The sequence below is a fragment of the uncultured Pigmentiphaga sp. genome (assembly GCF_937950555.1).
Lineage (GTDB): Bacteria > Pseudomonadota > Gammaproteobacteria > Burkholderiales > Burkholderiaceae_B > Pigmentiphaga.
Window position 1 is genome coordinate 1 of record NZ_CALFCW010000068.1, and the last position, 57,671, is coordinate 57,671.

At 63.5% G+C, this 57,671-nt stretch carries 45 protein-coding genes (1 of these 45 running past the window's edge); 25 read left to right on the forward strand and 20 right to left on the reverse strand.

The window, feature by feature from the left end:
• The 12 genes from Q0319_RS15870 to rpmH form a co-directional block, all read right to left on the reverse strand.
• On the reverse strand, nucleotides 1-2,413 hold a 2,413-nt coding region (locus Q0319_RS15870; protein WP_299454262.1), incomplete at its 3' end, for a DEAD/DEAH box helicase.
• 40 nt (nucleotides 2,414-2,453) lie between these two features.
• Complete coding sequence (locus tag Q0319_RS15875) at nucleotides 2,454-4,337, reverse strand: ATP-binding protein (protein WP_299454265.1); 1,884 nt, start codon at nucleotides 4,335-4,337, stop codon at nucleotides 2,454-2,456.
• A gap of 23 nt (nucleotides 4,338-4,360) precedes the next feature.
• A complete protein-coding gene (locus Q0319_RS15880; protein ID WP_299454268.1) occupies nucleotides 4,361-6,631 on the reverse strand; it encodes a KAP family NTPase in 2,271 nt (756 codons plus the stop codon).
• Nucleotides 6,628-11,538, reverse strand: a complete 4,911-nt coding sequence (locus Q0319_RS15885) for a class I SAM-dependent DNA methyltransferase (RefSeq protein WP_299454271.1) — start codon at nucleotides 11,536-11,538, stop codon at nucleotides 6,628-6,630. The genes Q0319_RS15880 and Q0319_RS15885 overlap by 4 nt, the downstream gene beginning before the upstream one ends.
• Entirely contained in the window at nucleotides 11,535-14,453 is a 2,919-nt protein-coding gene (locus Q0319_RS15890) for a DEAD/DEAH box helicase (RefSeq protein ID WP_299454274.1), read from the reverse strand. Before Q0319_RS15890 ends, Q0319_RS15885 begins: the two co-directional genes overlap by 4 nt.
• Nucleotides 14,454-14,518: 65 nt before the next feature.
• Nucleotides 14,519-14,707 carry a DUF1778 domain-containing protein gene (locus tag Q0319_RS15895; RefSeq protein ID WP_299454276.1) on the reverse strand — a complete coding sequence of 63 codons (189 nt, stop codon included), beginning with the start codon at nucleotides 14,705-14,707 and terminating at the stop codon, nucleotides 14,519-14,521.
• 205 nt (nucleotides 14,708-14,912) lie between these two features.
• A complete protein-coding gene (locus Q0319_RS15900; RefSeq protein WP_299454279.1) occupies nucleotides 14,913-16,103 on the reverse strand; it encodes an integrase arm-type DNA-binding domain-containing protein in 1,191 nt (396 codons plus the stop codon).
• Between the two features lie 182 nt (nucleotides 16,104-16,285).
• Entirely contained in the window at nucleotides 16,286-17,662 is a 1,377-nt protein-coding gene (mnmE, locus tag Q0319_RS15905; RefSeq protein WP_296469396.1) for a tRNA uridine-5-carboxymethylaminomethyl(34) synthesis GTPase MnmE, read from the reverse strand.
• A 187-nt stretch (nucleotides 17,663-17,849) separates the two neighbouring features.
• The gene (yidC, locus tag Q0319_RS15910; protein ID WP_296469386.1) at nucleotides 17,850-19,514 is read right to left on the reverse strand and encodes a membrane protein insertase YidC; all 1,665 of its coding nucleotides are present in this window, start codon (nucleotides 19,512-19,514) and stop codon (nucleotides 17,850-17,852) included.
• Between the two features lie 146 nt (nucleotides 19,515-19,660).
• Entirely contained in the window at nucleotides 19,661-19,933 is a 273-nt protein-coding gene (gene yidD / locus Q0319_RS15915) for a membrane protein insertion efficiency factor YidD (protein WP_296469394.1), read from the reverse strand.
• Nucleotides 19,934-20,021: 88 nt separating this feature from the next.
• Nucleotides 20,022-20,420: a ribonuclease P protein component gene (locus Q0319_RS15920; protein ID WP_296469393.1), complete on the reverse strand. Its 399-nt coding sequence runs from the start codon at nucleotides 20,418-20,420 to the stop codon at nucleotides 20,022-20,024.
• A 73-nt stretch (nucleotides 20,421-20,493) separates the two neighbouring features.
• Nucleotides 20,494-20,628, reverse strand: coding sequence for a 50S ribosomal protein L34 (rpmH, locus tag Q0319_RS15925; protein WP_008650850.1), 135 nt, complete (start codon nucleotides 20,626-20,628; stop codon nucleotides 20,494-20,496).
• A 389-nt stretch (nucleotides 20,629-21,017) separates the two neighbouring features.
• On the opposite strand from rpmH, the gene dnaA reads away from it, so the two are divergent.
• The 5 genes from dnaA to Q0319_RS15950 all read left to right on the forward strand — a co-directional run bounded on the left by dnaA (nucleotide 21,018) and on the right by Q0319_RS15950 (nucleotide 27,954).
• Nucleotides 21,018-22,511: a chromosomal replication initiator protein DnaA gene (dnaA, locus tag Q0319_RS15930; RefSeq protein WP_299454292.1), complete on the forward strand. Its 1,494-nt coding sequence runs from the start codon at nucleotides 21,018-21,020 to the stop codon at nucleotides 22,509-22,511.
• 239 nt (nucleotides 22,512-22,750) lie between these two features.
• Complete coding sequence (gene dnaN, locus Q0319_RS15935; RefSeq protein ID WP_296469786.1) at nucleotides 22,751-23,857, forward strand: DNA polymerase III subunit beta; 1,107 nt, start codon at nucleotides 22,751-22,753, stop codon at nucleotides 23,855-23,857.
• 252 nt (nucleotides 23,858-24,109) lie between these two features.
• Nucleotides 24,110-26,617, forward strand: coding sequence for a DNA topoisomerase (ATP-hydrolyzing) subunit B (gyrB, locus tag Q0319_RS15940; protein ID WP_299454295.1), 2,508 nt, complete (start codon nucleotides 24,110-24,112; stop codon nucleotides 26,615-26,617).
• A 256-nt stretch (nucleotides 26,618-26,873) separates the two neighbouring features.
• Nucleotides 26,874-27,155, forward strand: a complete 282-nt coding sequence (locus Q0319_RS15945; protein ID WP_299454298.1) for a hypothetical protein — start codon at nucleotides 26,874-26,876, stop codon at nucleotides 27,153-27,155.
• Nucleotides 27,156-27,210: 55 nt separating this feature from the next.
• The gene (locus Q0319_RS15950) at nucleotides 27,211-27,954 is read left to right on the forward strand and encodes an ABC transporter substrate-binding protein (RefSeq protein WP_296467448.1); all 744 of its coding nucleotides are present in this window, start codon (nucleotides 27,211-27,213) and stop codon (nucleotides 27,952-27,954) included.
• 10 nt (nucleotides 27,955-27,964) lie between these two features.
• On the opposite strand, the gene Q0319_RS15955 is transcribed toward Q0319_RS15950, so the two are convergent.
• Nucleotides 27,965-29,182 carry an NADP-dependent isocitrate dehydrogenase gene (locus tag Q0319_RS15955; RefSeq protein ID WP_299454302.1) on the reverse strand — a complete coding sequence of 406 codons (1,218 nt, stop codon included), beginning with the start codon at nucleotides 29,180-29,182 and terminating at the stop codon, nucleotides 27,965-27,967.
• A gap of 51 nt (nucleotides 29,183-29,233) precedes the next feature.
• Complete coding sequence (locus Q0319_RS15960) at nucleotides 29,234-30,028, reverse strand: class II aldolase/adducin family protein (protein ID WP_296467442.1); 795 nt, start codon at nucleotides 30,026-30,028, stop codon at nucleotides 29,234-29,236.
• A 150-nt stretch (nucleotides 30,029-30,178) separates the two neighbouring features.
• On the opposite strand from Q0319_RS15960, the gene gcvA reads away from it, so the two are divergent.
• The 5 genes from gcvA (at nucleotide 30,179) to Q0319_RS15985 (ending at nucleotide 36,072) form a co-directional block, all read left to right on the forward strand.
• Complete coding sequence (gcvA, locus tag Q0319_RS15965) at nucleotides 30,179-31,093, forward strand: transcriptional regulator GcvA (protein WP_296467438.1); 915 nt, start codon at nucleotides 30,179-30,181, stop codon at nucleotides 31,091-31,093.
• Nucleotides 31,094-31,188: 95 nt separating this feature from the next.
• A complete protein-coding gene (locus Q0319_RS15970) occupies nucleotides 31,189-32,211 on the forward strand; it encodes a tripartite tricarboxylate transporter substrate binding protein (protein ID WP_299454307.1) in 1,023 nt (340 codons plus the stop codon).
• Nucleotides 32,212-32,361: 150 nt separating this feature from the next.
• The gene (locus Q0319_RS15975; RefSeq protein WP_299454310.1) at nucleotides 32,362-32,823 is read left to right on the forward strand and encodes a (2Fe-2S)-binding protein; all 462 of its coding nucleotides are present in this window, start codon (nucleotides 32,362-32,364) and stop codon (nucleotides 32,821-32,823) included.
• A gap of 12 nt (nucleotides 32,824-32,835) precedes the next feature.
• A complete protein-coding gene (locus tag Q0319_RS15980; protein ID WP_296467430.1) occupies nucleotides 32,836-33,834 on the forward strand; it encodes a xanthine dehydrogenase family protein subunit M in 999 nt (332 codons plus the stop codon).
• A gap of 6 nt (nucleotides 33,835-33,840) precedes the next feature.
• Nucleotides 33,841-36,072, forward strand: coding sequence for a xanthine dehydrogenase family protein molybdopterin-binding subunit (locus tag Q0319_RS15985; RefSeq protein WP_296467427.1), 2,232 nt, complete (start codon nucleotides 33,841-33,843; stop codon nucleotides 36,070-36,072).
• Here the strand turns inward: Q0319_RS15985 and Q0319_RS15990 are convergent.
• A complete protein-coding gene (locus tag Q0319_RS15990; RefSeq protein WP_299454315.1) occupies nucleotides 36,055-37,035 on the reverse strand; it encodes a LysR family transcriptional regulator in 981 nt (326 codons plus the stop codon). The two genes, Q0319_RS15985 and Q0319_RS15990, sit on opposite strands and share 18 nt — an antisense overlap.
• Nucleotides 37,036-37,147: 112 nt before the next feature.
• On the opposite strand from Q0319_RS15990, the gene Q0319_RS15995 reads away from it, so the two are divergent.
• The 4 genes from Q0319_RS15995 to Q0319_RS16010 all read left to right on the forward strand — a co-directional run bounded on the left by Q0319_RS15995 (nucleotide 37,148) and on the right by Q0319_RS16010 (nucleotide 41,072).
• Complete coding sequence (locus Q0319_RS15995; RefSeq protein WP_299454318.1) at nucleotides 37,148-38,491, forward strand: Rieske 2Fe-2S domain-containing protein; 1,344 nt, start codon at nucleotides 37,148-37,150, stop codon at nucleotides 38,489-38,491.
• Nucleotides 38,491-38,988, forward strand: coding sequence for an aromatic-ring-hydroxylating dioxygenase subunit beta (locus Q0319_RS16000; protein ID WP_299454321.1), 498 nt, complete (start codon nucleotides 38,491-38,493; stop codon nucleotides 38,986-38,988). Before Q0319_RS15995 ends, Q0319_RS16000 begins: the two co-directional genes overlap by 1 nt.
• 10 nt (nucleotides 38,989-38,998) lie before the next feature.
• On the forward strand, nucleotides 38,999-39,997 hold the full coding sequence (locus tag Q0319_RS16005; protein ID WP_299454324.1) for a 2Fe-2S iron-sulfur cluster binding domain-containing protein: 999 nt from the start codon (nucleotides 38,999-39,001) through the stop codon (nucleotides 39,995-39,997).
• Between the two features lie 79 nt (nucleotides 39,998-40,076).
• On the forward strand, nucleotides 40,077-41,072 hold the full coding sequence (locus Q0319_RS16010) for a tripartite tricarboxylate transporter substrate binding protein (protein WP_299454327.1): 996 nt from the start codon (nucleotides 40,077-40,079) through the stop codon (nucleotides 41,070-41,072).
• Here the strand turns inward: Q0319_RS16010 and Q0319_RS16015 are convergent.
• The 4 genes from Q0319_RS16015 to Q0319_RS16030 all read right to left on the reverse strand — a co-directional run bounded on the left by Q0319_RS16015 (nucleotide 41,069) and on the right by Q0319_RS16030 (nucleotide 45,152).
• Nucleotides 41,069-41,848, reverse strand: a complete 780-nt coding sequence (locus Q0319_RS16015; RefSeq protein ID WP_299454330.1) for a class I SAM-dependent methyltransferase — start codon at nucleotides 41,846-41,848, stop codon at nucleotides 41,069-41,071. The two genes, Q0319_RS16010 and Q0319_RS16015, sit on opposite strands and share 4 nt — an antisense overlap.
• A 122-nt stretch (nucleotides 41,849-41,970) precedes the next feature.
• The gene (locus Q0319_RS16020; protein WP_299454333.1) at nucleotides 41,971-43,563 is read right to left on the reverse strand and encodes a class I adenylate-forming enzyme family protein; all 1,593 of its coding nucleotides are present in this window, start codon (nucleotides 43,561-43,563) and stop codon (nucleotides 41,971-41,973) included.
• Nucleotides 43,560-44,183 (reverse strand): 2-hydroxychromene-2-carboxylate isomerase, encoded by a 624-nt coding sequence (locus Q0319_RS16025; RefSeq protein WP_296467421.1) that lies wholly within the window; start codon nucleotides 44,181-44,183, stop codon nucleotides 43,560-43,562. The genes Q0319_RS16020 and Q0319_RS16025 overlap by 4 nt, the downstream gene beginning before the upstream one ends.
• Before the next feature lie 3 nt (nucleotides 44,184-44,186).
• The gene (locus tag Q0319_RS16030) at nucleotides 44,187-45,152 is read right to left on the reverse strand and encodes a tripartite tricarboxylate transporter substrate binding protein (RefSeq protein ID WP_296467418.1); all 966 of its coding nucleotides are present in this window, start codon (nucleotides 45,150-45,152) and stop codon (nucleotides 44,187-44,189) included.
• A 505-nt stretch (nucleotides 45,153-45,657) separates the two neighbouring features.
• Here Q0319_RS16030 and Q0319_RS16035 point away from each other — a divergent pair.
• The 6 genes from Q0319_RS16035 to Q0319_RS16060 all read left to right on the forward strand — a co-directional run bounded on the left by Q0319_RS16035 (nucleotide 45,658) and on the right by Q0319_RS16060 (nucleotide 52,050).
• A complete protein-coding gene (locus tag Q0319_RS16035) occupies nucleotides 45,658-46,596 on the forward strand; it encodes a tripartite tricarboxylate transporter substrate binding protein (RefSeq protein ID WP_299454338.1) in 939 nt (312 codons plus the stop codon).
• An 18-nt stretch (nucleotides 46,597-46,614) separates the two neighbouring features.
• On the forward strand, nucleotides 46,615-47,508 hold the full coding sequence (locus tag Q0319_RS16040) for a xanthine dehydrogenase family protein subunit M (RefSeq protein WP_299454341.1): 894 nt from the start codon (nucleotides 46,615-46,617) through the stop codon (nucleotides 47,506-47,508).
• Complete coding sequence (locus tag Q0319_RS16045) at nucleotides 47,505-47,978, forward strand: (2Fe-2S)-binding protein (RefSeq protein WP_299454344.1); 474 nt, start codon at nucleotides 47,505-47,507, stop codon at nucleotides 47,976-47,978. The genes Q0319_RS16040 and Q0319_RS16045 overlap by 4 nt, the downstream gene beginning before the upstream one ends.
• Nucleotides 47,975-50,338: a xanthine dehydrogenase family protein molybdopterin-binding subunit gene (locus Q0319_RS16050; protein ID WP_299454347.1), complete on the forward strand. Its 2,364-nt coding sequence runs from the start codon at nucleotides 47,975-47,977 to the stop codon at nucleotides 50,336-50,338. The genes Q0319_RS16045 and Q0319_RS16050 overlap by 4 nt, the downstream gene beginning before the upstream one ends.
• 12 nt (nucleotides 50,339-50,350) lie before the next feature.
• The gene (locus tag Q0319_RS16055) at nucleotides 50,351-51,352 is read left to right on the forward strand and encodes an amidohydrolase family protein (protein WP_299454349.1); all 1,002 of its coding nucleotides are present in this window, start codon (nucleotides 50,351-50,353) and stop codon (nucleotides 51,350-51,352) included.
• Between the two features lie 77 nt (nucleotides 51,353-51,429).
• A complete protein-coding gene (locus Q0319_RS16060; protein ID WP_299454352.1) occupies nucleotides 51,430-52,050 on the forward strand; it encodes a carbon monoxide dehydrogenase subunit G in 621 nt (206 codons plus the stop codon).
• A 12-nt stretch (nucleotides 52,051-52,062) separates the two neighbouring features.
• Here Q0319_RS16060 and Q0319_RS16065 read toward each other — a convergent pair whose 3' ends face one another.
• Entirely contained in the window at nucleotides 52,063-52,941 is an 879-nt protein-coding gene (locus tag Q0319_RS16065; protein ID WP_299454355.1) for an IclR family transcriptional regulator, read from the reverse strand.
• A gap of 221 nt (nucleotides 52,942-53,162) precedes the next feature.
• On the opposite strand from Q0319_RS16065, the gene Q0319_RS16070 reads away from it, so the two are divergent.
• The 5 genes in view from Q0319_RS16070 to Q0319_RS16090 are tightly spaced (at most 58 nt apart) and all read left to right on the forward strand, a layout consistent with a single transcriptional unit that may run on beyond the window.
• Nucleotides 53,163-53,969 (forward strand): SDR family NAD(P)-dependent oxidoreductase, encoded by an 807-nt coding sequence (locus Q0319_RS16070; protein ID WP_299454358.1) that lies wholly within the window; start codon nucleotides 53,163-53,165, stop codon nucleotides 53,967-53,969.
• A 58-nt stretch (nucleotides 53,970-54,027) separates the two neighbouring features.
• On the forward strand, nucleotides 54,028-54,888 hold the full coding sequence (locus Q0319_RS16075; RefSeq protein ID WP_299454361.1) for an alpha/beta hydrolase: 861 nt from the start codon (nucleotides 54,028-54,030) through the stop codon (nucleotides 54,886-54,888).
• A gap of 2 nt (nucleotides 54,889-54,890) precedes the next feature.
• Nucleotides 54,891-55,670, forward strand: a complete 780-nt coding sequence (locus tag Q0319_RS16080; RefSeq protein ID WP_299454364.1) for an enoyl-CoA hydratase-related protein — start codon at nucleotides 54,891-54,893, stop codon at nucleotides 55,668-55,670.
• A gap of 4 nt (nucleotides 55,671-55,674) precedes the next feature.
• On the forward strand, nucleotides 55,675-57,180 hold the full coding sequence (locus Q0319_RS16085) for an AMP-binding protein (protein ID WP_299454367.1): 1,506 nt from the start codon (nucleotides 55,675-55,677) through the stop codon (nucleotides 57,178-57,180).
• On the forward strand, nucleotides 57,180-57,671 hold the beginning of the coding sequence (locus tag Q0319_RS16090; protein ID WP_299454370.1) for an amidase. The gene runs 744 nt beyond the window's last position; only the first 492 of its 1,236 coding nucleotides appear in the window; it begins with the start codon at nucleotides 57,180-57,182; its stop codon lies beyond the right edge, outside the window. Before Q0319_RS16085 ends, Q0319_RS16090 begins: the two co-directional genes overlap by 1 nt.

Below are 57,671 nucleotides of genomic sequence, written 5' to 3' on the forward strand. Positions count from 1 at the left end.
GCTGCAGGGATTGCACGGTGCCTCGCAGGAATACCGCCAGAGCATCCGCTGGCACGTCAGACAGCGGCTCCAGCGTGGCCTGCAGGCGTGGCAGCATCCACTGCACGGCCGATGTCAGTGCCTGCGGTGGCGGTTCCACGCTGGCGGTCCCGGTCACGGTCAGGCTGCGGCCGATATGGGCGTCCTGGCCGAACTCGGCATTCAGCACCCACGGCAGGATGCGACGCAAATCCTGCGGTAACTCGCTATTGGTTGGCAGCGAACCTTCGCTCATCAGCGTTTCAAAATCCCGCAGCCAATGCAGTTGCGGCGGCAGGAAGTTGGCCAGGTAATGGCCCTGCCCCATTGCTGGCAGCCAGTGGTCCTCGAAGGCTTGCGGCAGTTGCGCCAGCGTCAGCGGTTCCCCGGCCTGCTGCGCTGCGGCAATGACCTGGGCCACCGCCGGGCGCAAGTTCAGGCGCCAGGTCCGGGCCGCCAGGAACCCCGCACGGTGCGCCGCGTCCTGCACCGAATCGGAAAACGCGATCAGCTTCTTGTCCGGGTTGAAACGTGAACCGAACAGTTGCGCCAGCATCACCGCCGCCAGGCTGGCCGCCTGCGAACCGACGATGGACAGCGTCTTGTGCCCGCCGCAGTACGGGCAGTCATGATGGGAACGGGTATAGCGGGCGCCGTTGCGCGTGCCTTCGCGCAGGTTGGCGGTCACATCGACATCCACCAGCGCGACCGGGTCTTCAGCGCAGTCGCAGTGCGTCTGCCCCACCGCATGCAGCGTACCGCAGCGCGGGCAGACCTTCTTGTGCTCGAATAGCTTCGGGTCTGCGCTTTCGCCATGGGGGAACAGAAAGCGGGTGCTGACATCCTCGGCGAAGAAGGCGCTGTAGAACTGCTGGATGTCCTGGTTGAATTGATTCGGGCTGGTCCTGGGCAAGGTGGTGCCCCAGCCGGTGGCGTGGCAGTCTCGGCAGTGGATCACCGGCAACCAGACCTGTGTCTGCTCGGCCTTGCCCAGATCGTCGTGATGGGTCAGTCGAGGCGGGTTGCCCAACGAAGCCACCATGCGGCGCAACTCGCGTAGCCAAAGCTCCACCTTGACTTGCAGGAAGAAGGTCACGTCCTGTTCGCCGCGCACCGCGTCGAGCGACACGCCACGAGGCTGGCGCGCATGCGCCACCAGCGCCAGCAGGCTGCCCAGCCACAGCAGTGGATAGCGCGCGTCGGCATGGGGTGGCAGGCGGCGCGCCAGTACCGCCAGCAGATCGTCCAGCGCCACGGCGCGTGGCCCTAGGCGCTCCATATCGCGCAACAGGTTCTGGAAGGCGAAGTGGCTTTTCAGCATCCCGCCCAAGCGACAGCGCCAGCCCGCATCGTTCACTTGCTCGGCGCTGCATGAGGTGCCGAACCACAGTGGCACCTGGGCCGCCAGCCAGGACGGCAAGTCGTCATGGCCTGCCGGATCCAACACCGACGCGGCGTCCGGCGGCGGAGACTGGGTGAACTCCACCACGGCATCCGCCAGATAGTCCGCCACCGGCTCGCGGTCTTCGGCGATCACGGCTTGGTCATCCAGCGTCTCGCCGAAGATCTGGCCGGCAAACGCCAGCAAATCCTGTTCGCCATCGCTGCCCAGCGTGGCCGAGGTGCCCACGCACACCAGTTGCCCCGGCGGCGTCTCCAGTCGGCCCTTGAGGCGGCGAATCAGGCAGGCCAGATCCGTACCCTGGGCACCGTCGAAGGTGTGCAACTCATCGACCACCAGATAGCGCAGCGTATCCGGTTGCTGCCGCGCCCACAGTGGCGCATCGGCGGCACGGATCAGCAGGAAATCCAGCATCTTGTAGTTGGTCAGCAGGATATCCGGCGGGTTTTCGCGCAGCGCGTTGCGGTCGGTGATGATCGAGAAGCCGCCATCGGCCAGTTGCTGCACGCGGGAGGATTCCTCGGCCGGGGCCTCGCCCACGTACAGGCCTGCGCGGATACCGGCCAGTGCGGGTGTGCGCAGGATCTCCTTGGCCAGGCGGCTGGCCTGATCCGAGGCCAGCGCGTTCATCGGGTACAGGATGATGGCCTTGATGCCCGACCGGCCCAGTTCCCGTTGTTCGCGGCAATGCTCCAGGATCGGATAGAGGAAGCACTCGGTCTTGCCCGAGCCGGTGCCGGTGGCCACCAGGGTCGATCGAGCCTGCTCTCCGGTCAGGCGTGCGAACGCCCGGCCCTGGTGGGCATGGGGGATGAAGCCCGGCGGCAGCCAGCCGAACGCGGGCAGGCCCCTATCGACCTGCTTACGGAATGGCAGCGGCAGGGTCAGGTACGGCCCCTTGAACACCCGTTCGCGGTCGGCCAGGAAGCGCTGGATCAGGCCATCAAAGCCCGGCGTGGCGGCCGGGAAGGCCGCGCGCAGAAAGTCGGCCACTCCTTGGGTGATTTGCTGGGAAACGATTAGGGGTTGCATATCAAAGATCCCCCGCTTTGGGCGTCACATAAGCCTGATGCGGGTGTTGGGCGCTTTCCGGGTAACGGAAACGCCGCTCGCCGTCGCGCACCATCGGAATCAGATGTTTGTTACGCAAATATTGCCGACTCTTGCCCAGAAAGGTTGCAAGCTGATCCACCGTCAGCGGCTTCCACTCGCACAGGCGGCAAATAGCGTCGCGCAGGGCGGCCTCCGTTGTACGTCCTTTCAGGGTTGCAAGAAAGGTTGCAAGCTCAGGCGGCAAGGTTGCAAGCTCAAGGTTGCAAGCTTCGTCGGTTTGGGTGGCATGCTCGGCTGAGCGGCTGTGCAGGGTGTCGGCGTGGGGCGGAACATCCAGCGGCAGTTCAGCCTGGTCGGGAGGGACGCTTGCCTGGCGCTCGGAAGCCGCCAGGGTGTAGTAGGTTCGGCTGCCCGCTCCCTGCTTCTCCAACAGTCCCCGGTCGCGCAGCCGGCGCAGGACCAAGCTGGCCGCCAGCGTATCCAGTCCGCAAAAATCCCGGCAGGCCGTGTTGTCCACCGCGCCTGTGGCGCGAACGTAGATCAACACCTTGGCTTCGTCGGCGCTGACTGCCGGGCCGGCGAAACCGCGCAGCCAGGCATGGTCGTCCTCGGTCAGCAGGTTGTGCAGGAACAGGGTGAGCCGGAACTCGTTGGCCTGCCGGTCGGAGTGAAATTCCGGCAAGGGCAAGCCCGCCTCGGCGGCCAGGCGGCGCATGGCGCGGATGCCGGTGCCCTTGGCTTCGGCCAGGTGCAGGTCGTGCAGCACGGCGGCAATGGCCGGGTTGCGCAGGCGCGAGCCCGGCGTACCCAACTGCGCGGGTTCCTTGAGCGAATAGCCGACGTTGCGGATTTCGATGCGGTTGCTGTAGCGGATGATCTGGGTCGGGCTGTGCACGGTGTAGCTGCGGTGCATGGCGGCATTGGCCAGCGCCTCGCGGATCACCTTGCGCGGCAGGATCGGCTCCTGCACGCTGTGTAATTGCCCTTCGGGCAGACGAAAGCCCTTGGGCAGCTCGTCGATGATGCTGGCCTCGGCCTGTGGCAGCGCCAGCAGCAGCGGCTTGCGGATGTCGATGGACTGGAAGCGGTTTTCAGGGTCTTCCACCCACTCGTTTCCCGGCACGCGGATGTAGTCGATGCGCACCATGGGCAACAATCGGCGCAGCGCCAAGGGTTTGCCGAACAGCACGATGCCGGCAAGCGTCGGCTGCAATCGACCGTCCACGCGGCGCAACGCGCCCAAGGCTTCGAGCAGATCCTCGTCGCCGTAATCCAGCACCTCAGCCTGGGGGTTGATGCGGGCACGTTCGCGCCGATAGGCGGCTACGGCTGCCGAGTCGAAGTCGTCCAACCGGGCATCGGGCAGGATGCTGGAATCCGGCCCGTGCAGCGGCTGGCTTTCACCGCGCAGCACCCACAGGTCTTCATCCACGCAATGCTGGTCGCTGGAACCGATGCGGCGGTAGGCCCCGCGCGGCAAACCGGTAGCCTTGAGATAGACCGGCTTCTGCGTGACATCGGCCTCGGGCACGTACACCACCAGCACCGTCTTGCCGTCCACGGTCTCGGTCTGCATCTCCGGCCGCAAGGCGACATTGAGCATGGACGCGCACTGGCTGGCCAGGTCGCGCTGCACCTTGTCAGGGTCGGGCAGGCCGGCGGCACGGTACACCGTATCGCCCTTGTCGTTGACGAACCAGTCCGCACCCAGCAGCAGATAGCCGCCCTCCAGCCCAGGCTCATTGGCGAAGGCGATGACCGTCTGCATCACGGACTTGCCCAGTTCGCTGGCACGCTTGGCCTCGATGCGGGTGGACTCATCGACCGAGTTGAGTTCCTCGAAGAGGCTGGCGGCGCTACGCATGCTTCTTTTTTCTCGCATAGGTATTACTCATCATCGCCAGCGCGAAGCGCCGCCAACAGATCCTTGGCTGAATCCGCGACTCGCCGGTCTGCCACATCCACCAGGGATTCCAAGCGGGCCTTTACCTGCTCGACATCCATGAACCTGGAAAGGGAAGATATCTTCAGGGGATACGAAACAACGCCATTCGTCGCTTGCCAGCTACGCATGCCCTGCAAAAGATTCAGGAACCCTGAATCACCCTCACATATCTCTTCAACCTTCTTCTTTATTTCATCAATGGAATCTGGCGAATACTGTTTCCACGAATAAAGAACGTGCGCCACTTTCGGCAGGTGCGGAAGATCTTTGGCAGCCAGCTCCCGGTAACGCTGCAATAGCTGTTGCGCCACGACATCAAGCTCATCACGGGAAAACGTCCGTTCGTTCTCTGGCTTGGCTTCACTGCCATAGATCCCGTGGCCAAATATCTCGCTACGGAAAAGTCCCGTCAGCCATCCGATGGCACGCCCGTCTCCGAAGAGTTGCCTCAGTAGGGCGTTGCGATCACTTTCAGACAGGCTCTCCCTCAACTTGCCCCACAAGCCTTCGAATACCTTGTCCGCATCTCGCCATATCCAGTATTCGCCCCAGTCTCCCCTGCCTGTTCTGAGAGCGGCAACGTCCATGCCCTCGGCAAGAGACGCCAAGATTCCCGGTATCGCCTCATCTGGAACATCGTTGATGGCATCGCCCTCCAAGCGATCCAGCAACGCTTGAACAGATGATTTCCCCTGGGGATTCAATGACGCAGCAAGTTCTGAGAACTGACGGACAGCAACTTCCGGGCAATCGCGGGCATTTTCGATGAATGCAGCGTATTCGCGGTCATGGATCGCACCTTGCGGTGCCGTCAGGGAAAAGTAGTAGCGGAAATGCTGAGGACTACCCAGCCGTTTTCCTCGTATCTGCGCACTCACGTCCTCGTGGCCATACAGGCTCAACATCATCTTGATGTTCTGCTGGTCAGCCTGCTGCTCGAAGTCGAATTCGATCCCGGGCAACTCCGCCAGGGCCAGCATTCTCGATTCACGGTTCGAGTCAATGCCAGGCAGGCCATCAAGGATCGAATTAAGCTGTTGAAGCTCGGCCTTCTTTCCTTCATCGCTGATTCTTGCTCCTGCATGTTTCGCGGCAAAGCCGATCAGGTATCCCTCGACCCATTCGTAGAGTCTTTCGGATTGCAGGCGGATCAGTTGCAGCCACACCATGTCTGGAACGTCGATGTTCTCCAGTACAGGCGTGGCATGGAAGCGCAATGCATTGACTGCCCTGACGACATGTCGTGGTGTCAGCAATGCCCGCCCCCCTTCGGTATCGATGACGTAAGCGAGCCGCTCCATCAAGGCCCGTGAATGCGTTCCGTCCCCTTCCAGCAAATCCGGATACAACAGTTGCAGGTCATGGCGGAACATGCGGCGCAGATCGAACGCTTCCGGGCGTGGCACCGAAAAGCTCACCTGGACGATCTTCTCAAGGAATTCTTCGCCCTTCTCGATATGCAAAGCCGTCGACAGGTTCTTGGCGATGATGTCCCGGGAGTAGCACAGCACGTAAATGACGCTCGGGAAGTCCACGACCGCTCGCACCAAGCGAAGGACTTCCACCACTTCATTCGGTTCCAGGCGGTCAAGATCGTCGATGAAGACCACGATCTTTCGCTCCAGCTTGCGAAGCTCTGTCTGTATCTGCGCCTTTTCCTTTTCGAGCGAGCTGTTGCCAAGCCACTCCTCGGCCATGCGCTTTCCCGCCTCCATGGCTACTCCTGCACCTGCCAGCCCAAACAGTTCGGCCAGTTTTCCGGCCTGCACCAGACGGGAAGAGAACCGGGTGAAGAGTCCTTTGAGCTTTCTTTTGCGAAGCGCTTGTGCAGAGTAACGGCTAGGCCAGATATGAGCACAAAGCTTTCTCCATCCACGAACCTGCACGTCCCTGGCATCGATGCGAAGCGCGGCCTTTGTAATCTCCGTGAAAAGCTCCTTGAGCAAGCCTTCGCGTGAGCTGATCAGCCAGGGAAGGAAGCGGACAATTTCCGGCGCACGCCCTGGTTTACGCAGCGCATCCGATACCAGGTTGATGAAGCTCGACTTGCCGGAACCCCACTCTCCCTCGATCCCAATCACGAAGCCGTCAGGCGACGCCATCTTGCGAATCGCTTCGGCGACATGACCGGCCGCCGGTCCAAAACCCAATCGATCTTCAGATGGCGCTTCGATGGGACGGTCACCGTGGAAGGATTGCTCGGCCGCTGTCATGGCGCCCTCCCACCTTCAAAGTGCATCCACGCCACGCGGTAATCCGCCTCTCGATCCGCCAGGGTGAACGGCGCGGTGTAGCGGATGATGCGGTCAATGGGGCCGCCGGGTTGGGTGGTGTCGGTGATGGGGCGTTCGATCACCGTGCCGTCGGGGACCTGGGGGTGCAGGGTGCCGTCGGGCATGCGCTTGGGCTGGAGGTCTTCCCAGCCGAGGCGGCGCGGCAGGCCGACGCCGACCAGGCCCTTGCTGGCGGTGAAGACGATACGGCCGTTGGCATCAAACCAGGTGTCGCGCTCGTACTGGCGCATGACGGGGAACTGCACGCGGTAGATGGTCAGCAGTTCGTCCAGCGTCAGGCCCAGGGCCTGGGCGGCGAGGACATCGATTTCCACCAAGGCCTGGCGGCGGGCGTAGTCGCTGCGCAGGGCGTTGTGGCGTTGCCAGTCGGGGGTGAGATTGGCGAAGAAGTCCTGCGGCAGGCGTGGATCGGCGCTGGCCCAACGATCGTGCCGGAATTCGGGCTGCCAGCAGGTTTGCCAGAGGTCGGCGTAGTGGGTGGTGAGGCAGTTGAGGGCAAGGGACCTTATTACCATTTGCGTGCTGTTTGCTGTCAACATTGGCAATTGCTGCGCGAGATCCCAGCGGAAATCACCTTTCCCCGTCGTTTTTATAAAGAAATCATACGGAATGGAGGCAAGTGCTGCTGCTGACAACGCCGCATTGCCACCTTGATCACGGGATACAAGAGAAAACGCAAGATTGATATGTGCCGTACCCTTTGGAATCAGGCATGGAATAAGGGTTCTTTCACCTGACTGGCTCAACATCCTGCGAGTAACAGTACGGTAATACGCCGTCACCGGCTTCGCCTCGCTTTCCCCTTCCTCCACCCAACTGACGCGCGGCACGCGGCGGGCGTATTCGTCGGGGCTGCACGCGGGGCGGTAGTTGCTGCGTGGCAGGTAGTCGTCGGGCAGGGTTTCGAGGTCGAGGGTGTCGTAATGACCCTTTTCGGTGCAGATGGCACGCGGAGTTTTGCTGAGCGGATTGCCGACGTAGAAGTGGGGGCCGGAGAGCACGAATTCTTCGGGGCGGTTGACGAAGCCGGTTTCGCGGCGGATGGTGCCGTCCGTCTGCGCGCCGGTTTCGTGCCACATTTCCAGCGTGAAGTAATCGTCCTTCAGATCGCCCAGACGGCGCGGGACGCGGGCGAATTTTTCCAGCACCGAAACCAGCTCTCGACTGTGCACGGCGGGCAGGCGCGCCTGCAAGGGCGGCGTGCCGGGGGCGTCGTAGAGTTTGGCAAAGGTGGCGAGTACGCCTTCATTCACTTCCACCGCGCGATTGCGGTGTCCGCTGAAGTCCCATCCCCCTCCATCGTGTTTGATGCCGGGTGTCGGCCCGGCGCCGCTATGCTCCAGGCTGGCCTTGATGGTCGACGGGTGAAACAGATTCGCCATCGTCCGGAACCGTGGCGTTGCCTGCTTCGGCCCGTAGATATTGATGCTGTATTTCACACGATGGCCAATCTCGAACAGCATCAACTGGTTCTGGAACTGGAAGTGGCTGCGCAACCGCGCATACATCGCCGCGCGTAACTCCCCGCCCTTCGGATCGTCATACGGCCCTTCCGGGTGCAGCAGCGCCTGCACGCCACTGCCCACGCGCCACACCAGCGGTAGGAAGCATTTGTACAGATTGCTCTGCTGCCCCTTGAGCAACGGATAGTTCTGCACCGCGTTGAGAAATTCGCCCATGCCCTCGGTGGCCACGCATTCGGCCAGGTAGTCGGCGCGGGCCTGGGGCAGGGCGGCGAACACGGCTTCACGCTGGTCGGCAGTCTGCTTGGCACTGAGCTTGCGGATGGCAAAGCGTGGGTCGAAGTCCGACAGCAGGCTTTGCTCGTTCCATTCCACCTTGATCCACGGCGGGTTGCCCAACACGACGTCGAAGCCGCCACGCGCCTTGAAGATGTCGGCGAATTCCAGCTCCCAGTGCAGGAAGCGTTGCCGTGCGGCCACCTGCCGGGCCACTTTCAGTTGCGGCAGGGTGGCGACCAGCGCCTCGATGTCCACATGGCCGTAGCGGTCGCGCTCGGGGCTGAAGTCCAGCGTGGACTGGGGCACGGTTTCCGGGAACAGGTCGCTGCCGCCCGCACTGGCAGCCAGGCTGGCATTGCCCAGCAACACGGTTTCCAGCACGAACCACCATTCCTCGCGGGTCGGCAGGTCGTCCGCCTTGTCCAGCGGCCAGAACCAGAGGGCGCACCAGAAATCCATGACCAGTTTCAGGCGGCGGTAGGGGCTGGCGTTTTTTTGCGCCTCGCTGAGCATTTCGCGCTGGAAGGTGGCGTCCTTCTGCGCGGTGGTGGTGGGCGCACGGTTGGCGTCGGTGCTGGGCCAGACGTGCAGCTCGTCGCTGGTGGCGCGGCGCACGCGGGCCAGTTCCTGGGCGTGCTGCTGCCACAGGGCTTCGGCGGCCTGGGCGATGGCTTGCACGCGGGTGATTTCGTCGCGTTCCAGCGGTGCGGTGAAGGCCTTGCGCCATTGCTTGAAGCGTTCGAAGGCAGCGGGCTCCAGGGCCTTGACCACCCTGTCGGTGACAGCGCCCATGCCATCGGCGGGCAGCAGGAAGTGGAAGATATCGGTGGCGGCAGGTGTTTCCGAAAGCGCGAGGGCACGCGGCACGGCGCAGCGCCAGTCGCGCTCGGGCATGTCCTTCTCGCCCCGGCCGGGCGACAGTTGCGCAGTGCTGAAGACATCGCGCCGCGCGCCAACCAGGGAATTGCCGGCCACCAGTTGCATGCCGAACCAGGGCACGTGGCCACCCTTGAAGATGGCGTTGAGCCAGAGCGAAACTTCGGCCAGTTCCACCGCCACGGGGTTGAGATCGACGCCAAACACGTTGGTATCGGCGATATACATCTTCACGCGCTGTTTTTCCGCCGCGTAGTCATCGTGCGGGATGCTCCGGCCCAGTTCCTTCTGCTTGGCCTGCAAGTAGGCTTCGGCCAACTGGCTGACGGCTTCGTTCAGGAAGGCCGCGCTGCCCATGGCGGGCTCGCAGACGGTCAGGCGCAGGATGTCGTCGGCGGATTTGCCGGGCAGGATTTCGCGCAGGGCGTGCTCCACCAGGCAGCGGGTGAGGATTTCCGGGGTGTAGTAGCTGGCGGACTTTTCGCGCTCGCGCCCAGCCAGCCGGTAGATGAAGCTGCCTTTCTTGTGCAGGCGCGGCTCGCCGCCGAACAGGCGTTCAGCGTCGCTGTACTGGCCGATGGCGCTGGCTGGCACGAAATAGGCGGCTTCCAGCGGGTCGAGTTCGGCATCCTTGCGCTTTTCGCGGGCGCTGGCGGGCGGGGTGTCGTCGTCCTCCGTGGCGTCGCTGTCATCGGGGAGCCCGCCTTCGTCATCTTCGGTGCGGCTAGCCTTTTGGGCCTTGGGGTCGCGGCGCACTTCATACAGGTCTTCTTCGGCGAAGAAGCCTCGGAAGGAGAGCAGCGCCTCGTACACGGCACCCAACTGGTTGATGCCAAGTGTGGCGTAGCTGATGCGGCCACGGCGGCTGTTTTTGGACGAACCGTTGCCGCTGCTGCCACGCGACAGGGACATCAGCTCGATGACGCGTTGCAGGACGTGGTTGCGCAGCTTGACGCTGTTCAGCAGCCGGGTGCGTTCCGGGTCGAACAGGTGGCCTTGCAGCGGGGCGATGGTGAAGCCACTGCCTTGCGCGATGTCACCCGGTGCCGGCTCAACGCCGGGGCCCAGTTCCTGCTGTCGGCTGCCCGCATCGCGGCGCGGGAAGCCCTGCCAGATCAGACTGAACAGTTGTTGCAGGCTGTCGTGGAAGTAGTAACCGTTGCGGGCTTCGTCGGTGGTGAGCGGGGTCTGTTCCAGTTCGCGCAGGTGTTCGACGCTGTAGCCCTTCAGATAGGCTTCGGCCTGGATCGGGGCGTAGCCCAGTTCAGGCCGGGCCTCGATGTAGAACAGGAACAGCAGCCGGTACATGTAGCGCAGGCTTTCGCGGCCGAGCTGGTCGGCCAGGTCGGTGTCGGTACGCTCAAAGAGCTTTTCCTTGCTGACTTCGCGCTTGTAGCGGATGGCCTCGTTGGCGATCCGTTCTATGCACTCGCGCAGGGCGTACTTGAGGTCGGTGGAGACCTCGAAGGCGTGCTTGTGGGAGCTGTCATCCAGGCTGTCGAGCAGGGCCGCGCCGCCTTCGGCGGGCAGCACGGATTGCTTGCCCAGTAGCGCCGCGAAGGCGCGCAGGCTGTGTTCGTCGCGCGGGCCGAACAGTTCCGGCAGATCGAAGCGCAGCAGGGCCTTGCGGCCCCATTTGCTGCGTTCGATCAGCAGCCATTGTTCGTGGTGAACCAGTAGCACCCAGCGGGGCGGGGTGTCGTCGGCGAACAGGCGGCGGGAAAGGGTTTCCTCCCAGTCCGCGTGGTGACGGCCGGCTTTGGCGCCGTTGCCGTCACGCGGGGGCAGTTGCAGCGGCGCGGTGTCTTCGTCGCCCGGCAGGGCCAGCGCGGCGGCGATGGCCAGCAACGGGTGGCCCTTGCCGTCGCGGTACAGGGCCAGCAAGGGCAATTCGCCTTCGCGGCCGGCGTCGGCCAGGGCCAGGGTGTGCGGCTGCAATGCGTAGCCGAGCGCGGCCAGCAGCGGCTGGGCCAGTTCGTGCAGCAGGCGCGCGCGCGCCTCGGGGCGTTTTTCACCCAGGAAGCGCTCGCGGTCGCGGAAATAGCCGTTGGCACCGCTGGCGCTGCGCAGGCGGGCAACGGGGCTGCCCGCGCCCTGTTCCTTCCACTGCTCGAACAGCGGCTTGAGATCCTTGACCAGGATGTCGTCCAGGTAGTGCTGGCTGTAGAACTCGTTGGCGTTGATGAGGCCGTTGATGGTGAAGCTCATTGGGCCGCTCCTTGCGCCATGTCCTGTGGTGCTGCGTCCTGTTGGGAAACCAGGGCGGCAACCACGGTGAACTGGGCGCGGTCGTCCAGTTGCAGCGTGTCGCGCACCCATTGCTGGTATTGGCCGAACAGGTCGGCGGTGGCGCTTTCGCGCTGCTGGCGCTGGGCGGCGCGGACCTGTTCGATGCCGCCCTGCGCCAGTTCCAGTTCCATCTGCGCGAGGTGCTTGTCGCGCAGGGTGGCCAGCTTGGTCAGTTCCTGGTCCAGGCGCTGGCGGCAGTCGGCATCGAATGCCTGCTTGATGGGGCGCAGGTAGGCTTCGGCGGCGCGGATGACGGCAGGCAGGGCTTGCTGCCAGAGGCGGCTGTCGGGGGCATGGCCATCGTTGGCCGGGGCCGGGTTCTGGCCGCCATCCAGCCCGGTTCGGTGCAGGGTATCGGGCAGGCTCAGCACGGTCTGCACCTGGCCCCGCGCATCGAGCTGCACGCCCAGCCATTCGGCCAGCATGGCCTGGCCGCGCCGGTTGGGCACCTGGGCCAGCACGAGGATGATGGCTTCACCCGCGTGCAGACCTTGCGGTACGCGCAGCAGCGGGGCGCGCTGACGGCCGAAGGCCGCCATCAGCTTGTAGTCCAGCCATTGGGCGATGGGGTGCAGCGGCCAAAGATAGTGCAGTTGTGGCCAGTCGCTGCCGTCGCGGGACTGGGCGATGGCGGCCTCGACCGTGCGCTTGTCGGCGCAGAGGGCGAACGTATTGTCGGTGGGCCACATTTCCGGGGCGAGGTCGCGCTCCAGAATCTGCGCCAGGTCGCGCCCCGGCTGGAAGCTGAGGGTACGGGTGGCGTCGTCGGCCTGTACGGCGGGTTGCTGCTCGGGCTGGTGCTGCCGCAGCCAGCGCAGGCCGTCGCGGGCGTAGTGGTAGTGACCGGCGAACAGGCTGGGCAACGTAGCGGTAGGGGATGGCGTGGTGGAAGGCACCGGGTTGCCCACCGGTGGCGTCACGCTGTTGGCGGCGTCGCCCCAGAGCAGTTCGAAGGGATCGACGTCGCCGCCTGCCAGTTGCCGGGCGAACGCTTCGGCGGTGGTGTTGTCTTCGATGGCCTTGGCCACTTCCAAAGTTTCGGCGTCTTCGTCGTACAGGCCCATGAAGGCAGAGGGGTCGCCAATGTTCTTCGCGGCCTGTTCGTCCTTTTCGATCAGGATTTCCAGGTAGCGCAGGTCGCCACGGACACGCTCGTTATGCGGCTGGGTGTAGAGGTAGCCGATCTTGGGCGCTTGCGTCTGGCCATAGCGGTCCACACGGCCGTTGCGCTGCTGGAACACCATCAGCGACCAGGGGATGTCGAAGTGGATCAGCCGGTGCGACTGGTAGTGCAGGTTCAGGCCTTCGGAGGCCACGTCGGAGGCGATGAGCAGGCGCAGCGGCGAATGGCCGCGGCCGAAATCCTCGACCGTCTGCTGGATGTCCTGATCGGGCAACTGGCCGTGCAGGATGGCGACGGCGTCCGCCTTCAGGCCCAGCGCGGCCGGCAGGTGTTGTTGCAGGAATTTCAGGGTTTCGATGCGCTCGGTGAAGAGCACCAGGCGGTCATCGGCGGCACGGCCGTCCCAGCGCCAGTGCGGGTCGTCCTTGAGCTGGGCGATGAGATATTGCAGCTTGCTGAACTGTGCAGGCTCGATCTGTTGCACGAGGGCTTGCAGGTCGCGCAGCGAAGCCAGGTCGGGATGCGTTGCATCGCGGGCCTCCAGGCGACGGATGCGCTCTTTAAGCGTTTGCAGGCAGGCGGCGGGCGAGGAGAACAGGGCTTTTTCCAGCACGGTGCGGAACAGCATGGCGCCGTCGCGCGCGCCGCCGCCATCGCTGGCGAGCTCGAGTTCGGCCAGGGCATCGAAGGCGAGGTTCTCGGCGGCGCTGGCCTGGGCGGCCAGCCTGAAGACCCGGCGCTCGGGGAAATCCTGCTTCATCTGTTCGCGCACGTCGCTCTTGAAGCGGCGGATGAACAGGTGCTCCACGTCGCTGCGGCTGTAGTCGGCCCCAGGCGGCAGCACAGTGGGGTCGAGCATGCGCACCAGGCTGGCGAAGCTTTCCTTCTTGCCGTTGTGCGGCGTGGCGGTGAGCAGGATGAGCGCGTCGGAGCGTTGGGCCAAAAGTTCGGCCAGACGGTTGCTCTGGGTGCGATTGCCCTTGTAGGAGACGTTGTGGGCCTCGTCGATGATGATGAGATCCCACCACGCGCTTTCCAGGTAGTGGCGGTATTCGCTGTCGCGCTTGAGCGTATCGACCGAGATGATGGTGCGGTCGTAGTAGCTGAAAGGGTTGTGGTTGGCTGGTATCTGGCGGCGGATGCGCTGGATGCCCGCCGAATCCAGGCGCGTCAGGGCGATGGTGAAGCGGTTCCAGAACTCCTGCTGGAACTGGCGCATCATGCTTTTGGTGGTCACCACGAGGATGCGCCGGGCACGGCCGCGGCGGATCAGCTCGGCGGTGAGGATGCCGGCTTCCAGCGTCTTGCCCAGGCCGACGGTATCGGCGATGAGCAGGCGCGGGCGAAGCTGCTGCAAAACCCGGTGGGCGGGGTCGAGCTGGAAGGGCAAGGTGTCCATCACGGCCTGCTGTCCCAGCACCAGCGCATCGCCCTGCACGGCGGACTGGCGCAGGCGGGCTTCGATCGCCAGCCGTGCGGCCATGAAGCCGGGAGAGTCGTCAAACACCAGTTCGGTCTGTGCCGGGTCGATCAGGGTGACGTCATCGAGCGCCGTCAGGAACAGGGCGTGGCGATTGCGCACGGTTTCCGACACACCGATGCAGGACAGTTGCCAGCCGCCCTGGGCACATTGATCGGCATGCTGGACGAGCCATTCTTCGTCGCGGATCAGGGCGCGGGAACCGGGGGCGGGAGGCTGGGAAAGGGGCATGAAATTTCTACGCTACGCTCGGGTGAATGGACGGGACACAGGGAAGCAAGTCAACGAACACCCCATCACGCTGACGATTCCGGCCGTCCATGCTGCGCAGGTACCTGCAACCCGTGCTTGCGGGCATATTCGATCACCAGCACCTCCACCATCGAGGCCACGGAGCGGTGTTCACGTTCCGCTGCGGCCCGCAACAGTTGCTTGATGTTTGGCGACGTTCGAATGGAGAGTGTTTCAACCTTCAAGCGCGTCATTGCAAGGCCTTTGGACAAGTCATATTTACTTGCAAATGTACTGCGCTTTGCACGGCACGAAAAGCACATGTATTAAACGCATGTGGATCGACGGTTTGACAACTTCTGTTACGAAAAGGCAAGGGCAATAAGCCGAAGGGGAATGGCGCCAAGGGTCAACGGCCCTATCCAGAAAAGGAAAAGGTTGCCTCGGCCCCGGACGGACTCACACCACCAAATTGGCCGACGGCGCCAGCCTGTCGATGTAGTCCGACCACGCCTGCAACATCTCCCGCCGCTGTTTGGCGTACTCGGCGCGGTTGTAGGCACCGCGCACGCCGCCGATGGTGTGGTTCAGCGCCTTTTCCACCACGTCCGAAGGCCAGCCCTGTTCGTGCAGCAATGTCGATGCCGTGCGCCGCAGGTCATGGATGGTGAAGGCGGGGATCTCCTGCCCCTGCAAAGACACCTTCAACGCCTGGTTCAGCGCATTGTTGGCGAAGGGCTTGGCCAGGGTGCCACGCCCCGGCAGCACCCAGACGCTGCTGCTGGCGAGCGGCTTGAGTTCCTCGAACAGCGTCTGCGCCTGCGTGGACAGGTAGACGATGTGCGGCTTGCCGGTCTTGGAGTTCTCGACCGGGATGTGCCATTCGCCTTCGTCCAGATGCACGTCCTTCCACTGCGCCAGCATCAGCTCGGACTTGCGCACCAGGGTAATCAGGATCAACTGGAAGGCGATCTTGAACTGGCGGCGGATGTTGGAGGTCTGCATGGCGCGCAGGAACTGCCGGATCTCGTCCGGTGTCAGCGCCCGGTCGCGGGCGGCGGCGCGGTAGACGTGGCGCATCGGCAAGGCCATGACCGGGTTGGCCTGGATCAGGCCGCAGGTCAGCGCGTAGTCGAACATGCGCTTGAGCAGGCCGCGCACCTGGCCCGCGGCGGCGTCGAAGCCTTGTTCCTTCTTGCGCCAGATGACGCTGCGCACGTCCTCGGCGGTAATGTCCCGGACCGGCTTGCTGCCGATGTGAGGCAGGATGTCCTTTTCCAGGTAGCGGCGAGGCATGGTCACGTCCTTGCGGTCGCGCGACTGGATGTCCTTGAAGAAGCGTTCGGCGAAGTCGGCCACCGTGGCGTCTTCTGCGCCGGCCATCTTGGCCTGCTGCTTCTTCTTTGCAGGCGATTCGCCCATCGCTACTTGCTGGGCCGCCTCATCCCGTTTCAGGCGAGCGTTCTTCAGCGTTAGCGCAGGGTACTTGCCCAGCGTCAGCTTCTCGTACTTGCCGTTCAGCCGGTAGCGGTAACGCCAGACGACGCCCCCGGTTGGGAAGACTTCCACATACAGCCCGCGGTCGTCGGTGACCGTATAGGTTTTGTCCCTGGGCTTGAGTGCCTTGAGCGCGGTGTCGGTCAGTGCCATCTCATCCTCCTATGTCCAAGCAGGGGGATGAGAGACAAAAACCCAGCCACTTGGAACCAAACTTGGACATAAAAGCGATTGCTTCGACTGTATCACCGAATCACTCAGAAGACAAAAATCCCTTTATTTATGCGGCCTACAGCCGCATCAGCAGACTTCAGTGGACGTCCATGGACCCCACCTCACTTCCCGATGCAGAACCGCGAGAAAATCACCCCGAGCAGGTCATCGCTGCTGAATTGGCCGGTGATTGACATGAGTGATTCGTGCGCCAATCGCAGCTCTTCCGCGAACAAGTCCAGGACGCGGTCGCTTTGCGCAGCGTGTTCGGCTGCGAGCTCGAGGTGGTTCGCCGTCGCCAGCAGCGCCTGGATGTGCCGCTCGCGCGCAAGATATGGGGATTCGGCCGAGGGGTTCCAGCCGGCGATGGCGAGCAGTTCGTGCTTGAGCGCGTCCAGGCCCTTGCCGGTCTTGGCAGACAGGTAGAGGCGCTTCGCTCCCTTGGCATGCGGCTGGTCGGCAGGGGCGCGGCCCTCTTCGATGAGATCCATCTTGTTGATGACTTCAAGCACCGGCGTGCGCGGCGGCAGCTTGGCGGTAATGGCCGCATCGAGTTCCGGGCTCGGGCGCGTCGCGTCGATCAAGTGCACGATCACGTCGGCCTTGGCGATTTCGTCCCACGTCCGTTCGATGCCGATGCGCTCCACCGTGTCTTCGGTCTCGCGCAAGCCTGCGGTGTCGACGATGTGCAGGGGAACGCCATCGATGTCGATTTGCTGCACCACCTTGTCCCGCGTGGTGCCTGCGATGGGGGTGACGATCGCGGCCTCGAAGCCCGCCAGCGCGTTAAGCAGGCTGGACTTGCCGACGTTGGGCTGGCCGGCGAGCACTACGTGCAGCCCTTCGCGCAGAATGGCGCCCTGCCGCGCGTGAGAGAGCAGCCGGGCAAGGTCAGCCTGGATCGAGGCCAGGGTTTCGCGCGCCTGGTACTTTTCCAGGAATTCGATCTCTTCTTCAGGGAAGTCCAGCGTCGCTTCGACCAGCATGCGCAGGTGCACGATGCGGTCGGCCAGCCCGTTGACTTCGGAGGAAAACGCTCCCGTCATCGAGGCGGCCGCGCTGCGGGCCGCGGCCTCGGAAGAGGCGTCGATCAGGTCGGCCACCGCTTCGGCCTGGGCCAGGTCCATCCGGTCGTTCAAGAAGGCCCGTTTGGTGAACTCGCCCGGTTCGGCCAGCCGCATTCCCATTTCGGCGCCCGCCTGCAAGCAGCGGGCGAGCAGCCGGCGCAGCACGACCGGTCCGCCGTGCCCCTGCAGCTCAAGCACATGTTCGCCGGTGTAGGAGTGCGGAGCGGGGAAGGACAGCGCGATGCCTTTGTCAATGATGCTGCCGTCCGTGTCGAGGAATGGCAGGTAATGCGCATGGCGCGGCACGAGCGTGCGGCCGAGCACGGCCTGCATGAGCGCATCCAGCGGCACCGGTGCAGAAACGCGGACGACGCCGATGCCGCCGCGTCCGGCGGCCGTGGCGATGGCGGCGATGGGGTCCTGGTCGGAAATCATGGGGCGAATCGGAAAAAGCGCGGATGGGCGGCGTCTCACCGCACTGTAAAGCAAAAGGCCGTTCCGGTATTCCGAAACGGCCTCGAAACCGGCCCCCGCACGATGATCGATCGTTTCCCAAGGGCCGGGTCCAGCGGACGGCCGGAGCCAGGTCCGCGGGCGCCGGGACGTCAACGCGCCGGGCTCATTGGCTCGCTTGCCGGGTAATGACCCATTGCTGCGCGATCGACAAGATGTTGTTCACCACCCAGTACAGCACCAAGCCTGCGGGGAAGAAGAACATCATTCCGCCGAACACCAGGGGCATGATCATCATGACCTTGGCCTGGACCGGATCCGGCGGGGTCGGGTTGAGCTTCATCTGCAGGAACATGGTGGCCATCATCAGCGCCGGCAGGATGAACCACGGATCGGGCGAAGCCAAGTCCTGCACCCACAGGATCCACGGCGCGTTGCGCATTTCGACGCTGGCGAGCAGCACCCAGTACAGCGCGATGAACACGGGCACCTGCACGAGCATGGGCAGGCAGCCGCCGAGCGGATTGATTTTCTCGGAGCGGTACAGCTCCATCATCGCCATGTTGAGCTTCTGGCGATCGTCGCCGTACTTCTCTTTCAGCGCCTGCATGCGCGGGGCAACCTTCTTCATCCGCGCCATCGACCGGTAACCCGCGGCCGAAAGCGGGAAGAACACGAGCTTGATGAGGACGGTGAGCGCAACGATGGTCCAGCCCCAGTTGCCGAGCAGCTTATGCAGCCAGGTCATCAGCAGGAAGAGCGGCTTGGCGATGATGGTCAGCCAGCCGTAGTCGACCACCAGGTCCAGCCCTTCGGCCACGGCGGCCATGGCATCCTGGTCCTGCGGGCCGATCCACAGCTTGGCGTCCACCGTGCTGCCGGTTCCGGGCGAGAGGGTCCCGACCGGCTCGATGGCGCGCACGGCGTACAGGTTTGCCCCTACCTTGGACATGTCGTAGGTGCGCGCGACGCCCTGCGGCGGAACCCAGGCTACCGCGAAATAGTGCTGGATCATGCCGAGCCAGCCGTCGTTGGCCGACTTGACGTACGAAGCCTTGCCCTTTTCGATGTCGGAGAAGTTCACCTTCTCGAATTTGCCCTCGGACGTATAGATGGCTGGGCCCGTGAAGGTGCTGTAGAAACTGCTTTCGCCGGGGGGCTTGTTGCCGTCCCGGGTCAATTGGAAATAGAGCGAAGGCGAAACCGGGTCCGCGCTGACGTTTTCCAAGGTGTGGCGCACGTCGATGGCGTACTGCCCCTTGTGCAGGGTGAAGGTCTTGATGACCTTGACGCCCGCGCTTTCCGCTTCGAACGAAATTTCCAGCTTGTCGCCATTCAGCTCGCGCGCCGGCGTGGTGACGCGAAACGGCGTGCGATGGGTGGGATAGGAGGCGCCGGCCGGGGCGCCGACGACGCCGGTCTGGGCCAGGTAGACCCGTTGCGCGGAGTCGTCGAGCAAGACGATCGGACGCCCCTCGTCGTCATTGTCGGCGTGCTTGAGCAGTTCGGCCTTGACGATCTGGGCGCCCAGGGTGTCGAAGGTCAGGCGCAGCACGTCGGTCGTGACCACCACCTTTTCCGCAGCCGCCGCTTGTTGGGCCTGCGGAGCGCCGCCGGGCACCGTCTCGGCATTGGCGGCCGACGCGCCTGCCGGCGCCGGGGTGGGCACGCCCGCCTGGTCGGGTGCGTTCTGCGGGTCTTGCGTCGACGCCGCCGTGGTCGGCGCCGAGCCGAACATGGAGGGGTGACCGTTGTACTTTTGCCAGCTATCCCACAAGAAAAGCAGGGATAGCGAGAAGATCATCCAGAGGATGGTGCGTTGCATGTCCATGGACGGATAGTTCCAGTCGTCGCGGCAAAGTCCGCTAGTGTAGCCGAGGCTGCCTTGCGCGCGTTTTGCGGGGAGCGATTCGCGCCGGTTCGGGGAGCCGGGCCGGCCGCGTTCCGGAGGGGGCCTGCGGCCGGGCGAAGGGAAGATTACAGGTCATGATCGAGCTCTCCCGGCGCAGGTGGGTGGGCTCGGCCGCGCTGCCGGACTGACGGCACCGGGTCGAGGCCGCCCTGGGCATACGGATGGCAACGGCAGATGCGGCGCAAGCCGAGGTAGGTTCCGTAGACGGGGCCGTGGCGATCGATCGCTTCCATGGTGTAGGCCGAGCAAGTCGGCGTAAAGCGGCAGGACTGCCCCACCCAGGGACTCAGGAAAAACCGATAGAAACGGATGGGCCAAATCAGCAGCCGGCGCGGCAGGGTCGAGCCGACAGGCGGTGGATTGCCAGGGTTTTCCGTCACGATGGGCCTCTATGCGGGAATTCGTCCCGCCTGCGACCGCCCCGCCCTACGGCGAACCGGCTGACTTGCCGTGCGCGGGGGCGGGAGGAGAACCGTAAGTCTTGATCGCGCGGGCCAGGTGGCCGTCGATCTCTTGTCGGGCCTGGCGCTTGAGCGTCGTCAGCGAGCATTGCGGAATGCGGGCATGCAACCTCAAGACATAGTCGCCGGGCGGCAGTTCCGCACGCCGCAGCCGGAAAGCCTCGCGCGCCACGCGCTTTAGCGCGGCCCGGCTGACCGACAGCGGCGCGAAGCGTTTGCCGATGACCAGTCCCAGCCTGGGCTGGCTCGAAGGCGCCACGCTCAAAACAAAAAGCGCCCCTTTCGCAAGGCGGCGCCCTTTCAGCGCAGGGGCAAATTCGGCCGGACTGCGCAACCGCGCGGTGCCGGGAAACGACGCGCGCAGCTTCAACGGTATAACGCTACGTTGCCGGCTGTCCGCCGGCGCAACCAGCCGGCAACGACGGCCGGCGCGGCCGTCAGATGGCCAGGCGCTTGCGGCCCTTGGCGCGGCGGGCGTTGATGACGGCGCGGCCGCCACGGGTCTTCATGCGCACGCGAAAGCCGTGGGTGCGCTTGCGGCGGGTGACGGAAGGTTGATAGGTACGTTTCATGACGATTCCTGCTGAGTTCCGGTATGGGTGTGAAAGCCGCCCCGGAATCTTGCGCAATCCCGGCCTGCCCGAAAGCCCGGCGCAGCCGGCACCCGTCCTTCAAGAAAGGACTGCACGCGCATGCCAGGCATGTATCAGAGCGGAAAGACTGCCAACCCAGGGTCTTGAATCAGTCCGAATTTCATCCCGAAATTCGGAAAGCCCTCCATACTGGCAAATAAATTCAATATTGTCAATCAGTTAGCGCTGCCGCGGCGGAGGCGGAGCGGGTGGGCCTGTGGATAACTCGCCTTCGGAGGAGTAGAATGACAGGTTTCGGGGCCGTCCTATAGAACCACCTCCGCATCCCCTGTCCTGTGTGGATGCACCGGTCCTTTGTAGCGAGATTCATGGAAGATTTTTGGCAAAACTGCGCCCGGACGCTGGAGCAGGAACTCACTCCTCAGCAATACAGCGCCTGGATACGCCCCCTTGTACCGCTTGCCTTCGACGAAGCCGAGTCGGTGCTTCGGGTTGCGGCGCCCAATCGCTTCAAGCTGGACTGGGTGCGTAGCAATTTTTCCGGTCGGATCGAATCTCTCGCGGCGCAGTGGTTCCAACGTCCGGTGCAGGTCAAGTTCGAACTAGACTCCTCGCGCATGGCGATGCCGCTGCGCGCGCCCTCTTCTCCGGCAGCCGGCCCCAACGGAGGCAACGGGAACGGCACCCGTTCGCCTGGGCAGATCCCGCCCGGATTCCCCGGCAACCCCGTCGCAACGGTCCAGTCGGCCGCTGCGCGCGCCGCGCAGCGGGCCGCCGATGCGCCGCGCCCGGTGCCGCGCGTGACCAAGCCGGACACGACCGAGGCGACGAGCATCTATGAGCGATCCCGGCTCAACGCCGAGCTCACGTTCGACAATTTCGTCACCGGCAAGGCCAACCAGCTCGCCCGGGCGGCTGCCCTGCAGGTGGCCGAGAACCCCGGCACCTCCTACAACCCGTTGTTCCTATATGGCGGCGTGGGCTTGGGCAAGACCCACCTGATCCACGCCATCGGGAATTCCATGGTGGCGGAGAACGCCGGTGCCCGCGTGCGCTACATCCACGCGGAGCAATTCGTCTCGGACGTCGTCAAGTCCTACCAGCGCAAGGCCTTCGACGACTTCAAGCGTTACTACCACTCGCTCGATCTGCTGTTGATCGATGACATCCAATTCTTTTCCGGCAAGAACCGGACGCAGGAAGAGTTCTTCTACGCTTTCGAGGCACTGGTGGCGCTGCGCAAGCAGATCATCATCACCAGCGATACCTATCCGAAGGAGCTCTCCGGCATCGACGACCGGCTCATCTCCCGCTTCGACTCAGGCCTGACCTGCGCCATCGAGCCGCCCGAGCTGGAGATGCGGGTCGCGATTCTTCTGAAGAAGGCGGAAACGGAAGGCGTTCACCTGCCCGAGGAAGTGGCCTTCTTCATTGCCAAGCACCTGCGCAGCAACGTGCGCGAACTCGAAGGGGCGCTGCGCAAGGTTTTGGCCTATGCCAAGTTCCACGGCAAGCCCATTACCGTGGAGGTATGCAAGGACGCGCTTAAGGATCTGCTTTCGGTATCCAACGGCCAGATCACGGTGGAGAACATCCAGAAGACGGTCGCCGATTTCTACAAGATCAAAGTCGCCGACATGTATTCGAAGCGCCGGCCGGCCAACATCGCGCTGCCGAGGCAGATCGCCATGTACTTGGCCAAGGAGCTGACCCAGAAGAGCCTGCCGGAGATCGGGGAGCTCTTCGGCGGGCGGGATCACACCACGGTGCTGCACGCGGTGCGCAAGATCGCGGAATCACGTACCAAGCAGGCTGAGTTGAACCATGCACTGCATGTACTCGAACAAACTTTGAAGGGATAAACGACGACGATTCTCAGCCGGGACCTCTGTGCATGGGTGTGTGGATAAGCCCTGGGGCATTTCTGGACAACTTGGCCGCGCTTTTTTCGAACGAAAGTTGTTCAGGCTTATGCGATATGCTCCAGCGGTCTATCCCCACCCGGAAAAGCTGGACAAGTTCTTGATTTACAATGTTTTTTTGAAGGATTTCCAGTTGTACACAGGGTCCTATCAACTACCAACCCAAAGAAGGATTGGATATGCAATTGGTCAAAGCCTCACGCGACGCGTTGCTTAAGCCGCTCGCCACCGTTTCAGGCATCGTGGAGCGGCGGCACACCTTGCCTATCCTGGCCAACATCCTGTTGCGCAAGGAAGGCAGTCGCGTGTCGTTCGTGTCTACGGACATCGAGGTTCAGATCACCACCCATGCCGACTTCGGCGTGGGTGATGCGTCTGAATCCACTACGGTGGCAGCTCGCAAACTGCTCGACATCTTGCGCGCCCTTCCCGAAACGGGTGATGTAGCCCTGTCGTTGGCCAACAAGAAGCTGTCGGTCCAGTCCGGCAAGAGCCGGTTCGCGCTGCAGACCCTGGCGGCCGAAGAGTTTCCGACCGTGGCGCAGCCCGCGTCGTGGAATGCTTCGCTCACGATGGCGCAGAAGTCGTTCCGCCATCTGCTGAACATGGTGCACTTCGCGATGGCCCAGCAAGACATCCGCTACTACCTGAACGGAATGCTGCTCGTGCTGGACGGCAATAACGTGCGCTGCGTGGCCACGGACGGGCACCGGCTGGCCTATTGCGCCATCACGATCGATGGCAACGCTCCCAAGCAGGAAGTCATCGTTCCGCGCAAGACCGTGCTGGAGCTGCTTCGCCTGCTGGAGGACAGCGACGATCCCATCGAGATCTCCGTCGCGGCCAATCAGATCAAATTCGTATTCGGCGACGTGGAGTTGATCTCCAAGTTGGTCGAAGGCAAGTTCCCCGACTACCAGCGGGTCATTCCGCAGGGCTACAGCAAGCAGTTCCCGATAGCCCGCGAAGCGCTCCAGCGCAGCCTGCAACGTGCCGCCATCCTGACTACCGACAAGTTCAAGGGCGTCCGGATGCAGATGGCCGACCACGTGCTCAAGATATCTGCCAGCAACGCGGAACAGGAAGAAGCCCAGGAAGAACTCGAGATCGACTACGGTTTCGAACCGCTGGACATCGGGTTCAACGTCAGCTACCTGCTCGACGTGCTGGGCAACCTGAAGGCGGAAACCGTGCAGTGGAGCGTCGGCGACGCCAACTCATCGGCGTTGATCACCCTGCCAGACAACGCAGATTTCAAATACGTCGTGATGCCGATGCGGATTTAAGCCTCCACATGGGCCATGCCATGCTGGCAACGATGGGTCGCCGAGGCGGCTCATCGTGGGATTGCCGGCGTGGGCCATTGGCGGTGGCGGTTCGTTCTTTGATTAATCTTCCCTTGCCGGGTCGAGGTGCTGATTCGGGAAGGGCCTTGGTTTGTTTTATGACCTCGGATGACGCAGCGCGGTCGTACGCGCCTGCCAGCTGTCCTTCCCTTCGGGAAGGGCGCCGCAATCCATCCGGGGGTGGGCTTTCCTATGACCGAACAGAACACCGCGCCTGATACGGGCGAGATCGATACTAGCCTTGCCAACAATACGCTGGTCGATGCCTCCCGCTCCGAGGATTCGTACGGCGCCGACTCCATCAAGATGCTGAAGGGGCTCGAGGCCGTGCGCAAGCGGCCTGGGATGTACATCGGGGACACCTCCGATGGCACGGGGTTGCACCACATGGTGTTCGAAGTGGTCGACAACGCCATCGACGAGGCGCTGGCGGGCTATTGCGACGAGATCGTCGTCACGATACATACCGACAACTCGATCTCGGTCTCGGACAACGGCCGAGGCATTCCCACCGACATCCACAAAGACGACGAATTCCAGCGCAGCGCGGCGGAAATCGTCATGACCGAGCTGCACGCCGGCGGCAAGTTCGACCAGAACTCGTACAAGGTCTCGGGCGGACTGCACGGGGTGGGCGTGTCTTGCGTGAACGCGTTGTCGGAGTGGCTCAAGCTCAGCATCCGCCGCAACGGCCATCTCTACCAGATGGAATTCCGCCGCGGCCAGCGCGTCGAGCCTTTGAAGATCGTCGGCAAGACCGACAAGCGCGGTACCCGCGTGCAGTTCCTCGCCGATGCGGAAATCTTCTCCAACATCGAGTATCACTACGAGGTGTTGTCCAAGCGGCTGCGCGAGCTTTCGTTCCTGAACAATGGCGTGCGCATCAAGCTGGTGGACGAGCGCCAAGGCAAGGAAGAGGACTTCGCCTTCAGCGGCGGCGTCAAAGGCTTCGTCGAATACATCAACCGCTCCAAGACGGTACTGCATCCCAACGTGTTCGCCGTCTCTACCGAGTCTTCCGCCGGCGGCGTGCCCGTGGGCGTCGAAGTGGCAATGCAATGGAACGACAGCTACACCGAGAGCGTGCTGTGCTTCACCAACAACATCCCGCAGCGTGACGGCGGCACGCACCTGACCGGCCTGCGCGCGGCGATGACACGGGTGATCAACAAGTACATCGACGAGAACGAGCTGGCCAAGAAGGCCAAGGTGGAAACCACCGGCGACGACATGCGCGAAGGCCTGACCTGCGTGCTGTCGGTCAAGGTGCCCGAACCCAAGTTCAGCAGCCAGACCAAAGACAAGCTCGTCTCCAGCGAAGTGCGGCCCGCGGTGGAAGATGCCGTGGCGCGCAGCCTGGAAACCTGGCTGCTCGAGAACCCCGCGGATGCCAAGGCCTTGTGTGGCAAGATCGTGGAAGCCGCCCGCGCCCGCGAAGCGGCGCGCAAGGCCCGCGAGATGACTCGTCGCAAAGGCGTGTTGGAAGGCGCCGGCCTGCCCGGCAAGCTTGCCGACTGCCAGGAAAAGGATCCATCCAAGTCCGAGCTCTACATCGTGGAGGGGGATTCCGCCGGCGGATCGGCCAAGCAAGGCCGCGACCGCAAGTTCCAGGCCATCCTGCCGCTGCGCGGCAAGGTGCTGAACGTCGAGAAGGCCCGCTTCGACAAGCTCATCAGCAGCGAACAGATCACCACGCTGATCACAGCGCTGGGAACCAGCATCGGCCCCGACTTCAACATCGACAAGCTGCGCTATCACCGCATCATCATCATGACCGATGCAGACGTGGACGGCGCGCATATCCGCACGCTGCTGCTGACGCTGTTCTATCGCCAGATGCCGCAGCTCATCGAACGCGGCTACATCTATATCGCCCAGCCGCCCCTGTTCAAGGTCAAGGTGGGACGCGAAGAGCGCTACCTGAAGGACGAAGCCGAAGAAGCCGCGTTCATGCTGGACCTCGCGCTCAAGGACGCGAAGCTCTACCCGACGGCCGATGCCGAACCCATCACCGGGGAAGCACTCAAGGAGCTTGCCCGCCAGTACAACCTGGTCGACGCCGTCATCGATCGGCTCTCGCGCATCATGGACGTGGCGACGTTGTCGGCCATCGTGCAGGGCGTGGAAATCGATCTTTCCAGCGTGGACGCGGCCGAGCTGTCGCGCCAGCGCCTGCAGGCGGAATTGGAAGACCCGGCCATGCCGGGCGTCGTCCACACCAAAGTCGTGGTGGACGAGGAAACGCAGCAGCCCAAGCTGGAAATCCACCGCAACCACCACGGCAACATTCGCGTCACCGTCATCGACCAAGCCTTCCTCAACGGCCCGGATTACCGCGTGCTGCACAACGGCGCCAAGACCTTCCAAGGCCTGATCGGCAGCGGTGGGAAGGTCGAGCGTGGCGAAGGCGACAAGCTCAAGGAGCTGGCCGTCACGAATTTCCGCGAAGCGATCCAGTGGCTGCGTTCGGAGGCGGAGCGCTCGATTTCCAAGCAGCGCTACAAGGGCCTGGGCGAAATGAATCCCAGCCAGTTGTGGGAAACGACGATGGACCCCTCCGTGCGTCGCCTGCTGCGCGTCCAGATCGAAGACGCCATCTCGGCGGACGAAATCTTCACCACCCTCATGGGCGACCACGTCGAACCGCGGCGCGCTTTCATCGAAACGCATGCGTTGATGGCGGGGAATATCGACGTGTGAGATGTGCAGGGCGGGACTAGTTCATCGGGTACCCATTGGCTTTGGAAAAGGCTGCTTTACGAGCAGCCTTTTTCCTAGGAAAAATCTGAGCGTTAAGCGGTAGGCTCTCCTATCGACGAGCGTACCGAGAAGAGACGAACGTATTCGTATTACTCACTCATACAGCCTACGTTTGGATGGCGACAGTGAAACCCGGCTGAGAAGTACGCCAGCCAGGACGTAAGGCTACCGCTTCACTTCATGGCAGGAGTTGGCGATGCGAACCCTCATTCTTACGGCCGTCGGATTCGTGTTGGCGTGGGCGGCATTGCGCGCTGCTCCGGTTTCGTTCCGAACGGTAGTCGCTGTGCTGTTCACCTTGGCCTGGCTGGGTTTTTCCGCCTGGAATTTGAATACCGGCCTTTCCCACGGCTACACCCTTGCCGAAGAACTGCCCATCCACCTAGTCTTGTTCGGGGTCCCCGTCGCCGCCGCTTGGGTAATATGGTGGCACAGCCGCCGCGTCGCACCGGGGCCTTCTTCGCCCGATACCCAGTAGGTCATCGCGCGGGCTTCCCGCTTTCACTGTCGCTTCCCTTTTTACGGAAACCGTCATGCAACCAGCTACCGAAGTCGTTCGCTCCGCTTTTACGCCCAAGCAGGTCTTGCGCGCTTCCATCAACGTGGGCAATCCGATTCTTGCCAGTCGCGACGACCAGCGCGGTGCGCGCGGGGTGTCGGTGGACCTGGCGGGGGAGCTGGCCAGGCGGCTGGGCGTGGAGCTGGAGTTGGTGATCTTTCCCTCGGCCGGCGAGTCGGTCGAGGCCGTTGCCGCGGAAAAGGCAGACATCGGGTTTTTCGCCATCGACCCCAAGCGCGGTGAGCACATTGCGTTTACCGAACCCTATGTGGTGATCGAAGGCGCCTATCTCGTACGTGACGGTTCCCCCGTCGTCGAGCAGTCCGAGGTGGACCGGCCCGGTGTTCGCGTCACCGTGGGCAAAGGTAGCGCCTACGATCTATATCTGACGCGCAGCCTGCAACATGCGACCATCGAGCGGGCGCCGACTTCCCCCGCGGTGGTGGACGTGTTCTTGGAAAGCGGTGCGGACGTGGCTGCGGGCGTGCGCCAGCAGCTTGAGGCCGACGCGGCGCGGCATGGGGGGCTGCGCCTGCTGCCGGGCCATTTCATGCTGATCCGGCAGGCCATGGGGCTGCCGAAGTCTCGGGGGGAAGCGGCGCATGCTTATCTGGCCGCTTTCGTCGAAGAGATGAAGGCTTCGGGCTTCGTCGAGGAAGCGCTCGCGCGTCATGCCGTCACCGGCGTGACCGTTCCCAAGGCCGGCGCAGCGGGCTGAGTCGCGTCGCTCAGGCGCCGAGTTCGCGTCGCAACGTCGCTGCGACGCGTTCAAGAAAGGCCCGGGTGCTCACCCAGGGGTGGTCCGGGCTTACCAGGGTAGCCAGGTCGCGCGTCATGCATCCCGCTTCCACGGTGGCGATGCATGCACGTTCCAGCGCCGATGCAAAGGCGGCCAGGTCGGGCGTTTCATCGAGTTCGGCACGGCGCCGCAGCCCTCTCGTCCAAGCGAAGATCGAGGCGATCGGGTTGGTGGATGTTTCTCGCCCTGCCTGGTGTTCGCGATAGTGTCGCGTGACCGTGCCATGCGCCGCCTCGGCTTCGAAGGCGCCGCCGTCGGGCGTGACCAGCACCGAGGTCATGAGGCCGAGCGACCCGAAGCCTTGGGCGACGGTGTCGGATTGCACGTCGCCGTCGTAGTTCTTGCAAGCCCAGATGTATCCTCCTCGCCACTTGAGCGCGCTGGCCACCATGTCGTCGATCAGGCGGTGTTCGTAGGTGAGGCCGGCCTCGCGGTAGGCCTGGGCGAATTCGCGCTCGAACACGTCCTGGAAGATGGCGGAAAAGCGCCCATCGTAGGTCTTGATGATGGTGTGCTTCGTCGAGAGGTAAACCGGATACTGCCGCAGCAGTCCATAACGAAACACTGCCCTGGCGAACCCCGTAATGGAGGCGTCAAGGTTGTACATGGCCATGGCGATGCCCGAGCCGTCGACGCGGCACACTTCTCGTTCGATCGCCGCAGCGTCGCCGTCGGGGGCAAAGCGCAGCGTGAGCGTTCCGGGGCCGGGCAGTTCGATCTGCGTCGCATTGGAGTGGTCGCCGAACGCATGGCGGGCGATGACGATGGGCTGGTCCCAATGGGGGACGAGGCGGGGAATGTTGCGGCAACAAATGGGCTCGCGGAAAACCGTGCCGTTCAGGACGTTGCGGAACGTGGCATTCGGGCTGGGCAGCATGGCGGGCGAGCCGAATTCGTGCATCCGTGCCAGGTCGTGCGTGATGGTGGCGCACTTGACGGCCACGCCATGGCGCAACGTGGCGCGCGCGGCCTCCAGTGTCACTTGGTCGCCCGTTGCGTCCCGGTTCCGTATTCCCAGATCGAAGTACAGCAGCTCGCCTTCGACGTAAGGCAGGATCAGCGATTCCTTGATCCAGGCCCACATGACGCGGGCCATTTCGTCGCCGTCGATCTCGACGAGGGGCCGTTGAAGGGGGATCTTGCGCATGGGGGCGTGGTAAGCGATGGAAGAATGGGCGGTTGGCGGCGCGGTTGAACGTCAGCTGTCATAGCGCGGGAATCCACCCGGCTCGGCATCCAGCCAGCGCAATAGCGCATGCCATTCGAGCTCCCCGTATGGTCTGCGCGTGCCGGGTTGGTACAAATGGGCGGCGCGGGCGAGGACTTCGTCCGAGGGGATCTTGACGTGTTCGAGTCCGCCGCTCATGGCATCGACTTGGGCGCGGCAGGAGAGCTCGAGGTGGTACATGAGGTTGAAGGCCTGGGGGATGGACGGCGCGCATACCAATAGGCCGTGGTTGCGCAGGATCATGGCGTTGTGCGGGCCGAGATCCGCGACCAGGCGCGCTTGTTCGTCCAGATCGATCGCCGGGCCCTCGAACTCGTGGTAGGCGATGTGGCCGTAGAAGCGCGATGCCGTCTGGGTGATGGGAAGTAGCCCGCAATCCATGGCGGAAACCGCCATGCCGGCGCGCGTATGCGTGTGGATGATGCAATGCACGTCGGGGCGCGCGCGGTGGATGCATCCGTGGATGACATAGCCCGAACGGTTGATGCCGTAGGCCGTCTCGGGGCTGCGGTGGACGTTGCCGTCGTAATCGATTTCGACCAGGCTGGACGCCGTGATTTCCTTATACAGCAGGCCGTACAGGTTGATCAGCAGGCGCTCCTTCTTGCCGGGAATTTGCGCGGTGATGTGGTTGTATATCATGTCCGTCATGCCATACCGGTCCATCAGCCGGTAGCATGCGGCAAGGTCGACGCGCGTGCGCCATTCCGCTGCGTCAACCTGGTCTTTGAGAGACGGGAAATCGGTGGAGTAGTTCAGGCTCATGCAAGGGCTCCTACACCCGCCCGGTCGGCGAATGATGTTGTCTCGTGGCGCCTTCAAGGCGACTGGCGCGGCCATCTTAAGGCAGTACCATCTCGCATCGCCATCCAAAATACTTCATTCAGTTTTTAGAAAAATTCATGCTGAGACGCCATGAATCCTCAACTCCCGCCATTGAATCCGCTGCGCGTCTTTGAAAGCGCGGCGCGGCACTTGAGCTTCACGGAAGCGGCTGCGGAGCTGCACATCACGCCCGGCGCGGTCAGCCATCAGATCAAGGCTCTCGAAAGCTGGCTGGGATTCGCCTTGTTCGATCGAAGCGAGCGCCCGCCCAAGCTGACACGCGGCGGAGAAATGTATGCCAAAGGCCTGAGCGTCGCTTTCGAGCAAATCGTGCGCGCGACGCAGGAGCTGGTTTCGTCGGGGTCGGCGCAGGTCTTGACCGTGCGGGGCCACACCACTTTTTTCGTGCGCTGGCTGATTCCCTTGCTGCCTGCCTTCCAGCACGCCCATCCGAATATCAAGATTCGCCTTGCGTCGAGCGTGGACGCGGTGGACTTCCGCCGCGACACGGTAGACGTCGGCATTCTTTATGGCGACGGGCCGTGGGAGGGTTTGCGCAGCGATCTCTTGTTCAGCGACGAGCTGACCCCTGTGATGGCGCCGCAGCTGGCGGCGAGGCTGCCTTCCGGGCCGAGCACCGAGGCATTGTTGAAGCTCCCGCTGTTGCACTCGAACCGCCGTCCCCAACATTGGCCGGACTGGATCGCCGCGGTGGGGGCGGTTCGCAAGAACGCCAAGAACGATTTGTACTATGAGGATCTCAGCGTCATTTACCAGTGCGCCATCCAGGGGTTGGGCGTTGCCCTCGGGCAGCGCCGCTACGTCGCCAAGGATCTCGAACAGGGGATACTGGTGGCGCCTCATCCTTTCGTGTTGCGTCGTTCCCGCGGCTATCACCTGGTGTGTCCGCAGTCCCGCGCCGACGACCCCAAAATCAGCGCTTTCAGGGAGTGGCTGCTCAAATACGGCGTGGATAGTTCATTAGAAAATTTCAAGGTCGGGTGAAAAATACTGGTTTGTGCGGGCGGCGCGACCGACTCTAGGATTAGCGGCAAATCGCGGTCTCCCAAGCAGGGGCCGCCCGTATTCAAGGAGACACCATGCCGTATTCCACCCAGCCTCGCCGTGCCGGCCGGTTTTCGCCTTCCCGCTCGCGCAAAGGCGTCCAGCGTCTTCTGGTCGGTGCATTCTTCGCCTGTACGGCTTCTTTGGCGATCGCTTCCACGTACCCGGAACGTCCCATCCGGATGATGATCCCCTTCCCGCCGGGTGGCCCCAATGACGTGCTCGGCCGGCTGCTTGCCACCGAAATGGGCAACGATCTCGGCAAACCGGTGGTCATCGAGAACAAAGGCGGGGCCGGAGGCACCATAGGTGCGGACATGGTGGCCAAGTCTGCGCCGGATGGATACACCCTGATACTGGGCGGGACGGCATCGTTCGGGATCGCCCCCAGTCTCTATTCCAAGCTTCCCTATGATGCCGAGAAAGACTTCGATGCGGTTGGCATGGTCGGCACTTCTCCCTCTCTCCTGGTGGTCGGCGCCCGCCAGCCGTACCGCAGCGTGCAAGAACTGATCGCCCATGCCAAGGCTTCGCCGGGCAAGGTCAATTTCGCTTCGGCAGGCGTGGGTACGCCTACCCACCTCGCTGCGGAATTGTTCAAGAGCATGGCGGGGGTCGACATCGTGCACGTGCCCTACCGCGGCGGTGGCCCCGCCCTGAATGACCTGCTGGCTGGCCAGGTCGAGATGTACTTCTCCGGCATCGTGGCTGCCGTGCCGCTGGTCAAGCAGGGCGCCTTGCGTGCCCTGGCCATCACCAGTGAAACGCGAAGCGAGCAAATGCCCGACGTGCCCACCATGGCGGAGTCCGGCCTGCCTGGGTATGCCATTGAAAACTGGTTTGCGATATTTGCACCGGCGGGAACGCCCAAAGACGTGATCGACCGCTTGAATAAGAGCTTGACCAAGGTCGTGCAAATGCCGGCGGTCAAGCGCAAGATGCTGGAGCTCAACGTCGACCCGCGCACTTCTACGCCGGAAGAGCTGGCGACTTATCGCGCCAAGGAAATCAAGAAATGGGCCGCCCTGGTGAAGCAGGCGGGCATCACGCCGGAATAACCCGCACATGTGTCGCCCGCAGGTAAGCGCTTCCGGCGGGCGATCACCCCCTTCCCCAAGGTGGAGGTCCTGCGCAGCATCCGCCGCAGGCCAGCGGGCACGGCGCTTGCGAGAGCGAGGCTTTATTGCGGTTCACGGGGAACCCGCACCATGAAGCTTACTCTGCATGTGAATGGTCGCCCGCACGAACTCGACCTCGATGCGCGCACGACCTTGCTCGACTGCCTGCGCGAGACGCTGGGGCTGGCCGGCGCCAAGAAGGGCTGCGATCACGGCCAGTGCGGGGCCTGTACGGTTCACCTCGATGGCAGGCGCGTCAACGCCTGCCTCATCCTCGCGGCAACGCTGGACGGACGCCAAGTAACCACGGTCGAGGGCCTGGCCGAAAGCGGCACGTTGCACGCCGTGCAGGCGGCATTCCTGGAGCATGACGCCTATCAATGCGGCTATTGCACGCCGGGCCAGGTCATGTCGGCGGTCGCGTTGCTGAATGAGCCTTGCGGCACGTCCGACGCCGAGGTGAAAGAATGCATGAGTGGTAATCTCTGCCGTTGCGGCGCTTACCAGAACATCCTGGCGGCGGTACAGCAGGTCCGCCGCGCAGCATCCTGAAGGCGGCCGTCCATGGAAATGTTCCAATTGTGGCGGGCGGACGACGTCGCGGAGGCCGTGACATCCGCCGCGTACGGCGACAGGCAATTAGGTGCGCAGGTACGGTTCCTGGCAGGCGGCACGACGCTGGTGGATCTGATGAAGCTGGGCGTCGAACGCCCGGGCGTGGTGGTGGACATCGGCCATCTCCGGCTCGATAAGATCGAACCTACGCCGGCGGGCGGGGTGCGCATCGGCGCCATGGTGCGCAATGCCGACCTGGCGCAGCACGAAGTCATCCGCGAGCACTATTCGGTCTTATCCCAAGCCCTGCTTTCCGGCGCGTCACCGCAATTGAGGAACATGGCGACCACCGGCGGCAATCTGCTGCAGCGGACGCGCTGTGTGTACTTTCGCGATGCGGCCATGCCGTGCAACAAGCGGGCGCCCGGCTCTGGTTGCCCCGCCATGGGCGGCTACCACCGGAACTTGGCGGTGCTCGGCACGAGCGAGGCGTGCATCGCGAGCAATCCCTCTGATATGAACGTGGCGTTGATGGCGCTGGGCGCAACCATTGAAATCCAGGGAGTCGATGGCAGGCGCTCGGTGGATATCGACGACTTCTTTCTCCTGCCTGGCGATGCGCCCGAGCGCGAAACCGTATTGCGACCGGGCGAGCTCATTACCCATGTGACGCTGCCGCCCTGGCCGCCCGGAACCCGATCGCTGTATCTCAAGCTGCGGGACCGGGCGTCCTATGAGTTCGCGTTGGCGTCGGCCGCTGTGGTGGTCACGCTGGCGCAGGGCAGCATACAGAAGGCCCGCGTGGCTTTGGGTGGCGTCGGGACGCGACCATGGCGCACGAGTGCGGCCGACATGATGCTGACCGGCGCGCCGTCCGCGAAGGTATTCGAAGCCGCGGCTGCCGAATTGCTGCGCGACGCGCGGCCCCAGCGTGACAACGCCTTCAAGATCGAGTTGGCGCGCCGGAGCCTGGTGCATGCCTTGAAAACCGTTACGACAGGGGACTGATGCGTCATGTCGACGACACCTTCCCATACTCTTTCCCCGATCGGCGCCGGTTGGACACGCGTGGAGGGGCCCCTCAAGGTGGCAGGCCGTGCACGCTATGCCGCAGACCATCACTTCCCTGCGATGCTGTATGCCGTGCCCGTATGCGCGACGGTGGCCCGAGGCCGGATACGGCGCATCGAGACCCGCGTTGCGCAGGACATGCCCGGCGTCAGAAAGGTTTTTACGCGCGAGAACATCGGGCGTTTTTCCCGGATCGAGGAAAAAACGGCCAAGCTTGACGAGTACCGGCCGCCGCTCGACGACGACGTGATCCGCTATTACGGGCAATACGTCGCGCTGGTCGTCGCCGGGACGCTCGAGCAGGCTTGCGCCGCCGCGGCTGCCATCACGGTGGAGTATGAAGAAGAACCGCCCGACGTTTCCATGGAGCTTGCTCCCGAGGAAGCGCCGCAGGTGGAGTCCGAACGGGGTGACGCCCCCAGTGCCTTCGAGCGTGGCGAGGTGTGCATCGATCGCGTCTACACCACGCCGCCGGAAACGAACAATCCCCTGGAAATGCATGCCACGGTGGCCATGTACGACGAGGGCCAAGGCTTTACCTTGTACGAGAGCTCGCAGGCAGTGGTGAATCACCGTGTCGCCTTGGCTGCGATGCTAGGGGAGCCTCCCCACCGGGTGCGCGTCATCACCGAGCATGTCGGATCGGGTTTCGGCAGCAAGCTTTGGCCGTGGGGGCATTCGGCGCTTGCCGCCGCAGCGGCCCGAGACGTGCGGCAGCCGGTGAAGCTGGTGCTGAGCCGGCGCATGATGTTCCACAACGTCGGCCACCGCTCCAATACCCGGCAGCGGGTCCGGCTCTCGGCAACGGCCGACGGCAAGCTGACTTCGCTGCAGCACGACTATCTCTTCCATGTTGCGCGGGAGGAATACCACAAGGAAAATTGCGGCGAGGCATCCGCGTTTCTCTACAGTACCCCCAACCTGCGAGTGACCTACGGTTCGGCGAGGCGCGACATCGCCCCGACGACTTCCATGCGCGGACCGGGCGCCGTGCCGGGCCTGTACGCGATCGAATCCGCGATGGACGAACTCGCCGTCGCGCTTGGCATCGATCCCGTGGCGCTGCGGCTGCGCAACGAGCCGTCGCGCGACGAGGCCAGTAACCTGCCTTTTTCCTCCCGCCATCTCCGGGAATGCCTCGTGCAAGGTGCCGAGCGTTTTGGGTGGCCGCGGCGGGACCCCCGCATCGGCGCCATGCGGCGCGACGGCCTCGTGCTGGGCTGGGGCATGGCTTCCTGCTCCTGGATGGCGACGCGGTTGAAAGCCGAAGCGCAGGTGGACCTGCGGGCCGATGGGACGGTGCGCGTAGCCAGCGCCACGCAGGACATCGGCACCGGAACCTATACCGTCATGGCGCAAATGACGGCCCACGTACTCGGCGTGCCGGCCGGATGCATCGAGGTGCAATTGGGCGATACGACACTGCCGGCCGGGCCGACCTCGGGTGGCTCCATGGCCACGGGATCTCTTGTGCCCGCCGTCCTCGCCGCGGCGCGCGACGCGCTTGCGCGGCTCGCGCATTGTGCCGAGCGGCTCGGGTGGGTCGAGCCGGCGGAGGACGTCGATGCATGGTGCATGAGCGACGGCCGGCTGCACCGGGTAGGAGAACCACCGGCGGCAGGCGTGGCATTCGAACGGATTCTGCAGGCGGCCAAGCTGAACGTCCTCTCCGGACGGGGTAGCGCGAAGGCCAGTAGCAAGGACCCGGCGTACCAACGCCATTCGAATCATTCTTTCGGCGCCCATTTCGTGGAAGTGACATGGGAGCCGGCCATTGCCCGCCTGCGCGTGTCGCGGGTCGTGACCGCGATCGACGCCGGCCGCATCATCAATCCGCGTACAGGCCGCAACCAGGTAGAGGGTGCCATCGTGATGGGCGTAGGCATGGCGTTGCTGGAGGAGACTATCTATGACGAGCGCAGCGGCGCACCCATCAACAACAATCTTGCCGACTACATGGTCGCCACCCACGCAGATGCGCCCGAGATCGATGTGTGCTTCATCGAGCACCCCGATGTGGTGCTCAATGAACTCGGCGCCCGCGGCATAGGCGAGATTGGCCTGGCCGGAATCGCGGCGGCCATCGCTTCGGCCGTCTACCACGCCACCGGAGTGCGCGTGCGGGACCTGCCGGTGAAGATAGAAGACTTGCTGGGGTCAGGCTCGGCGCCGTGATCGGACCCGGCTCGGGGCGCACGGCTTGGACTTGGACTGCGGATACGGCCCGCCTTGGAAGAGCTCGATGATCGCGGTGCGCAGCCAAGTATTGCCAGGCTCTTGGTCGTGCCGTTTATGCCAATAGACCATGATGTCGTAGCCCGGCATGGGGACCGGCGGCGTGAAATGGCAGAGGCCCCAGCGCTGCGCTACCGAGAGAGCGAGGTTGCGCGGCATGATGGCGATGACGTCGGTGTTGGCGACCAGCTCTGCGATCGCGAGGAAGTGCGTGACGCGGGCCACTACTTGCTTGCTCATGCCGTTCGCGACCAGCATGCGCTCGATGAGGATGGAATGGTTGGTGCCCGCGACGTTGGGAACGACGTGGCGGGCCTGCTTGAATTCCGCCAGGCTGAGCGTACCGTTGGGGACCACTGACGGCCGCGCGACGCAGGCGTAGACGTCCGAGAACAAGACGCGGCTTCGCACACCGCCGATGTCCGGATTGATTGCCCCGAGGGCGAGGTCGATGCTCCCTGTTGAAAGCGCTTGGGCCAGCTCTTCCGGACTCGCGCTCGTGGCCACGGTCTCCACGCATAGATGCGGTGCATGGTGCTGCAAGTGGCGGATGAGCCGCGGCAGGAACGTGTGTTCCCCGATGTCGGTCATTGCCAGGCGGAATGTGCGCTGCGCCGTCTCGGGGACGAACGAACCCTTCTCTAGCGTTTGGGCGAGGATCTGTAGCGCTTGCGAGATCGGCCCCACCAGCTCATCCGCAAATGGCGTGGGCTCCACGCCCTTGGCGAGCCGGACGAAGAGGGGATCGCCGTACATGTCGCGCAGGCGGGCCAATGCGTGGCTCATGGCGGGTTGGCTCAAACCCAGCGCTTTTCCCGCTGCCGTGAGATTGCGCGTGCGATAGATCGCATCGAATAGGTCCAGCAGGTTGAGATCCAGCTTGCGCGAAAGCGGCTTGTCCATGGTCCAAATCATTCATTTCAAGAATGAATGAGATCAAATCATTTCATTTTACATATATCTAGCCCCCGCCTAAGATCGCTCCGCATGAGCGAACTGTGTGTGGAGCGAGACGATGACAGAGCCGACGAGTGCCGGCGGGGCCGGGTTCTCCGGCTACGTGCTGGACGACGCAAAGAATGGCCGTTTCCTCGTCGATCGCGGGATATACCGGGATCCGGCGTTGTTCGAAGCGGAAATGGAACGGATTTTCGAGAATGGCTGGGTCTACCTATGCCATGAAAGCGAGCTCGCCCGTCCCGGCGACTACGTGACCCGCCATATGGGGCGCCAGCCCGTCGTGGTCAATCGCCGCAAGGACGGGAGCATCGGCGCCTTCGCCAACGCCTGCGCCCACCGCGGGACAGTCGTGGCCCCGCTGCGCAAAGGTTCGGCCAAAAGCTTCACCTGTCGTTTTCACGGCTGGACCTACAACGAAACCGGGCGCTGCATCAAGATCAAGAACCAGGAGACCGGCGCCTATGCCAACAACGAGAACTTGCGCGACGCCTTCGGCCTGAAAGCGGTGCCCCGCGTAGAAAGTTACCGGGGCTTCGTATTCGGTAGCCTGCGCGGGGACGTGACGAGCCTGGACGAGCATCTCGGGCCAGCCAAGGTCTGGATTGACTTGATGGCGGATCAATCTCCCGAGGGCTTGGAAGTCCTCGAAGGCGACTCGACCTACATCATTCGTGGCAATTGGAAGATGGGCGGCGAGAACGGCGTCGACGGCTATCACGTCAGCACGGTCCACCGCGTTTTCGCCGCGACGATGGCGATGCGCGAGGAGGCGCTCGGCGGTACTGGCACCCAAAAGACTGAGGCCGGCCGTATCGTGGGCAGGGTCGAGTCTGGCACCGTGGATTTCGGCAACGGACACATTGGCATCTGGGCCAGGCGCGCTTCGCCGGAAGCCGCGCCCCTTTACGAAGCGCGCGAGCGCCTGCTGAGGGAGTTCGACGAACGCAAGGTCGATTGGATGATCGGGATGGGGCGCAACCTTTACCTCTTCCCCAACATGTTGCTGTTCGACCAGCCCTCCACCCAAATTCGCATCTTGCGGCCGCTCTCCCCTGACCGTACCGAGGTGCGCATCCAGTGCATCGCGCCGCGCGGAGAAAGCGCCCAAGCGCGCGCTGCGCGATTGCGCAAGTTCGTGGACTTCTACCTGCCGACCGGCATGGCGACCTCGGACGACATCGCCGCATTGGAGGATACGGCCATCGGTGGCGAAGCGAGGATCAGCCGCTGGAATGACTACGGCCGGGGCGAAATGGCGACGGTTCCGGGCAAGCAATGCAAGTCGCTGCTGGACATCGGCTGCGAGGCTGTTGCGGCGTCGGACAACTGGGACCACGAAGTGTTCTATCAGGGCTATTACCGGCATTGGTTGCGGATGATGAACGGGGAGCGGCGCTAATGGCTGTGGATACCGAGCTGTACATGCAGGTGAGCGCCCTGCTGGCCAAAGAAGCGCTCTATCTGGACGAGAAAAATTGGGACGCCTGGCTGGAGCTGTTCACGCCAGACGCGGAGTATTTCGTTCCCGCGTGGCTGTCCGAGGACGAGGTGACGACCGATCCGCGCACCCAATTGAGCCTGATGTACATGGAATCGCGCCTCGGGCTGGAGGAACGCGTTTTCCGCATCCGCAGCCGCGACTCGTTCGCCTCGCTGCCGTTGGACAGGACATCGCACCATACGAGCAATATCGTCGTCACGGGCAAGACGGACGGCGAGGTGCAGGTGAGCGCATCGTGGCTGGTGCATTGCGTTGGCCCGCGTGGCGACGCCACGAGGGCTGGCCGCTACTACTACACGTTGCGCAATGTAGCCGGGGAACTGAAGATCGCCCGCAAGCGGGTCGTGATGATCGACGAGAAAATCGAAGGCACCGTCGACGTCTATCACATATAGGTGACCTCCCATGCATTCCATTACGGCGATCTTCGAGGACGGACGGGCAGTCCGTTTCTCGGCCCGGCCCGGGGAGGTGGTATATCAATCGGCGTACCGTGCCTCCCTTCAGCTCGCCCATGATTGCCTCGAGGGCGCGTGCGGCGAGTGCAAGGCTTGGTGCACGGAAGGCGAGTTCGACCTGGACGATTACAGCGACGAGGCCTTGTCGGATGAGGAGCGCCGGCAGGGGCAGACGCTATTGTGCAAAATGGTACCCCGTTCGTCCTGCGTCATTGAGCTGCCCTACCCGTCTGGCTTCGCTGAGGCACGCGAGCCCGCTTCCATCCACGCCAGGCTCGCAGACATCGAAAGGGTGTCGTCCGCGGTGGTGCGCACGCGCCTCGAGGTTGCCGAACCGGTAGATTTCTTGCCCGGCCAATATGCCAACCTCTCCGTTCCGGGGGCGGGCGTATCGCGCGCCTACTCGTTCGCCAATCCGCCGGGAAGGCCGGCGCTCGAGTTCTATCACAAGCTGGTCCCGGGCGGCGCCATGAGCACGTACCTCCAGGATCGCGCCCGGGCGGGCGACGCGATCACGCTCAGTCCTCCCGCAGGTCATTTTTATCTGCGGGACAATGGCCGCCCCTTGTTGCTGGTGGCCGGCGGAACGGGGCTGGCGCCCTTCCTCGCCATGTTGCAGAGCCTGGCCGAAAACGCTCGTAGCGACCGCCCCATACGCCTATTGATAGGCGTCAACGCCGCAGCCGAGTTTTTCGCCGACGCGCAATTGGCAGAGCTGGCCGAGACGCTGCCGCTGCGCGTCGAGCGCATCGCGGTATCGAACGAAGCCTGGGCGGGCCCGACCGGCTATGTGACGCAATTGCTTCGCGACGACATGGTTGCCGATTCGCCGGACATTTATCTGTGCGGCCCTCCTGCCATGATCGAATCGTGCTCGGCATGGCTTGTCGAGCGAGGGGTAGATCGCAGGTCGATCCGGGCGGAGAAATTCCTTCCTTCTACTTGAACCGAGAGAAAGCCGGCGCAGTTTCGCCGGCCCGACCACAAAGTGACCGCAGTGTCACACACATATCGGGAGACACTTTATGAGCAAGCCAGTCCTGTCCGCCTGCATCCGACGCGTCGCCTATTTGCTCCTGGCCGTCGGCCTGTCGACGACGCACGCCGGCGCCCATGCGAAAGAAGAAGCGTGGCCGGCCAAGCCCATACGCATCGTGGTGGCTTTCGCGCCCGGCGGTCTGATCGACATCATCGCCAGGACCTTCCAGCCGCGCTTGTCCGAAATCCTGGGGCAGCCCGTGGTCATCGAGAACCGTCCGGCCGCGGGGGGAACGGTCGCCGAGGGCGCCGTGGCACGGTCGGAGCCAGATGGGTACACGTTGCTCATGACGGCCGACGGGGTGCCTGCCAATCCGCATTTGTATAAAGGGCTCTCGTACGACATGTTCCGCGACCTGCAGCCCATCAGCCAACTCGTGCGCATTCCGTTGGTCATGCTCGTCAACCCCAGCGTGCCAGTGAATTCTGTCAAGGAGCTGGTGGCGTATGCCGCGGCCGCGCCGGGCAAGTATTCCTATGCCAGCCCTGGCGCGGGAACGAGCAATCACCTGTTCTTCGAAGTCTTCAAGGACATGACGCAAATGGACATGGTCCATGCGCCCTACAAGGGGGGCAGCCCCGCCATGACGGACCTGGTGGGCGGCCACGTGCAGGCCTTGCTGATTTCCGCGACCCTGGCGGTTCCTCAGGCCCAAGGCGGAAAGGTACGCGCGCTCGCAGTCACCAGCCCGAAGCGGATGGATTCCCTTCCGGATGTACCGACCTTCGCGGAAGCCGGCTATCCAGAGTTCAATCCTCATCAATGGGCTGGCTTGTTCGCGCCGGCCGGCACGCCCTCGGCCATCGTCGCACGCGTCCACGAAGCATTCACCAAAGCGCTCGAGGCGCCGGAAGTGCGGACCAGGCTGAAAGAGTTGTCGGCAGAGCCGTTCATGACCTCGCCCGAGGAGTTCGCCAAGAACCTCCGGAAAGACTATGACATGCTGGGGGCCCTGATCGAGAGCAAAGGCATTACGCGCTAATCCGCCCTGGGCAGGCAGTACGCGGCCGTGTCGTAAGGAACTGTCACGACGGCGCGGCCGCGCAGCCCGGGTTCGGCATCGATCAGCGCCTGCAAACGCGCGTCGACCTCTGCCCGTTTTTCGGGCGGCAAGGCGGCGATGAAGCTGGTCGAACGCACGCGGTTGAAGATGACGTCCTCGGGCGATCCCGTGTGCGCGTTGGTGTAGTGCCGCTCGTCCATCGGCCCGAAGCCGGAATGAGGAAACGCCTTGCGCCAGGCGCCCGTGTAGTAGCGCGGGGCATCGCCTTCGAACTCGTTGACGATGCGGTCGATCTGGGCGACCCATGGAACGCGGGCGTCGCGCATGTTCCACACCAGTGCCAGCCGTCCCCCGGGCTTGAGCACGCGATGAATTTCGTTCAGGGCTTCGGCGTTGGCGAACCAGTGGAAGGCCTGGGCGCATACCACGGCATCCACCGAGGCATCGGGCAGGGGGATGGCTTCGGCAGTGCCCACCTTCGCTTCGACTCCGGGCAGCGCAGCCGCGAGCTTGTCCAGCATGGCTGCCACCGGTTCCACCGCAATGACGTGCGCGCCCGTGGCGACCAGGCGGGGAGTGAATTTGCCCGTGCCGGCGCCAAGGTCGAGGACGATCGTGCCCGGTTGCAGGCGTACCGTGTCGCGTAGCCAGGCGTCGATCTCGGGCGGGTAATCGGGGCGGCCGCGAACATAGGTGTCGGCCTCTCTTGCATAGCCGGTGGCAGCGGCATGATGAATGTCGGCACGGGTATCCATGTTTTCTCCGGAAAGGCGAGGCCTATGCCTCGGCCGGTTCCGGAACAGGATACAACGCGTGGGGAGCAAGGCACGCGGGGCCTCAGGCGCCGGCGGCTGTTGCCCCGCCCCGGTTGCTGCGCTTATCGCTTGGCTTGGGCCGGCGCGCTCGCCGCTGCCATTTCCCGCAACTTGGCCTTGGAAATCTTCCCTACGCCGATGCGGGGAAAGTCATCCACGAACACGACGTCGCGCGGCACTTTGTACTTCGCGAGCTCGCGCCGGCAGGTCTCGATGATCGTTTCGGCCAAGGCAGGGCCCGGCTTTGCATCGGCAGCCGCGCGGATGAACGCGACGGGCACTTCGCCGTAGGCGGAGTCCGGGCGCGCAACCACCGCCGCTTCGGCGACCCCCTCGACGGTGCGGACGACGCGTTCGATTTCTGCCGCCGATACGCCCTCGCCACCGACCTTGATGAGGTCTTTGGCGCGGTCTCCGAACTGGATGCAGCCGTCTTCGTGCAGCAGCACGCTGTCTCCGGTCTTGAAGTAGCCGTCGTCGTCGAAAGCGTCCCGGGTCGCCTCGGCATTGCCGAAATATTCCGCGAAGATCGTGACGCCGGGCACGCCCCGGATCAGAAGCAGGCCGCGCTCGCCGGGTTTGCAGTCGCGCCCGTGCTCATCAACGATGCGCACGCCGTAGCCGACGGAGGCGCGGCCGATGGCGCCGGGGCGTGGGGGCGACCAAGGATCGGTGACGATGCCTTGCGCGACCATTTCCGTCATGCCCCAGGCACCCATCATCCTCATCCCGAAGTAGGCTTCGTGCTCGGGCAGCCACAAGGCATTGCACCACTGGCGAAAATGGTGCCGGGGCGGGACCGGCATGCCGGCCAGGACGTTGGCGCTGAAGATGACATGCGAGCCGACCGTGCTGCGGTGTTCCAGGGCCACGGGCCAGTAGCGGCTGGCCGAGAAGCGCGGCTGCAGTACGATGCTGGCTCCCGCCCAGATTGCGGGGAATACGGACCACGACAAACCTACGACGTGGAACAGCGGCAGGAAAACATGGAAGATGTCGTCGCTGCGCAGCGACTGCTGCATGGCACCCAGCCGGGCAGCCCACAGCACATTGGCATGGGTCCAGAGCACCCCTTTCGGCCGGGAGGTCGTGCCGCTGGTGAACAACACGGACAGCGGCGCCGACGCGTCGGGCGCGCGCCGCGGCGCGGGCGAAGCGAACAGGCTCGCGTAACGTTCGTCGGCGTGCGGGGCGGTGCCGGCCTCGGGGGCTTGCCCGGCATCGTCGTCTGTCACGGCGACCCATTCCAGGCCGCGGCAATGGGTGCGGATCTTGTCTGCGAACCGGGGTTGGGTCACGGCGCCCCGGGCGCCGGTGAGTTCGGCGAAGTAGGCCAACTCCGGCCCGACGGCCATCGCGTTCGTGGGAACGCAGATCGCGCCGACGTACGCGCAGGCGAAGTACGTGAGCAGGAATTCCGGACAGTTCTCCAAATGCATCAGTATGCGGTCACCCGCGCGGATGCCGCGCGCCTGGAGCCCGCCCGCCAGGCGCGCGACCTGGTCGGCAAACTGCGCATAAGACCAGGTGCGCGATACGCCGGGCTCGGGGGCCCAGATGAGCAGCGGGTGATCGCCCCGTTCGGCGGCTTTTCTATCAAGCAGGGTCGGCAGGTCCTGTCCGGTGAACTGGAGCAAGGTGTCGGAGCGGATCATGGCTTGGGGTCCCACGATTGGTATTTGAGCCAGTGTTCGAGCATCCACAGGCGGTCCACGCCCCAGAAGGGCTCGCCGTCCACGATGAAGAACGGCACGCCAAAGACGCCGGCCGCGACGGCGCGGTCTACTTCTTCGCGCAGGAGCGTCTTGATCTCGGGCGATTCCATGCCTGCGCGCATCGCCTCGACGTCCAGGCCCAGGCGCGCGGCTTCGTCCAGGACGTCTTCTGTTGCAGAGATGTTTTCACCGCGCGCCCACAGGCGGGCGCACAGGCTGCGCGCAAAGGCGGCGGCTTGTGCCGCATCCCGCTGCTTGAGCCAGAGAAAGGCCCGCAGTGCGCGTATGGGCGAGACGTCGGGGTGGCGCGGCTCGCACATCGGCACGCCCAGCAGGCGCGCCAGGCGGTTCTTATCACGCCGCGAGTAGTCGCCTTTCAGGGGCGTGGCCGGCACCGGCTTCAGGCCCATTACCTGCAGGACGGTGACGCTCAACAGGACCGGACGCCACTCCACCCGCCGTCCGTAGCGCGCGGCCAGCGATTCGATCTGGGTCGACGCCAGATAGCCGTACGGCGAGATGGGGTCGAAATAGAAATCGATCGGCGACGGCTGCTCCATGGCTTACAGCTTGGGGATGCCCGCCGCCTTCACGATGTCGCCCCAACGCTTCAGTTCGCTTTGGATCAGCGCCGTAAATTCCGAGGCGGTGTTCGTTTCCGGGTCCAGGCCCATGCCGGCATACCGTTGGCGAACCTCCGGCAGCGCAATGACGCGATGCACTTCCCGCTCGAGCCGCTCGATGATGGCGGGCGGGGTTCCGGCCGGGGCAAGCAGGCCCTGCCAGAGCTGCATGTCCAGGCCTTTCAGCCCCAGGCTGGTAAAGGTCGGCACACCTGGGAAGGACGGATGCTCCTTGGGGGAGGTGATGGCGATGGGCTGGAGCTTGCCCGTCTTGATGCCGACGCCGATGGAAATGGAGTCCGAAATGGTGGCCAGCACGTCTCCGGCCACGGCGGCGTTCACGGCGTCGGTGCTTCCCTTGTAGTTAATCTCTTGGAACTTGGTGCCGGCCTGCAGGTTGATCTGTTCGCCGATGAGCCGGAACGGCGCCGCGGCAGACGAGTAATTCGCCTTGTCCGGATTCGCCTTGGCGTACTTGATCAAATCGGGAAGGTTCTGCGCCGGGCCGCTCTTGTTGACCGCCATCAATACGGGAAGGGAGGCGACCAGCGAAATGGGTGCGAAATCCTTTGCGGAGTCGTACTTCACCTCCTTGTAGAGCGCCGGGTTGATCGCCAGGGATCCGCTCGCGCCGAGCAGGATCGTGTAACCGTCAGGCTCGGCCCGGGCGACGTATTCGGTCGCGATCATCGAGGCGGCGCCGGGCCGGTTCTCGACGATGACCTGTACCCCCAACCCCTCGGACATTTTTTGCGCGATGACCCGGGCGAGGATGTCGCTGCCGCCGCCCGCGGTGTAACCCACCACCAAGCGGATCGGGCGAGTGGGATAGTCAGCGGAATGGGCGGGGAAGTGAGCAATTCCCGCGAGCACTGCAACGCTCGCCAACACGCGTAAGCTAAGCATGATGTCTCCTGGATCGTTGGCCATGCATGCCGGATCGATGACAGCCGGCGGGACCGCTGCTCTCATGACAGCGTATCGTTAAATATAAGGTAGCCTTATAAAGACGGGAAACCCCGGGGGAACCCTAGCGGGGCATGATCAGGCCCAATGTCCGGGTTTGATTGGATCCATTTGTAGGGTGTGTGGATCCACTTCAGCGAGAAGCCGTCTGGCTTCATCGTCTCGTTTCCCGCCGTTTTTTTCCTTCCCTCCTTTCTTCCCGAGGAGTTCGTTGGCCCGCATCGGCCGGTACCTTTGCGTGGCATCGCCACGGCTTGGGCCATGGGTGATTATGTAGCCGAAAGCGTAAGAAATTCCGTGCTGATATTCAGAATTTCCGTGTTGATGTTATTAAATTCTGATATTAGACTCTTCCATAGTGATAATTTGCTCTCCCCGCGGTATCCCCTCTCCCCTTCTGCCCCTGGAGGATGCAGCTATGCAGCGACGCACGGTTATTGTCACTATGTCCCTGTCGGTCCTGGCCGTCATGGCCGGCTTTTCGGCCCACGCCCAGAAGTATCCGGACAAGCCCCTGAAGATCATCGTGCCGTTCGGGCCCGGATCGACAGCCGATATCCTGGCCCGGAACATCGGGACCTTGATGGGTGAGCGGCTTGGCCAGACGGTGGTCATCGAGAACAAGCCTGGTGCAGGGGGGACTTTGGGAGGGGCCGAGGCGGCCCGTGCAGCGCCGGACGGCTATACGCTGGTGCTCGGAACGGTCGCGAGCCATGGCGTGGGCACGCTCCTCATGCCGAACGTTTCGTACGATCCGGTCAAGGACTTCCAGCCCATCACCATGTTGGCCGATGCTCCCGGGCTGCTTGTCGTCAACAAATCGGTACCGGCCAACAACCTCGCAGAGTTCATCGAATACGCAAGGAAACACCCGGGAATGAGTTTCTCGTCGGCAGGCAATGCGACCACGACGCACCTGGCCGGGTTGGCACTGGCGCAGAAAGCCGGCATCCAGCTGCAACACGTTTCCTACGGTGCCATGGGTCAGGCGCTTACCGACGTCGTGTCGGGACAGGTGCCGGCCATGATGTACCAGATTCCCTCCCTCAAGCCACACATCGACAGTGGCGAACTCAAGGCCATCGGTGTCACGTCCGCCAAGCGCGTCGGTGCCCTGCCCGGAGTGCCCGCCATCGCGGAAACGTATCCAGGATTCGAGTTCACGGCCTGGTTTGGATTGATGGCTCCTGCCAGAACTCCGATGCCCATCATCAATCGCCTGAATGACGTAGTGCAGCAGGCGATGAAGACCCCGCAGATCGAGAAACTGTTTTCGCTGCAGGGCCTGGAGCCCAGTGGCATGGGTCCCGATGAATTCAAGTCCCTAATGACGCGTGACCTGCCCAGGTGGCGTGACATCATCCAGACGACCGGTGTGAAATAGACTTCTTGGCGAACAGCATTGAAACCCTATTCTTTCGATTACGTCGCTCCTTCTTCGCTTGAAGATGCGTTGCGCCTGCTCGATGCGCATGGTGGCGACGCAAAAATCATCGCCGGCGGCCAGAGCCTGATTCCCATCATGAACCTGCGCCTGGCCGCGCCCTCGGTGCTGATTGATATCGCCGGCATCGCATCGTTGCGCGGGATCGAGCGACTTGCCGATGGGTCGATATCGGCCGGCGCCGTGACTCCTCATCGACATTTCGAACGCAGTTCGCTCATCGCGGAATCGTTGCCCATCGTTCACGCTGCCATGCCATGGGTGGCCCATGCGCAGATCCGCAACCGTGGCACGTTGGGCGGAAGCCTGTGCCATGCGGATCCTGCGGCGGAATGGCCGGCGCTCTGCCTGGCCTGCGAAGCCGAGATGACACTTGTCAGTTCGCGCGGCGAGCGGGTGGTGCCGGCAGAGGATTTCTCGCTGGGGGTGTACGAGACAGCAACCGCGCCGGATGAGATCCTCACGAGCGTAAGGTTTGCGGCGTGGCCGTCTAATCGCAGGTGGGGCTTCCAGGAAGTGTCGCGGCGTCGGGGCGATTTCGCGATCATAGGCATCGCCTGCCTGATCGACGTGGATGCCGCCGGGGTTTGCCAGTGGGCGCGTCTGGTGGTGTTCGGCGCAGGTGAGCGTCCGTTGCTGTTGACCCGGGCCGCCCAATCCCTGGTTGGCAACATCGTGAACGGAGCGGCCATACAGGCCGCTTCCGAAACGGCACGGGCAGAAGTCGAGCCGCGCGACGATCTGCATGCGTCGGCCGAATACCGGCGCGAGTTGATCGAAGTGCTGACGCGGCGCGCACTGATGCAGGCCATGTCGATTGGGGCATTGGAGCAGGAGGGCAAGCTGGCATGAACAATATTTCCATCGCATGCACTGTCAACGGACAGCCGGTAAAGGCCGAAGTTGAACCGCGCCTCAGCCTGGCGGATTTCCTGCGCGAGCATCTCGACCTGACGGGCACTCACCTGGGATGTGAGCACGGCGTGTGTGGCGCGTGTACGATCCTGGTGGACGGTGCCTCGGTGCGCTCGTGCCTCATGTTCGCGGTGCAGGCCAATGGCCGGGAGGTCGTCACGATCGAGGGGATCGCCGGTGACGGACCGATGACGCGTTTGCAGTGCGCCTTCCGGGAGCACCATGCACTGCAGTGCGGCTTCTGTACTCCGGGAATGATCACGACGTTGAAGGCCTTCCTGGACGAGAACCCGAATCCAAGCGCTGACGACGTGCGGGATGCGATATCCGGCAACGTGTGCCGTTGCACCGGATACGTGCCCATCGTCAACGCCGTGCTCGATGCAGCCCGGGAGGGAACGTCATGAATGGTGGGATGCACACCATGGCCTCCCGGCAGGAACGAGCTACCAACGGTCAGGCTGCCTTTGTCGGGCAGCCGCTGACCCGGACCGAGGACGAGCGCTTCCTCCGTGGAAAGGGAGTCTACGTCGATGATGTGAAGCGGCCGGGTATGGTGCATGCGGTGGTCATCCGCAGCCCGATGGCTCATGCGCGGATCACCGGCATTGATGCCAGTGCGGCGCTCGAAGCGCCGGGCGTACTCGCCGTCTACACATTCAAGGATATCGCTGATCGTTCCACGGCCATTCCGATTCGGTTGGCACCGCTGCCGGGCTTCGAACGCTATCTGCAATCGGCGTTGGCGAATGATCGCGTGCGCTATGTTGGTGAACCGGTGGCGGTCGTGGTCGCGGAAAATCGTTACCTCGCGGAAGACGCGTGCGAACTGGTCGTGATCGACTACGACCCGCTGGAGCCGGTGACCAGTGTAGAGGGCGCCATGGCCGATGAGTCGTTGCTGTTCGAGGAGAACGGCACCAACGTGGCGTCGCATTACGAAGTTTCGAGGGGCGATGTGGATCGCGCGTTCAGCGAGGCGGAGTACACGCGCAAGGAAAGGTTTCGCTGCCATCGGCACAGCGCCGTCCCGCTTGAAACCCGTGGCCTGGTTGCGGAGTGGAATGCTTCCTCCCAGCGCCTATCAATCTGGGGAGCGACCAAGGTCACATTCTTCAACCGACGCGCGCTTGCTCCCATGCTCGGCCTGGACGTCGGCCAGATCGACATGATCGAGGTCGATGTCGGCGGCAGCTTCGGTGTTCGCGGCGAGTTCTACCCAGAAGACTTCCTGGTGCCCTTCGCTGCCATGAAACTCGGGCGGCCGGTCAAATGGATAGAAGACCGTCGCGAGAACCTGATGGCGACGAACCACTCCAGGGAAATGGAGTGTGAGCTCGAAATCGCCACGCGCCGGGATGGGACGATACTGGGCATGCGAGCCAGGCTTTGGTCGGACCTCGGCGCGTACGTGAGGACCAATGGTGGCGTCCCGCTGGCGAAAGCTGCTCAGCTCCTTCCCGGCCCCTATCGCATCAGCGACTTCCATTGTGAGTCGTTCGCGCTCGTTACGAACAAGACGCCGGTCGGAACCTACCGTGGGCCGGGCCGCTACGAGGCGAATTTCTTCCGCGAACGCCTGTTCGACATGGTGGCGGCAGACCTGGGCATCGAGCCGGAGGTCTTCCGCATGAAGAACCTAATTCGTCCGGAGGAACTTCCGTACGAGGTAGGCAAGCTCGTCACCTATGTGCCCACCACGCAGTACGACACTGGTAACTATCCAGACGCGTTGAAGCAGGCCCTGGAAGCCTTCGGCTACGAGGAGCTTAAGGCCTGCCGTGGCCGACTGATCGACGGCAAGCTCCATGGCATAGGCATGGCGTGCTTTGTCGAGTCGAGTGGCGGTGGACCGGCAGAAAGCGCTCGCATCGTCGTCCGTGGATCGAATTCGTTCGCGCTCTATACCGGCGTCTCGAGCTCCGGGCAGGGGCATGAGACAGTGCTTGCCCAGATCCTGGCTGACGAGCTTGGGATCGATCCACGTTGCGTCGAGGTTTTCCATGGATCGACCAACCATGTGGAGCAGGGTTACGGAACGTTCCACAGTCGGGCAATCGTCATGGGAGGCAGCGCGGTCAAGTGCGTCGCCCAGAAGCTGCTGGATGGAATGGCGGACTATGCGGCTGCGCGTTTCGGCATAAGCCGGGATGCAGTGAGCCTGCGCGACGGGGCGCTTTGGGATGCCGGCACCGGCACCCGATTGATCGGCCTCGACGACCTCGTACGCCGGGCCCGGGAGGGCGATGCGTCGGCTGCACAAGCGCTGGAAGCGGCAGGGGCATTCACGAACGACAAGCTGACGTTCAGCTACGGTGCGCATGTCACGCACGTGGCCGTCGATCCCGAGACCGCCCAGGTGGAAGTCATCCGCCATGTGGCATTGGAGGACATCGGGCGAGCCATCAATCCGTTGATGGTCAACGGCCAGACGATCGGCGCGGCTGCACAGGGCATAGGCGCCACGTTCCTGGATCAGTTCGTTTATGACGAGACAGGCCAGTTGCTGACCGGGTCATTTGCGGATTACCTGCTTCCGACCAGTACGGAGATCGGCGACATCCAGGCCATCACGCTGCAGGACCACCCCTCGAAATTAAATCCGCTTGGAGCAAAGGGAGCGGGAGAAGGTGGCATCGTCGCAACCGGGGCCGCGTTGGCGAATGCCGTGTCGGACGCACTGCGCGGCCTGAATGTGCAGATCACCGAGCTGCCCATGTCGCTGAACAATCTGTCGCGCTGGATACGGCAAGCAAGGAACCAATGAGGAGAAGACTGAATGGCCATTGACGTGCACGCCCATTACTTCCCTCCCAAAGCGCTCCAGTCCTTGCGGAAAGAAGGAGAACGCTACGGCATCTCGGTGCTTGACCGTGAACCGGCCTGTGCATGCCTGCACTTCGAGCACGGCCTGACCTGCCGTCCTTTCTTTCCCAAGCTCCTGGAGAGCCTCGACGTTCGCGTCGATCGCATGCATAGCTGCGGCATTCACAGGCAAATCCTTTCGGGATGGACCGACGTTTTCGGTTATGGACTGGCCACCGCCAAGGGACACGCCTGGCATCGCCTGATGAACGAAACCCTGGCCGAAGTGGCGGCGTCCGATCCCGGACACTTCTCCATTCTTGCATCGGGACACATTCCGGACCCGGCAGGTGCCGCCCGTGAACTAGAGTACTCGGTCAGATCGCTGGGTGCGGTGGGCGGCGTCGTCGCCTGCAACGTCGAAGGCACGAACCTTGGCGAGCTCGACCTCGACGAGTACTGGGCCGCAGCGGTCGAGCTCGACGTTCCCGTTTTTCTGCATCCAGCCCAACCAGCGCCAACTCCCCGAGTGAAGAAATTCGCGCTCAACCAGGTGGCGCAGTACACGTTCGATACCACGCTGGCGATCGGCTCCCTGATCTGGAGCGGCGTATTGGACCGGTTCCCGGGGCTCAAGCTGATCGCTTCGCACGGAGGTGGCTCGGTACCTTGGCTGATCGGACGCTTCGATTGCATGCATGGCCGCAGCGATCATGCCGTGACGGGCATTGTTGCGCGCGACAAGCCGTCCTCCTATCTGCAGCGGTTCTATTACGACACGATTCTTCACGACGGAAACGCACTGCGTTATTTGTCCGAACGGGTCGGGGTCGAGCGCTTGGTCATCGGCAGCGATGACTCTTTCCCTCCCGCCGATCTGGATCCGCTGGCATCGTTGCGGAACGCCGGCTTCGATGAAAGGGAGATCCAGATGATCGGGGAGGACAATCCCAGGAGGTTGTTCCGGCTCCCGTAGTCGGGTCGGACGGCCTCATGCACCGCGTGAGGTCGGGGCAAGCATGACAGGTATCCACAGACGAGACGGCGCATTCAATGAATATCAATGGTGAGCGACGCATTCCATTGCCCAGGGAGACCGTGTGGCGGGCACTGAACGACCCCGCGGTCCTCAAGGCCTGCATTCCGGGTTGCGAGTCGTATGAAAGCGTGACCGACGACGAAAACAAGGTCGTCATCATGGCGGTGGTCGGGCCCGTGAAGGCGCGTTTCCAGGGCAAGCTGCGGCTCGAGGATGTGTCTCCTCCCGAGCGGTATCGGCTGGTGTTCGATGGTTCGGGCGGCGCCGCCGGGTTCGGCAAGGGGTCCGCGACCGTGGAGCTGGCGGAGGATAGAGGCGTGACGTTGGTCCGCTACGACGTCAATGCGCAGGTCGGAGGCAAGCTGGCCCAGGTGGGGGCACGCCTGATCGAAGGCGTGGCACGCAAGCTGTCCGAAGAGTTCTTTACACGTTTCGACCAGCACGTTGTTTCGGCCGGGCAGCAGGATCCTGCACCCGATCCCGCTCCGGTGGAGGGTAGTGCCGCAGCTGCGGCAGATCCGGAGCCGGTTGCCAGGCAAGGCGGCGATGGAACGAAGCGGGGATCGAAATGGATGCCGTGGGCGGTGGGCATCGCCGTGGCGGCAACCGTGTTGATCTATCTGTTTGCCAAATAACGGCGCTCTGCGTCAGGGCCCTTCTTCTGGGCCCGATGTCAGTTCCGCCGACAGGCGGGCCGAGGCCTTGCGCAGCGCAGACTCGATCTGGTCACGTACCCGCCCTTGGAACCGGAAAGAAGGTCCGGCGACCGCCAGTGCCGCGATGATTTCTCCGTATTCGTGGACGGGGGCTGCAAGGCCACAGACGTCCGGGATGATCTCGTTGATGGCTTCGGCAATGCCCGATTCGCGTATGGCTTCGAGTTCCTGCTGGAAAGCCTTCATCCTGGCCGCCAATGCACCATCCGATCGCGCGGCACGGGTGAGGTAGGTGTTGCGCTCGCGGTTGTCCATGAAGGCCAGCAAGAGCTTTCCGGGCGCGGCCCCGCGGTGGAGCGGGAACGACGTGCCGACCTCATAGGAGAGCCGGATGGCGTGCCTCGACTCGGCCCGTGCGATGCAGACGGCGTTGTCGCCCATGCGCTGGAGCAGCAACACGGTTTCCCCTGTGTCCTCGCTGAGCTGGTGCATGATCGGCCGGGCGATATCCGCATAGCTGATCGCGGCACGCGCCGCCGCCGCCATATTGATGACTCGCGGCGCGAGGTGATAACCGCCTTTGCCGTTGTCGGCCAGGAATCCCATCTCCTTCAGCACGGAAACGTAGCGGTATGCAGTGCTCTTGGGCACGTCCACCGCATTGGCCAGCTGGTCGATCGATGCCAGCGGTCGACGTGGTTCGAAGTACCCGAGGATACCCAGCACCTTGCGCGAGCTCGAGGCTCCGTGGGTCCTGCGCTCGGGTCCTTGTGCTGTCGCCACGTCGGGCGTGTCCTGCTCGTCGACCAGCGCCAGTGCGTCGTCATGGGGCGATGTTGGCTTGTCAGTATTGCTGCGTTTCCTGGACAAAAAAATCTCCGGTCTTGAGTACGACACGCAAGGGGCCCTGACATCCCCCCGCGCGATCTTCTTTCGTATCTCTCACATTTTAACATTGCGTTATCAACTTTTATTTATCACAATATGAATGGGTATTATCATAATGTAGCAATGTAGCGTGGTTGTGGCAGCCTGCTGCGACCGTTGCTGCAACGATTCCCTACCACCCTCTTGATAGGACGGAATACGACATGGATCTGCGCTTGACGGGTAAAGTGGCGGCAATCACGGGCGCCAGCGAAGGCATCGGCAAGGGCATCGCTTTGGCCCTGGCAAAGGAAGGCGTGGATGTGGCGATCTGCGCTCGTCGCAAGGACCAGCTGGAGGCGACCGCGGAAGAACTGCGCGCCGCCACCGGGCGCCGCGTGGTGGCCATCACCGCTGACCTCACGAAACAGGAGGATGCGGAGCGGTTCATCAATACGGTGGCGCAGGAGTTCGGCCGCATCGACATCCTGGTGAACAACGCGGGTTCCGCGCCTGGCGGCATCATTGAGACGCTGGGCGAAGATGCATGGATGCAAGGGCTACAGCTCAAGTTTATGGGCTACGTCCGCTGCATCAAGGCGGCGCTTCCCATCATGCGCAAGCAAGGCGGCGGACGCGTCGTTAACCTGATCGGCAACGATGGCGTCAAGGAGTCGTATTGGGAAATCGTGCCGGGTGCCTGCAATGCCGCCGGACAGAATCTGACCAAGTCGCTCGCGGGCCAGTACGGCAAGCACAACATCAGCTTTGTCGCCGTCAACCCCGGCCCCGTTCGTACCGAGCGCTGGAAGGGCCTGGTGCAGGCCATGTCGCGTGACATGAACCTTTCCTACGAAGTGGCGGATCAGCTGGCACCCAGCAGCATTCCGCTGGGACGCATCGCCGAGGTCGAGGAGGTTGCCAACCTGGTCACGTACCTGGCTTCTCCGCTGGCGCATTACGTCAACGGGACCATGATCGAAATCGACGGCGGCCAGCAAAAGGCGCTGATGGATCGCGCACGCGGCTGATCGACCTGGGCGGGGGCGCCATCGGTGCTCCTGCCAACCCCAGCGAAGGAGCAAATCGATGAGCTATGTATCCGCCCGCGATGGCGTCCGTTTGTACTATGAAGAAGTCGGAAGCGGCGAACCCATCGTCTTTGTCCATGAGTTCGCTGGCAACTATCGCACTTGGGAACCGCAGTTGCGGTATTTCTCCCGGGGCTATCGTTGCATTACATTCAGTGCGCGGGGCTATCCACCTTCCGACATCCCGACGGACGCTGCCTCGTACGGGCAGGACATTGCGTGCAACGATGTGCTGGCGGTCATGGACGCACTGGGAATTAAACGTGCCCACATCGTGGGTCATTCCATGGGAGCATATACGGCCCTGCATGTGGGCCTGAATGCTCCCGAACGCTGCCTGTCCGTTACTGCCGCTGGCTGTGGCTGGGGATCGAGCCCGGGTGCGCGGGACGTGGCGGTCAAGCAGTGTGAAGACATCGCCGATATGTTCCGCAACGAGCCCATGGCCGTCGCGGCCGAGAAGTATGCGCATTTCCCCATGCGCCTGACGTTCAAGGCGAAGGATCCTCGCGGGTTTGATGAGTTTCAGGCCCTGCTGGCCTCCAACGACGGCCAGGGATCCGCCCTGACCATGTTGAACCTCCAGCTCAAGCGCCCTACGCTGTGGGAACTGGAAGGTGCCTTGAAGACATTCCGTCCCCCGCTGCTGGTGGTGGTCGGAGACGAAGACGAGCCCTGTCTGGACGGGAGCCTGTTCCTCAAGCGCGTGGTGCCCACAGCGGCACTCGTCACCATCCCGCGAGCGGGACATACGATCACCAGTGAAGAGCCGGCAGCCTTCAACCGCGCACTGGAAGACATGCTGGCGGCGGTCACCGCGGGTAGCTGGATGCGGCATCGGCAGAGCCAAGGGGCCTGAAGATGGAAGAAGGACGAGTCCTGGTCGAGCACCGCGACGGTGTGACGACGCTATGCCTGAGCAACCCCGCCAGGCGCAACGCGATCAGCAGCACCATGTGGCAACAGTTGATCCAGCTGGCTTCCCAGATCCCGTCCGACGGACAAACACGGGCGGTCGTGATCCGCGGTGCCGGCGGCCGGTCGTTCTCGGCCGGCGCCGACATTTCGGGTTTCGCCACGGCGCGCAGCGACGATGCCAACGCCCGCACCTATGACGACCTGGTCGAGGCGGCATGCCGGGCCATCGAAGCGGTCACCGTTCCTACTGTGGCGGTGGTTGCAGGCCATTGCATCGGCGCCGGGAATTCGGTGGCGGCCAGTTGCGATCTGATCGTTGCGACCGACGATGCTGTGTTCGCGGTACCGGCGGCGCGGTTAGGGCTGGGATACGACCCACGTGGCGTCGAACGCTTCGTCCGGGTGTTCGGTGTTCCCCTGACGCGCGAGCTACTGTATCTCGCGCAACGCGTGCCTGCGCGGCGGCTCTATGACCTCGGATGCATCAGTCGGCTGTCGGGCCGGCAGGAGCTCGAGGCGACTGTGGGTGAGGTGGTGGGCCAGCTGGTTGGCAATGCGCCATTGACGCTCAAGGCGGCCAAGCTCGCGATCAGGGCGACAGCCGATGCGTCGTTGGCGGACCAGGCCTTGCAGGCGGCCCTGGCTGCCGATGCAAGTCTCGATTACCAAGAGGGGCGGGCTGCCTTTCTGGAAAAGCGCGCACCTCATTTCGTCGGGCGGTGAGCGCATGAATCTCTACCATGCTTTGTACGACCACTATGCCGCCCACCATCCGGTGCTTGAGGAGCACGACGGCAGGATATACACGGCCGGGCAGATGCGAGCAGCGATCGGGTCCATGGCGGCGGCGCTGGCGCAGTGCGGCGTGCGGCCTGGAATGCGCGTGTCCTTTGTATTGGCCAAGGGCCCGCATGTGTTGCGGCTCGCCCATGCCTGCCTGCAGGTCGGCGCAATTTTCCATCCGCTGAATCCGTCCTACACGGAGCAGGAAGTCGATTATCTGGTGCGTGACGCGGATCCCGCCCTGGTTGTATGCGAGCCACAGGAGCGTGGCCGGTTCGAGTTCCTGCGCAGTGTCCCTGTCGAGATCATGACGTTGGATGCTGAAGGAAAGGGCAGCCTTGGCGATCTGGCGGCCTCGCTCGCGCCCCTCGAATGCGTTGCGACAGTCGGTCCACGCGACACCGCTGCGATCCTGTATACGTCCGGAACCACCGGCAAGCCGAAGGGCGCGCAGATCACCCACGGCAATCTGACCGACAGTGCCAGGGCGCTGGCTGAGGTATGGAGCGTGACCGCGGATGACGTGCTGCTGCATATGCTGCCCATGTTTCACGCTCACGGGCTTCTGACAGCGGTCAATACGATGCTGGTGGCGGGCGGCAGGGTCCGCATGGTACCGGTGTTCGACCCTGAGGAGGTTGTCCGGGCCCTGCCCTCTTCCACGGTGATCATGGGGGTGCCGACGCATTACGCCCGCCTGCTCCGGACGCCCGGTTTTGCTGAGGCGGCTCGCGCATCGTTGCGGCTGGCGGTGTCGGGATCTGCTCCTATGCTCGAGGGCCTGGCCCAGGCATTCCGCGAGGCGACCGGCGTCGCACTCATCGAGCGCTACGGTGCTACGGAATCGGCGATCGTCACGGCGGTGCCGGCAGGCACTACCGACCGCGCCGGCTGGGTGGGATGGGCGTTGCCGGGCGTGGAGATCCGGGTCCGACAATCGGATGGCAGCTGCGCGGACCGCAACGCCATCGGTCCCCTGGAGGTCAGAGGCCACAATATATTCACCGGATACTGGCGGCGTCCCGATCTCCTGCAGGACGCGTTCACCGAGGATGGCTGGTTCATTACGGGCGACGTTGCCGAGATCGATGCCACGGGGTGCGTGCGGCTCCTGGACCGGACCAAGGACCTCATCATTAGCGGCGGCTTGAACGTCTATCCGAGCGAAGTGGAGGCAGCCTTGAACCGGATGGGGGAAGTCGCGGAGTGCGCCGTGTTCGGTGTGCCGCATCCCGATTTTGGTGAGGGCGTGACCGCCGTCGTGGAGCTGGAGGCGTCGGCCGAAATTGATGAGCATGCCTTGATCGAACGGCTCAAGCAGGTCTTGGCAGGCTACAAGGTTCCGAAGCGGATACTGATCGGTGAACCCATACCCCGGAATGCGATGGGGAAAGTCCAGAAGGCCGTCCTGCGGGATCGCTATCGCGCGCTCTATTCGGCAAGCAAGTAATGAACGTCTCTCGGCAGAGTCGTGTTTCCGTCGATGAACGGCGATGTAGTGAAATGCGGCGGGCAGATCGTTACCAGGCCTTCAGCGAGGTGTGTGTCGATGAGGTCACGCACCTTTCGCACGGTCCGCTCGCGGGTGCGTCCTTCGTGGTCAAGGACAACATCGAAGTGGCAGGGCGGAGTTTCAGTGCCGGCCATCCGCTGTTCGCAGACCGTCGGGGAAAGCGAACCGCCACGGTAGTCGAATGGCTGCGCGAGGCTGGCGCGTGTGTCGCGGGCATGGGGCGTACCGATGCCGGCGGATTCGGTGTCACGACGCCGGAGGTCATCAACCCGATCGACCCGGGTCGCATTGTCGGTGGCTCGTCAGGAGGCGTGGCGGCCGCGGTTGCCGCGGGGCTGGTCGACTTCGGAGTGGGCACAGACACTGGCGGCAGCGTACGCATTCCGGCCGCATGTTGCGGCCTGTATGGTTTCAAGCCAAGTTATGGC

Coding starts and splice junctions, on each gene's coding strand:
- Q0319_RS16060 (WP_299454352.1), top strand. CDS start 51,430: ATGAATATCAATGGTGAGCGACGCATTCCATTGCCCAGGGAGACCGTG.
- Q0319_RS15995 (WP_299454318.1), top strand. CDS start 37,148: ATGACAGAGCCGACGAGTGCCGGCGGGGCCGGGTTCTCCGGCTACGTG.
- Q0319_RS16025 (WP_296467421.1), bottom strand. CDS start 44,183: ATGGAGCAGCCGTCGCCGATCGATTTCTATTTCGACCCCATCTCGCCG.
- yidC (WP_296469386.1), bottom strand. CDS start 19,514: ATGGACATGCAACGCACCATCCTCTGGATGATCTTCTCGCTATCCCTG.
- Q0319_RS15990 (WP_299454315.1), bottom strand. CDS start 37,035: ATGGACAAGCCGCTTTCGCGCAAGCTGGATCTCAACCTGCTGGACCTA.
- Q0319_RS16005 (WP_299454324.1), top strand. CDS start 38,999: ATGCATTCCATTACGGCGATCTTCGAGGACGGACGGGCAGTCCGTTTC.
- Q0319_RS16030 (WP_296467418.1), bottom strand. CDS start 45,152: ATGCTTAGCTTACGCGTGTTGGCGAGCGTTGCAGTGCTCGCGGGAATT.
- Q0319_RS16085 (WP_299454367.1), top strand. CDS start 55,675: ATGAATCTCTACCATGCTTTGTACGACCACTATGCCGCCCACCATCCG.
- Q0319_RS15980 (WP_296467430.1), top strand. CDS start 32,836: ATGGAAATGTTCCAATTGTGGCGGGCGGACGACGTCGCGGAGGCCGTG.
- rpmH (WP_008650850.1), bottom strand. CDS start 20,628: ATGAAACGTACCTATCAACCTTCCGTCACCCGCCGCAAGCGCACCCAC.
- gcvA (WP_296467438.1), top strand. CDS start 30,179: ATGAATCCTCAACTCCCGCCATTGAATCCGCTGCGCGTCTTTGAAAGC.
- Q0319_RS15895 (WP_299454276.1), bottom strand. CDS start 14,707: ATGACGCGCTTGAAGGTTGAAACACTCTCCATTCGAACGTCGCCAAAC.
- Q0319_RS16035 (WP_299454338.1), top strand. CDS start 45,658: ATGTCCCTGTCGGTCCTGGCCGTCATGGCCGGCTTTTCGGCCCACGCC.
- Q0319_RS15900 (WP_299454279.1), bottom strand. CDS start 16,103: ATGGCACTGACCGACACCGCGCTCAAGGCACTCAAGCCCAGGGACAAA.
- Q0319_RS15985 (WP_296467427.1), top strand. CDS start 33,841: ATGTCGACGACACCTTCCCATACTCTTTCCCCGATCGGCGCCGGTTGG.
- Q0319_RS15945 (WP_299454298.1), top strand. CDS start 26,874: ATGCGAACCCTCATTCTTACGGCCGTCGGATTCGTGTTGGCGTGGGCG.
- Q0319_RS16055 (WP_299454349.1), top strand. CDS start 50,351: ATGGCCATTGACGTGCACGCCCATTACTTCCCTCCCAAAGCGCTCCAG.
- Q0319_RS15975 (WP_299454310.1), top strand. CDS start 32,362: ATGAAGCTTACTCTGCATGTGAATGGTCGCCCGCACGAACTCGACCTC.
- Q0319_RS15955 (WP_299454302.1), bottom strand. CDS start 29,182: ATGCGCAAGATCCCCCTTCAACGGCCCCTCGTCGAGATCGACGGCGAC.
- gyrB (WP_299454295.1), top strand. CDS start 24,110: ATGACCGAACAGAACACCGCGCCTGATACGGGCGAGATCGATACTAGC.
- Q0319_RS15875 (WP_299454265.1), bottom strand. CDS start 4,337: ATGCGTAGCGCCGCCAGCCTCTTCGAGGAACTCAACTCGGTCGATGAG.
- Q0319_RS15960 (WP_296467442.1), bottom strand. CDS start 30,028: ATGAGCCTGAACTACTCCACCGATTTCCCGTCTCTCAAAGACCAGGTT.
- Q0319_RS16070 (WP_299454358.1), top strand. CDS start 53,163: ATGGATCTGCGCTTGACGGGTAAAGTGGCGGCAATCACGGGCGCCAGC.
- dnaA (WP_299454292.1), top strand. CDS start 21,018: ATGGAAGATTTTTGGCAAAACTGCGCCCGGACGCTGGAGCAGGAACTC.
- Q0319_RS16050 (WP_299454347.1), top strand. CDS start 47,975: ATGAATGGTGGGATGCACACCATGGCCTCCCGGCAGGAACGAGCTACC.
- Q0319_RS15885 (WP_299454271.1), bottom strand. CDS start 11,538: ATGAGCTTCACCATCAACGGCCTCATCAACGCCAACGAGTTCTACAGC.
- Q0319_RS15890 (WP_299454274.1), bottom strand. CDS start 14,453: ATGCCCCTTTCCCAGCCTCCCGCCCCCGGTTCCCGCGCCCTGATCCGC.
- Q0319_RS15950 (WP_296467448.1), top strand. CDS start 27,211: ATGCAACCAGCTACCGAAGTCGTTCGCTCCGCTTTTACGCCCAAGCAG.
- Q0319_RS15970 (WP_299454307.1), top strand. CDS start 31,189: ATGCCGTATTCCACCCAGCCTCGCCGTGCCGGCCGGTTTTCGCCTTCC.
- dnaN (WP_296469786.1), top strand. CDS start 22,751: ATGCAATTGGTCAAAGCCTCACGCGACGCGTTGCTTAAGCCGCTCGCC.
- Q0319_RS16045 (WP_299454344.1), top strand. CDS start 47,505: ATGAACAATATTTCCATCGCATGCACTGTCAACGGACAGCCGGTAAAG.
- Q0319_RS16075 (WP_299454361.1), top strand. CDS start 54,028: ATGAGCTATGTATCCGCCCGCGATGGCGTCCGTTTGTACTATGAAGAA.
- Q0319_RS16010 (WP_299454327.1), top strand. CDS start 40,077: ATGAGCAAGCCAGTCCTGTCCGCCTGCATCCGACGCGTCGCCTATTTG.
- Q0319_RS16015 (WP_299454330.1), bottom strand. CDS start 41,848: ATGGATACCCGTGCCGACATTCATCATGCCGCTGCCACCGGCTATGCA.
- Q0319_RS16020 (WP_299454333.1), bottom strand. CDS start 43,563: ATGATCCGCTCCGACACCTTGCTCCAGTTCACCGGACAGGACCTGCCG.
- Q0319_RS16080 (WP_299454364.1), top strand. CDS start 54,891: ATGGAAGAAGGACGAGTCCTGGTCGAGCACCGCGACGGTGTGACGACG.
- Q0319_RS16000 (WP_299454321.1), top strand. CDS start 38,491: ATGGCTGTGGATACCGAGCTGTACATGCAGGTGAGCGCCCTGCTGGCC.
- Q0319_RS15880 (WP_299454268.1), bottom strand. CDS start 6,631: ATGACAGCGGCCGAGCAATCCTTCCACGGTGACCGTCCCATCGAAGCG.